Source organism: Rothia sp. HMSC073B08 (genome assembly GCF_001812975.1).
GTDB lineage: Bacteria > Actinomycetota > Actinomycetes > Actinomycetales > Micrococcaceae > Rothia > Rothia mucilaginosa.
Window position 1 is genome coordinate 11,356 of the sequence record NZ_KV811051.1, and the last position, 56,987, is coordinate 68,342.

Below are 56,987 nucleotides of genomic sequence, written 5' to 3' on the forward strand. Positions count from 1 at the left end.
CCCCCCCCCCGTAACTAAAGCTTGAATACAGAAAATGCCTCGGCGCAGTCCTTTGTGAGACTGTGCCGAGGCATTTCTATGAGCATTTTCGAGGCGAGCCGCATCAACGGGCTCGCGCTAATAATCCCTGCGGAAGTAGCTATTTCAGAGGCAGCCCGCCTAGAAACAGACCGTGGTCACCGGCAGCGAGGAGTCCGTCGTGAAGTCCACGCCCGAGGGCTCACGACCGGCGGCGACCAGGCGAGCACCCAGCGCCGCAACCATCGCGCCGTTATCGGTGCACAGGGTGAACTTCGGGATAATCAGGCGCACCCCCTCGGAGGCGCATCGGGCGGCAAGCAGCTCACGCAGGCGCGAGTTAGCCGCCACGCCACCGCCGAGCAGCAGGGTCTTCATGCCCTGCTCGCGGCAGGCAAGCATCGCCTTCTTGGTGATGACGTCCACGACCGCCTCCTGGAAGGACGCGGCGATATCGGCAACCGGGACCTCTTCACCGGCCGCTTCAAAGCTTTCAATCACGCGCGCCACGGCGGTCTTCAGACCGGAGAAGGAGAAATCGTAGCGGTGTGCGCCGGGCTCCTCGGCGGTGCCCATGAACTTGCGGTTCGACAGACCGCGCGGGAACACGAAGGCGTTGCGGTTACCCTCGGCGGCGGCGCGGTCAATCGCGGGGCCGCCCGGGTAGTCCAGGCCGAGCAGTCGGGCGACCTTGTCGTAGGCCTCGCCTGCGGCATCGTCGAGGGTCGCGCCGAGCAGGCGCACATCGGAGGTAATGTCTCGCACCTGCAGGATTTCGGTGTGACCGCCAGAGACCAGCAGCGCACCCAGACCACCGGAACCGGCATTCGCCAGCAGGTCGGAGCCGTCTTCGGTGCCGTTGTCCTCCAGCAGGCCAACGCCAACGTGGGCGACCAGGTGGTTAATGCCGTAGAGGGGCTTGCCGGTGACAATAGCGAGCGCCTTCGCCGCGGAGACACCCACCATGAGTGCGCCCGCCAGGCCGGGGCCAGCGGTGACGGCGATAGCGTCCACCTGATCGAGGGTGATGTCCGCTTCGGCAAGTGCCGCCTTGAGGGCGGGGATCATGGCGTCCAGGTGAGCTCGGGAGGCGATTTCGGGGATCACGCCGCCGAAGCGCACGTGCTCTTCCATGGAGGAGGAGATGGTGTTGCTGAGCAGCTGTGCACCGCGCACAATGCCGATACCGGTCTCATCGCAGGAGGATTCGATGCCCAGAACGAGGGGTTCGCGAGTGCTCATAGTCTATCTTTCTGTTGCGCTGTCTGCGCGTAGTGCTTCTAGTTGCAGTGATATAAGGATGCTGTGATGTAGGGATGCCGCGGCATAGAGGGCAGCGGATACTCGCCCCTATCGCATGGGTTGCCGTTTAGCCCAACGGAGCATTTAGAACGTACATTCCATAATGATGGCGTCGGTTCCGTCATCGTAGTAGCCGCGACGTACGTGAATCGCACGGTAGCCGTTGCGTTCGTAGAGGCGCTGGGCGCGCGGATTGTCGGCACGCACCTCCAGCAGGATGCGCTCGGCACCCTGCTCGCGGGCACGCTCGTGCATCTGCTCAAGCATGGCGCGGCCGAAGCCGTGGCCCTCGTACTCGGGGAGCACTCCGATGGTTTGAACGTCGGCAGTGTCGGCTACGACCATGGTTCCGCAGTAGCCGATGGCACGCCAGCCGCCCTCGTTATCTTCCGAACCTTCTGCAGGTAATTCGAGCATGTAGTAGGTGCGGGTCGGGTGGGTCAGCTCTTCGAGGAACATGTCGATGTGCCAGGCGTCGGCGGGAAACAGGGCGGTTTCCATGCGGTGCATGGCCTGCACGTCGGCAAGTTCGGCAACGCGCAGGCGGGCGCCCAGTGCCAGATTATTCAGCGCCAGGTTATTCAGTGCCAGGTCGTCTCGCACGATATTGTCGGTAGCGCTCATTTAGTTCTCCTTCTGCGCGGCATCCTGTGCAGCGGTCTGCTCGGCCTGCTTCTGCTGGCGGGCGAGCATTGCGGCGGGGACCTTTGCGTCCGAGTCGCGCAGGTACTGGGCGGAGGTGTCCTCGCTCAGGTTCTCTACGCCCAGGCGCGCCGCGGCGGCAACCAGGTACTCGGCGTGGGGGTGAACCCCGCGGGCAGATTCGACGATGGTCCAGCCGTGTTCTTCGAGGGCCTCGGAGTACAGGCCAGCACCGTAACCGTAGGCGTAGGAGGGAGCCCCACCGGGCAGAATTTTGGAGGCGGGGCATACGTTCGGGCCGTCCACCAGGCTGTAGCCTTCGCCGTTCACGCGGTAGCGGGCGGAGTAGACTTCGCGGCGGCGCGCGTCGGAGAGTACGAGCAGCTCAGTACCTTCTACAGGCTCAGCACCTTCAGCAGAGGCGAACGCTCGTTCTACGTTCTCTTCACCGGCAGCCGCGCCAGACACAGCACGCTCAGCCAGCGCGGTCAGGCTCATCATGCCGTACACCGGCACCGACCAGGCAAAACCCAGAGCGCGCGCAGTAACGATACCGGCGCGAAGACCCGTAAAAGGTCCCGGACCGGTACCGGTCAGAATCGCATCCAAATCTTCGCCGCGCACGCCAGCGTCCTGCAGGGCCGCCTGCGCGTAGGGGCCCATCACCTCGGCGTGGGAGCGGGTATCTTCACTCTCGTAGCGGGCGAGGATTTCGAAGGACGCACCGGCTTCGGAGCCGTGCACACGGGCGAGCGCCACAGATGCGGTGGCGGATGAATCAAGGGCAAGTACTAGCACCCTATCATTCTAACGCGCGGGCTCTAGGCGCTCTGCAGGGCCTCTTTCAGGGCGTCAAAAGCGTGCTCCCAGCGGGGGCCGAAGGCACGCACCCGCAGCAGGCGAGGTTCGGGGGTGTCCGCTTCCTCGTCGCTTTCGTCCTCGTCTTCGTCGTCCCAGCTGAACTCTTCGGCGCCCGAGTAGGCGAAGCGTGCATCCGCACCGGTCAGGCGGGTAAAGTCCAGCTCCAGGCGGGAATCGCTCAGGTGCTCAGCCTTATCGCGGCCCCACTCGATGACGGTCACAGAGCGCGGCAGGGAGAACTCCAGATCCAGGTCGTCGAGCTCTTCGGCACTGGAGAGGCGATAGGCGTCCACGTGCACCAGGTCGGGGCCGCCGGGTCGGGGTCCGTCCGGCAGGTTCGGGTGCACGCGCGAGAGCACGAAGGTCGGTGAGATAACGCCTTCGCGCACGCCCAGGCCTTCACCCAGGGAGCGGGTGAACGTGGTCTTGCCCGCACCGAGCTCGCCCGAAAGCAACAGTACGTCCCCTGCGTTCAGGTGCTGCGCCAGGGTGAGCGCCAGGCGGCGGGTATGGTCGGGGCCGGTCACATCCAGGTCGAGTGCGGCAGAAATATACTCAGCGCTCATTAGCCCTCCTGCTCCTGCCCGGTACCCCACAGCTCGTTCAGCTCAGCTTCAACCCAGGAGCCGCCAACGTAGAGGCGCTCCACGCGGGACGAAATGCGGGTCACGATTTCGTAGTTAATGGTCTGCGCGGCATCCGCCCACTCTTCCACGGGCGGGTTCTCACCGGCACCAAAAAGGATGGCGGGCGCACCCAGGTAGCCCAGGGCGGGGTCGCTCAGGCCGGGTTCGCCCAGGTCAACGACCATCTGGTCCATGGCGATGCGGCCGACCACGCGGTAGGTCTTACCTTCCGTATTGTTAGGCACGGAGCCGTTCTCCGCGTTCTGCGCGCCCGGGTAGATGCGCACCGGCGCGTTCTCCGCAATGCGCGGCACGCCGTCAGCGTAGCCGAGCGGCACCAGCGCCAGGGTGGTTGCCTTGGGAGTGTGGTAGCGCAGACCGTAGGAAACGCCCTGACCTGCAGGAACTTCCTTCACGGCGGCAATGTAGCTGCCCACCGTCATGACGGGCTTCAACCCCAGGTCCTCAGCGGTCACCTCCGGCAGCGGGGAAAGACCGTACAGCGCGAGGCCGCAACGCACGCCGTCACCGAGCAGACGCTCCTCCGTGTCCCAGCCCTCCAGCGAGGCGGTCAGGGTCGCCGGGGAGTTCGCCAAATGCACGATCTTCGGGGCCAGGCCAGCCTCACGAGCCTGAGTCACAAAAGTATCCAGAGTGTCGAGCTGCTGAGCAGTCTCGGCGCGGGTCGGCTCATCAGCAACCGCCAGGTGGCTAAAAATACCCTCAACAGTAATCAGCCCAGACTCTTCCAGGGAGGCGGCGCGAGCCACCAGCGCGGGCCAATCCGCCGCGGTAGCACCGTTACGACCCAGACCGGTATCAGCCTTAAGATGCACGATAGCGCGCTCGCCGGTGCGTTCAGCGGCGGCGGCTACCGCCTCCAGGTCCCAACCGGAAACGCCCAGGCGGACCTTCTCCTGCAGTGCCGCCTCAAAATCAGTGGAGGGGGTGTGCAGCCACGCCATGAGCGGCGCCTCAATACCGTCAGCACGCAGTTCCAGCGCCTCATTCACGTGCACCACACCCAGTAGGTCGGCACCGGCGGCAATAGCCGAACGTGCCACCGGGTACGCGCCGTGACCGTACGCGTCCGCCTTAATCACTGCAATGAGCGCACGGTCGCCAATAAGTTCCTTGAGGCGGCGCACATTATGTTCTAGCGCATCAAGGTCAATGGTGGCGCTTCGCTCTGCCTCTGCCGGGGTGCAGGGCGGGCAGTAGAGCGGTTCGGCAGGCTGCTGAGGGTGAGTCATGGTCCTTCACGGTCCTTCTGACGGGCGGGTACTACAGGCTGCGCTTGGGCAGCCTCTTTTCTACTAAATTCTAGACCTCCCGGTGTGCGAAAGTCCTGTCGCGCTACACTAGGTCAGGTACACCTTTGAGAGAGGAAAGCATCGATGAGCACTCTGCCGCCGGTTCGGACGGTTCACGTGTATTCCATGCACACCGACCCTTTTGCGCAACCCGGTAGCGGAGATGCAGGCGGCATGAACGTCTATATTGCCCGGTCGGTGCACGCCATGCTGGAGCTCGATCCGGAGCTGCGGGTTGAGGTTTTCACGCTGGACCGCGGTGAGGCGCTTCCGGCTGATTCGCCGTTCCGTCAGCCTCCTCAGCCCGGCGAGCGCATTGTGCGCCACAGCCTTGATATTCCGTCTGCTCGTGGTCTTTCGAAGAACGAGTTGGCTACGGTCACCGATGATTTTGCGCAGGCGTGTGTGGAGCAGGCACTGTACACCCCGGATATTATTCACGCCCACTATTGGCTGTCTGGTCAGGCTGCGGCTCGCGCATCCCAGCTGTGGTCGGCTCAGGGCACTGGCTTCCCGGTCCCCGTTCTTTTCACTCCGCATACGACGGCTGCCGCCAAGGATGCGCGCCGCGGCGAAGGTGAAGCACCCGAGCCTGAGGAACGATACCGCGCCGAGCGTCTGATGAGTAGCTCCGCGAGCCGGGTGATTGTGAATACTCCCCTGGAGGCGCAGCAGATGGGCGAGTACTACGGTACGGACGCGCAGAAGCTTGCCATTATCCCGCCGGGTGTTGACACCTCGATTTTCCATACGATTCCTGGCGTGCATCCGCTCAATGACACCTCGGAGACTCGTTGCCGCATTGTGTTTGCCGGTAGGCCTCAGCCGTTGAAGGGCCCGCATCTACTGGTGGAGGCGCTCGCGCTGCTCCCCTCCGATCTGCAGGTGAACGTGGATATTATTGGTCGCTCCGATTCGGATTATGAGCGCCGCCTGTTGCAGCGCGCAGCTGAGCTGGGTGTGGCAGATCGGGTGCATTTGAAGGACCCGGTTCCGGCGTCTGAGTTGGCGAATATTTTCCGTGCCGCCGACATTGTGGCGTCCCCGTCGTCGTCTGAGACGTTCGGGTTGGTGGCTCTGGAGGCGCAGGCATGCGGCGCGGCGGTGCTCGCTACGGATGCTGACGGTCTGCGTTATGCGGTGGAGAACCACCGTACGGGTCTGCTGGTGGCGCCTCGTACTCCGCAGCGTTGGGCTGCGGCTATTGAGCGTCTGGTGCGTGCCCCGTATCTGCGTCATTCGTTGGGTGCAAACGCCGCGGCGCGTGCCCGCACGATGGGTTGGGAGCAGACGGCGCGTAAGACCCTGGAAGCTTATGCCGAGGTACGTGAGGGTATCTCGCAGTAATGTATTTTTCACGTTGTGAGGAGTTTTAATGTCTTTCTCGATGAGCCGCGATGAGTTCGCCGCGTACCTGGATTCTGTGCGTATTACCGGCGAGGTGGCAACCGCCCGAGAGAATAACCTGGACCATATTCAGGGTTTCCTGGACGGTAATGAGCACCTTGAGTTTGGTGTGCAGTGGACCCGCGAATGGGATTACGATTCGGTGTTTGAGGTGATGGTCCGCCGCGCGGGTCTGAACCCGGATCGTTCGCATACTCACGGTCAGGACACTATTGGTGCCAAGCAGTGCATCAGCGCGCTGGAGGAGTACGCCCGCATCTTCGGTGAGGCGGTGCGTGCGGGTTCTCGTATTCTGTTTGCGACCGGTCACCCGGCGGGTCTGTTCCCCATCTATGCGGTGATGGCTGCGGCTGCGAAGGCTGCCGGCGCTGAGGTTCTTCAGATTGAGGAGGGCGAGCGCTTCCTGGACGGCGATGTCCGTCAGATTATGGATGTCGTGATGTTTGAGCAGTACGGTAATCTGCAGCATACGCATTTCCCCGGCCCGATGCGCATCGCGCTGGATCAGTTGAAGGCGCGCGGTGTGACTCCGGATCTGGTGGTTTCAGATCACGGTATGGCTGGTTATGCGTCCTCGACCTGTAAGCTGCTGACGATTGGTATTGCGGACTGTAATGACCCGGGTCTGTTTGTGGCGGCTGAGCAGGGGGACCTGCCGGTGTGCGTGCCGATGGACGATAACGTTCCGCCGCGTCGTTATGAGCCGATGATTGATTTTATTTTGGATCGTGCGGGGCTTGAGCGTCCTTAATGTCCCTTTTACACCGTGTGTGTAGGGTTTGTTGTTGAGCCTCCGGGGTTTGTCGTTTTATATGCCGGTTATTGTTTTTCTGCAGGCGTGTGAAATAGTCTGGTGTTTTTAGGAGTTTCTTAGCTTCACTAGGCATTCTTCTCGGGGGCTCTTATTCTCTTCTTTTTCTGTGATTGATTTCATCACGCGGGAGCGACTTTACGGCTTTATTCTTCGAGACGTAAGACCCCCGACCCCGTAGAATAGTTTACGGAACACGTTTATGCGCTCTGTGGGTTCATATAACGCTCCACTAGGCGTCTAACCAGCGCCTTTACCGTAATCTCTGCCATTATTCACTCAGCAAGATTAAGGGTTCACTCATTCATTCAGAACATAGACTAGGACACGTCTCCCTTACACCGATAATTAGGGGTAAATGTGCCTATTCGCCGCTCTCAGTCCACGACACAGGACAAATTTCCGGGGAAGATTACACCGTTGAAAGTACAAGATCGTCTTAAAAAAATGTGGGGTGCAGACTTCGTCGTCAAGCGAAGCTGGCATCCCAAGGTTCAGCGCGCCCTTTACTTTGGCGATTTTCTCGCCATTGTTATCGCGGTTGTCGCTGCGCATCTGATTCGTTTCGGGTGGGAGAATGCTGACCTGCCCTATGTGAACGTTTGGCCTATTAACGCCTTGGATGGCCGTATTCCCGCTATTGATTACATTTTCCTGGGCGTCGGTATGGTCATCGGCTGGTGGTTTATCCTCCAGGTGAACGGCTCCCGTAGCCTGCGCATCATGGGTTTCGGCAACGAGGAGTACCGTCTCATTACTCGCGGTAGCACCTATTTCTTCTGCCTGCTGATTATTGTGGCGTTCTTCCTCAAGGTTGACGTCACCCGCATGTACTTGTTGATTGCTTACCCGCTGGGTCTGTTCCTTCTGCTCGTTGAGCGTTGGCTGATTCGTCAGGGTCTGGTGCGTTCGCGTACCCGCGGTCGTGCGCTCACTCGCGTCATGATTATTTCTGATGTGACGACCGGTCAGCACCTGTATAAGAACCTGGAGGGCGTGGTTGCTTCCGGTCTGTCCCCCGCTGCGTTCTATCTGCCCGGTTTCACCCCGGGTACCACTGTTGCTGGCGCACCGATTCCGGTGCTTGGTTACAGCACTTCTCCGGCTGACATTATGGATGCTATCCGCGAGAACGATATTCATATGGTTGCTGTTACGAATGGTCACCACTTGAGCCCGGATCAGGTTCGCCTGCTGGGTTGGAAGCTGGCTGATGCACATATTTCGCTGATTATGGCTCCTGCGACGACCGATATTGCTGGTCCGCGTATGCACATGCAGCCGTTGAACGGTCTGCCGCTGGTGCACGTGTCGACTCCGCGTATTACCGGCCTGTCGGCGTTCTTCAAGCGCACCGTGGATGTTGTGTCTTCGGGTCTGGGTTTGATTCTGCTCTCTCCGCTATTCCTGGTGGTGGCACTGCTGGTGAAGCGTGATGGTGGCCCTGTCTTCTTCCTGCAGAGTCGTGTGGGTCTGAACGGTGAGCTTTTCAAGATGGTGAAGTTCCGTTCGATGCGTACTGACGCTGAAGAGGTCAAGAAGCGCCTCATGGAGCAGAACGAGGGTAACGGCGTGCTCTTCAAGATGAAGGACGACCCGCGTATTACTCCCATTGGTAAGTTCATCCGTAAGTACTCGATTGATGAGCTGCCTCAGCTGTGGAACGTGTTCATTGGCGATATGTCGCTGGTGGGTCCGCGTCCTCCGCTGGTTGAGGAAGTTGAGCAGTACGAGGACATTGCGTACCGCCGTCTGCTGGTGAAGCCGGGTATTACCGGTCTGTGGCAGGTTTCGGGTCGTAGTGATCTCTCCTGGGAAGAGTCGGTTCGTCTGGATCTCTACTATGTTGAGAACTGGTCGCTTACCGGTGACTTCATTATTCTTCTGCGTACTGTCCGTGCGGTTTTCGCTAAGGAAGGCGCGTACTAAGAAGGATGGTGGGAGTTTCTCCCGCTGGTTCGTATGCCGGTTTTTAGTGATGCTGTCCCGGCACAGGCAGCTCGGCATCGTGTATTGATATAAGCGCGTTGAAGGGGCGTGAATCCATTTCCGGTGGATTCACGCCCCTTCTGTGTGCCCAGGGTATCTGGTCAGCTCTTCGCTTCTAGACAAGCGTCAGAACATCAGGGCGCTAGTTCCGCTCCCCTATTCGGCGATGAGGCGTGCGATGACTTCGGGGAGCATCTGCGCAACGCGGGTTGCGGGTGCCGGGCCGGGCAGAGCGTCCTTGACGCTTCCGGTGGCGCTGGCGCGTGCTGCTTCACCATGCAGGTAGACTGCGAGCGCGCCGATGGAGGCGAAGGTGCAGCCTTCTAGGGCTTCTCCGCGGGCGTCGAAGGCGGCTACGGTTTGGGCGAGCAGGGCGCCGTAGATGCCGGTGAGGGTGTCACCGCTGCCTGCGGTGGCGAGCCAGGGGCTTCCTCCGGCAACGCTGTAGGTGGCGCCGTTGGGTGCCGCAATGAGCGTGTAGCCGCCCTTGAGCATGACGGTGGCGCCGGAAAGTTCGGAGGCGGCGCGTACCCAGCGGAAGGGTTCTGCGTCGATATCCTTGCGGCTGGGTACGATGGCGTCACCCAGGTGCTTCTTCCAGGTTTCGGGGGCGAGCTCGTGCACGATGCGCAGGAAGCGTTCGAGCTCTGCGGCGTGCGGGGTGAGGATCTTGTGGGAGCCGAGGTGCTTACCGGTTGCCAGGTATTCTGCCGCCAGGTCGCAGGCGCCCGCGTCGAGGATGGCGGGTTCGGGCGAGTGGAGCAGGTAGCGGTTCTTATCCAGCGAGTCGTGGCTAGAGCCAGATCCGCCGGCCCAGACGGTGACCCTCTGCAGGGCGGGGGCGCCGCTGAAGTAGACGGTTTCGGGGTTGTGAGCAATCATGAGCTGGCGTAGCTCGTGAGAGTTGGCGTTGAAGCGGACCATGCCCACGCCGGTGTTGAGGGCTGCGCGTACACTCATGAGGGCCGCGCCGGGGTATTCGAGGCTACCGGTGAGCATGCCCAGTACGCCGCGGGTGTACTTGTGGGAGTGCTCGTCGGGTACTTCGATGAGCTCGCGGTAGTCTTCGCGGTCGAGAACGCGCAGGGCGGGCTTGTGGGAGTTGAGGGCTTCGGGAACGCCCAGGTCGTAGAGTTTGATGTCTCCGGAGTGGACGCTGTGGCAGGTGCCTGCCGGTAGCTTGTGGCCGATGAAGGTGACGGTGCGGTCGGCGCGCAGGGAGGGTTCGTGCACGGTTCCGCGGTTGTTGTCGACTCCGGAGGGGGTGTCTACTGCGAGGACTGCGCCGAGCTTACCGTCGAGCTGCGCTGCACGGAGTACGCCCAGGTATTCGCCGGCGCTACCGCGTACGGCGCCGCTGGAGCCGGTACCGAGGATGCCGTCAATGGTCAGGTCGTAGCCGGTAAGGTGTTCGAGGGTGTGTTCGGGGTCGAGTACGCGGGTGCCTTCGCCACCTTCGCGGGCGATGAGTTCGAGGTTCTTTTCGCTGGGGTCGAAGATGACTGCGTCAACGCGGTGGCCCTTGGCGCTGAGGCGGGCGCCGGCGTAGATGGTGTCTGCGCCGTTGTTGCCCGGGCCGATGAGGAGCAGGATTTTGGCGTTTTCTGTGCCGTGGAGTAGCTCCTGCGCTTCGGCTGCGACGGCGTCTGCGGCACGTTGCATGAGGTAGCCGTCGTAGTCGACGGCTTCGATGTAGGGCTTTTCTGCTTCGCGTACCTGGGAAGCAGTGTAGATGAGCTTCATTGCTGTCTCCTTGGGTGGCACCGTGCGGGCCTTAGGGGTCACCTGGTTGTGGTGTTGGTGTGACTCTGCGTTAGTCGTCGGTGTCGTCACCGGCGATGACGCTGAGTCGGTAGCTTTCGGGGTTGAACTTTTGCAGGTGCGCCAGTTCTGCGTCGCTGAGGTATTCGGCGGTTGCGATGGCGATGGCCATGGGTTCGTCGTGGGTCAGCGAGAGGTGAATGCGGTTGATGCCGAGTTCTTTGGCTCGGCGGGCGATGGTGCCCTGAATGATGAGGTAGGGCTGGCCGCTTTCGGCGGTGGCGACTTCGCAGTCTTGCCAGTTGAGTCCGGCGGGTGCTCCGAGTACTTTTGCGACTGCTTCTTTAGCGGCAAATCGTACGGCTTGGGAGCGTACGTTCCGGGTGCGTTCGTTGGGGGTGAAGACGCGGCGGACGAAGGCTGGTGTTTCGGTCACGATTCGCTCGAATCGTTCAATGTTGACGGTATCTACGCCGATTCCCATAATCATGAGCTTCACCTTTTACGGTAGGGGTGGTAACCGCGTCCTGTTTGCGGTTTCTCTTGTTTTAAGTCTAGCGAGATTCGTTTCTTTTAGGTGGGATAGCGTCAAATATGACGCATGGTTGATGCCTGTTTCACAGCGTCATTTTTTGGTTACTCCACGAATAACCGCCTAAGTAAACGACAAGGGCGGTGGTTGAGTTCTTAGAGAACTCAACCACCGCCCTTTCGTTATCGCCGAGGCAATTTCCGAGGATTACTCCAGATGATTACTTCTGAGGATTACTCCACGGTCACGGACTTTGCGAGGTTACGCGGCTGATCAACGTCCAGGCCCTTAGCTTCTGCCAGTGCGCATGCGAAGATCTGCAGGGGCACGGTTGCCAGCAGGGGCTGTAGCAGCGAGGGGCATGCCGGGACGGTGATGAGGCGGTCTGCGTAGGGCTTGACGGCCTCGTCGCCTTCCTCGGCGATGACGATGGTGAAGGCGCCGCGTGCGCGCACTTCCTGGATGTTGGAGACGACCTTGCCGTGCAGGGAGTCGCGACCATTTGCGGAGGGAACCACCACGATAACCGGCTGGCCTTCATCGATCAGTGCGATGGGGCCGTGCTTGAGCTCGCCTGCTGCGAAGCCTTCAGCGTGGATGTAGGTGATTTCCTTGAGCTTGAGTGCGCCTTCCATTGCGACGGGGAAGCCCACATGGCGGCCGAGGAAGATCACGGAGAAGGCATCCTTCATTTCGACGCCCAGTTCCTTGACCTGGGTGTCGTTGTCGATGACCTTCTGAATCTTTGCGGGCATGTTCTGCAGCTCGGCGAGGATCGAAGCGATTTCGTCCTTGTACTTGTTGCCGCGCAGCTGTGCCAGGTACAGGCCGAGCAGGTATGCTGCGGTAATCTGTGCCAGGAATGCCTTGGTGGATGCCACTGCGATTTCGGGGCCTGCGTGGGTGTACAGCGCAGCGTCGGATTCGCGGGGCAGGGTCGAGCCGTGGGTGTTGCAGATGGAGATAACCTTTGCGCCCTGTTCACGTGCGTGGCGCACTGCCATCAGAGTGTCCATGGTTTCGCCGGACTGCGAGAGTGCCACGATGAGGGTCTTCTCGTTCACGATGGGGTCGCGGTAGCGGAACTCGTGTGCGAGCTCGACCTCGGTGGGGATGCGGCACCAGTGCTCGATGGCGTAGCGTGCCACCTGGCCTGCGTATGCTGCGGTACCACATGCAACAACGATGATCTTGTCAATCGAGCGCAGCACCGAGTCGTCGATGTTCAGCTCGTCGAGGGTGAGGTTGCCGTTCTCGTCGAGGCGGCCCATGAGGGTCTGTTCAACTGCGGTGGGCTGCTCGTGGATTTCCTTCTCCATGAAGGAGTTGAAGCCGCCCTTTTCGGCTGCTGCTGCGTCCCATTCGATGTGGAAGGGCTTGCCCTCTGCGGGGTTACCTTCGAAGTCGATGATGGAGTAGTCAGTGCCGGTGATGGTCACGATCTGGTCCTGACCCATTTCGACGGCTTCCTTGGTGTAGTCAATGAACGCGGAGACGTCAGAGCCGAGGAAGTTCTCGTTCTCGCCCAGGCCGATAACCAGCGGGGAGTTGCGGCGGGTTGCCACAACGCGGTCCGGGTGGTCGGCGTGGATAGCCAGGATGGTGAATGCACCTTCGAGGCGGTTGGATGCGACGCGTACTGCCTCGGTGAGGTCACCGGTACCGAGCTTGTTGTAGATGCTTGCGATGGTTGCTGCAGCTACCTCGGTGTCGGTCTGAGATGCGAACTCTACGCCTTCGGCGAGCAGTTCGGCACGCAGTTCTGCGAAGTTTTCGATAATACCGTTGTGTACGACGGCGAGGCGGCCGTTGTCGACAACGTGGGGGTGAGCGTTGTTGTCAGTGGGTCCACCGTGGGTTGCCCAACGGGTGTGACCGATACCAATCTGGGAGTCAGGCAGGGGGTGTTCCTTGACCTCGTTCTCAAGGTTCAGGAGCTTACCAGCCTTCTTACGGAATACGATGCCGTCGGGGCACACGAGTGCCACGCCAGCAGAGTCATAGCCGCGGTATTCCTGACGGCGCAGACCTTCGAGGACCACATCGTATGCGTTGTGGTCAAACTTGTTACCGTCCGGAGCAGTGTCCAGACCTACATATCCTACGATTCCACACATGCTATAAGTTTATCCCACAAGTATCCAGATATGCGCACGGTGAAATACCGTTATGCGTCACGTTTAATGTGGCTTTCCTAGCTTTTCAGGTTTTACCCTTTTCTTTCCATCAATTTATTTCTACAAACAAACCGTGAGGGTGGGTATTTTCCCCGCGGGCTGAAAGTTCGTACACTTAGATAAATGAGCACCGCACCGTATTTTTCTGGCGATGACCGCTTCATGCATCTTGACCGTTCCCGTTGGTCGCACCTAGCCAATGAGATTTCTGTCCCCCTCAGTGCTGAGGAAATTGAGTCTCTTCGTGGTCTGGGTGAAACTGTCGACCTTGAAGAGGTGCAGCGTATTTATCTGCCGGTTTCTCGCCTTCTTAATCTGTATGTAACTGCCGCATCCTCGCTGAACCATATGACGAATGATTTTCTGCATGTGTCTCAGCGTCGCGTCCCGTTCATTATTGGTGTGGCGGGTTCTGTTGCTGTGGGTAAGTCGACGACGGCTCGTATTTTGCAGGCTCTTTTGAGTCGCTGGCCTTCGACTCCGAAGGTTCAGTTGGTGACTACGGATGGTTTCTTGTACCCGAATGCGGAGCTTCAGCGTCGCGGCATTATGCACCGCAAGGGTTTCCCGGAGTCTTATGATCGCCGCGCCCTGTTGAATTTTGTGTCGCAGGTGAAGTCCGGTGCCGAGCGTGTGGTGGCGCCGAAGTATTCGCACCTGTATTACGACATCATGCCGGATGAGCATATTGAGGTCACGGCACCGGATGTTCTGATTCTTGAGGGTTTGAATGTTTTGGCGCCTTCTCAGGCTGAGGGTCCGGAGACTTCCGATCTGACGCTGAGCGATTTCTTTGATTTCTCTATTTATGTGGATGCCCGCACTGAGGATATTGAGCGCTGGTATGTGAATCGTTTCTTGACTCTGCGTTCTTCGGCTTTTGCGAATCCGGAGTCGTATTTCAAGCGTTATGCGGAGCTGAGCGATGAGCAGGCGGTTGAGGTAGCGACCGGCATTTGGAAGAGCGTGAATGAGCCTAATCTGGTGCAGAATGTTTTGCCGACTCGTGCTCGTGCGCATTTGATTCTGCAGAAGGGTGCCGAGCATACCGTGGAGCAGGTTCTTCTGCGTAAGAACTAGAGGTTCTTTAGGTTTTTAGTGTTCGTGTGCGGCTTTTAGCCGGTATTGTGGTGCATTCTAGTAGAAGGCGCCGGAGGCTCCACTCCCTCGCGGGGTGGGTTTAGGCTTCCGGCGCTTTTTGTTTGCATCTACGCCATGATGAGGAGTTATTGTGAAGTCTCTGCACCGTACGTCTACCGCTCAGGAGTCTCTTAATAGTTCTGCGCTGAACCGCCGCGCTCTCTTGGGTGCCGCTTTGGGGGTTGGCGGCACGGCGCTATTGGTGGCTTGTGGTTCGCAGGGTGGTTCACAGGGTCAGGGTGCCTCCTCTTCATCTTCTGCAGCGAGCGCTTCTGCTTCTGAGTCTGCGACGGCTTCAGTGGCTTCTTCTAGTGCCTCTTCCACTGCGGCGACCTCTTCTGCCGCGCCCTCCCCTGTTGCTTCTGCTACCGGTGCTTCTGCCAGCACTTCAGCTTCTGCGAGCACGTCTTCTTCCCCGTTGGCTCTTGCTCAGCCGAGTGTTGAGTCTCAGCCGGACTCGTTGCGTTGCCTCGTGAATAAGATGCGCCCTTTTGCGCAGCAGGACTGGGAGCCGAGTGACCTGGTGGAGTTCTACGGCCATCAATTGCGTGCTGAGGCGGCTAAGGCGGCGGACACGATGATTGATGCGGCGGCGACCGACGGCGTGACCCTGCTTGTTTCTAGCGCGTATCGTTCGTATGCGGTGCAGCAGCAGACCTATCAGTATTGGGTTTCGGTGAACGGCCAGCAGGTGGCAGACCAGTTGTCGGCTCGTCCCGGCTATTCGGAGCATCAGACGGGTTTGGCGATTGATTTTGCTTCTCCTGAGGGTTGCCGTCTGGAGGAGTGTTACCGCGATACGCTGGCTGGTCAGTGGTTGGCGAAGAATGCTCCGCGTTACGGATATATTTTGCGTTTCCCTGATGGTCGTCAGTCGGTGACCGGTTATCGTTTTGAGCCGTGGCATTACCGTTATGTGGGTGTGCAGATTGCTCAGGAGTATGTGTCTTCGGGTGCGAAGACTTTTGAGGAGTTCATCGGTACGGGTGCGGCACCCGATTATGCAAGTGCGAGCTAGGCTCTGGGCTAAGCTTTCAGCTTTGCCAGGTGCGCTAAGCGGTGATGTGTGTCGTATTTCTAGGTTTCGTACCGGGAATAAATAGGCACAGTAGATGCATATTTTTTCGCGTACACGCCGCGTAAATCCGCGATTTTTCGCAGGTTTCAGAGATTTTTACTCACCTTTATATGACCTAGACCTTAAGTATTGGGTACCACAGAACCACTGTGAAGAAAAACACATGCTTTACAGTGAAAATTTTCTCAGAATATGGCATTTTGAACACCTAAAAGGCGCTATTCTATATCTCATGCTTAAGGGTTTTAAAGATTTTCTGATCCGCGGTAACGTCATCGACCTCGCAGTTGGTCTGATTATGGGTACCGCCTTCACCGCTGTGGTGACCTCGCTTGTCCAGGCCGTCCTGATGCCCGCTATCTCGATGCTGGTTAAGTCCCCCAACTTCGATGAGTTCCTGGTCTTCGGCCAGATCAAGGTTGGCGTGTTCCTGACCGCTGTTGTCAACTTCATCCTGATTGCAGTTGCTGTGTACTTCGCAGTTGTTGTCCCCACTCAGAAGCTGACTGAAATCGCACTGGCTAAGAAGAAGGCTGAAGACGAGGCTGCTGAAGAAGAGGAAGAGACCGAGATTGCCCTCCTGAAGGAGATCCGCGACGCTCTGGCAAAGAAGTAATTTCTCTGCTCTCTAACACTAACTTTCGAACCCCCGTATCCCTGTGGATACGGGGGTTTTCCGTATCCACATCCCCTACGACCACCCAAGATAACGAAGAAGGGCTGGGAAGGTAACACCTTCCCAGCCCTTCTCTATCCTCCACTGCGGTCTTCACACCGGAAGAATACGTTTAGAGTGCCAATTCCTTAGCCACAACGTCAGCCAGCTGCTGAGCAACCTCATCAGCCTGCTCCTGGGTTGCAGCCTCAACCATCACGCGGACCAGAGGCTCAGTGCCGGATGCACGCAGCAACACACGGCCGCTCTCACCCAGTACTCCTTCAGCCTCGCTCACAGCGGTAGCGAGCGCCTCGTTGGTCTTGACCGCCGCACGGTCAACGCCCTTGACATTGATTAGGCGCTGCGGGGTGGGCTGCATGCGGGATGCCAGCTCCGAGAGGGTCTGACCGCTACGTGCCACCTCTGCAGCCAGCTGGATGCCGGTCAGAACGCCGTCACCGGTGGTTGCGTAGTCGCTCATGATAACGTGGCCGGACTGCTCGCCACCGAGGTTGTAGCCGTGCTCGCGCATAGACTCGAGGACGTAGCGGTCGCCCACAGCGGTGCGGCCGAGGGTAATGCCGTGCTCGCGCAGGTACAGCTCCAGGCCCAGGCTGCTCATTACGGTTGCGACGAGGGTGTCCTTTGCGAGCTTGCCTTCGCGCTTAGCGGCAACAGCCAGGATAGCCATAATCTGGTCACCGTCTACCAGATTGCCCTTTTCGTCAACTGCCTGGCAACGGTCCGAGTCGCCGTCGTGGGCGATGCCGAGGTCCGCGCCGTGCTCAACGACTGCTGCCTGCAGCTTCTCGGGGTGGGTGGACCCCACGCCGTCGTTGATGTTGGTGCCGTTGGGCTCTACAGCCAGTGCGACAACCTCTGCACCCAACGCTTCGAAAGCTGCGGGAGATGCTGCGTATGCCGCACCGTTTGCGCAGTCCAGAACAATCTTCTTGCCTGCGAGGGGCTTGCCTTCAGGCAGGGTGGAGACCAGGTGCTTCACGTAAGCCTCGGTACCGTTCTCCAGGGGCTTGACGGTACCCACAGCGCCACCGGTCGGGTAGCGGAAGGACTTCTCGCGGTAAACGCGTTCAATGGCGTCCTCAACGGAGTCTTCCAGCTTCTGGCCGCCTCGGGCCAGGAACTTAATGCCGTTGTCCGCTGCCGGGTTGTGCGATGCAGAAATCATCACGCCGAAGTCAGCGCCGGTGTATGCCACCAGGTAAGCTGCTGCGGGGGTGGGGACAATGCCGGCGTCCAGCACGTCAACACCTGCGCTAGCGAAGCCAGCCTTCATCGCAGAGACAATAAAGTCTGCAGAGGATCGGGAGTCATTTGCAATCACGGCACGGGGGCGTACACCCTCTTCTACCGTGTCAAAGCCCAGAACAATAGAAGCCGCCTGCGCGAGCTCCATAGCCAGGGCGGGAGTAATTACATCGTTTGCCAGACCGCGTACGCCGTCGGTTCCAAAAAGTCGTTCAGTCACCCTTTTATTTTACGATGCGCATAACTCTCCTCAGGCGTATACACCGTATTTTCTTCAGAATCAGAAAGTGATTTTCAGCGGCTACATATCTGCTTCATAGCTAATGTTTCTATAGACACGCAAAGGTGCCTGCTCTCAGTTCCCAGAGAGGGAAAAGAGAGGCAGGCACCTTCACAGTGCACGCTATATGGCGGTTTATTGCCCTAGAGCAGGCTGAGGCTCATGCCCTATTTGCGTCGCTTACTTGACGACGGGGAAGCCGTCGGGGGAGTCACCGGACTCGTCCTCGAAGACGTGTGATGCGGAGCGAACGATCAGCGAGTCGAGCTCGCCCACGACTGCCTCGTCCTTGGAGGGGTAGTCGAACTGGGAGAGCACGTAGCGCATTGCTTCCAGACGTGCGCGCTTCTTGTCGTTGGACTTGATAACGGTCCAGGGGGCGTCACCGGTGTGGGTGTAGAAGAACATTGCTTCCTTTGCCGCGGTGTAGTCGTCCCACTTGTCCAGGGATGCCAGGTCGGTGGGGGAAAGCTTCCACTGACGGACCGGGTCGGTACGGCGGGAGGGGAAGCGTGCGAGCTGCTCTTCGCGGGTGACGGAGAACCAGAACTTGATGATATGAATACCGGAGTTCACCAGCATGCGCTCCAGGTCCGGAACTTCGCGCATGAATTCGAAGTACTGTGCCTGGGTGCAGTAGCCCATAACGCGCTCAACACCGGCACGGTTGTACCAGGAGCGGTCCATCAGGACGATTTCGCCGCCGGAGGGCAGGTGCTTGATGTAGCGCTGGAAGTACCACTGGGTCTGCTCGATGTCGGTCGGCTTCTCCAGTGCCACAACGCGAGCGCCACGGGGGTTCAGGTGCTCGGTGAAACGCTTGATGGAGCCGCCCTTACCTGCTGCGTCGCGGCCTTCGAAGATAATCAGAATCTTCTGACCGGTGGACTTCGCCCAGAGCTGCAGCTTCAGTAGCTCAATCTGCAGGGCGCGCTTTTCCTTCTCGTATGCCTTACGGCTGAGCTTGGTGTCGTAGGGGTAACCCTTCTTCCATGCCTGCGAGGTTTCGTCGTCCTTCTTGTCCTTGCCGAGGGCGCGGGTAAGGGAAGCCATTTCGTCCAGCTCTGCCGAGTAGTCCTCGACAACGGAGGTGCGGCGTGCCTGGGGCTTCAGGGCTTCCTTGATGGCTTGTTTCTTCTCAGAACCGGTGTGTGCGTGTGCGCCTTCAGCGGCGTGGTGGTGGGATTCAGTCTGAGGAGCCTCCACTGCCTTCTCTTCGGGCTGGGTGGAGGGATTCTGCTCTGCCATGAGTACTCTTTTCTTCCTGTCTGCTTTGACTCTTTAACTCTACCGGTGTGCTCTTCGATGAACAAACGTAACAGTTATATGCACCCTATAACCTTGTAACGCTCAGGGTGAGTAGATACGCAAACGCCCCGCTCTCCTAGGGAGAGACGGGGCGTAACGCTTCGTGAAAACCAGCGATTAACGCTTGGAGAACTGCGAAGCCTTGCGTGCCTTCTTAAGACCAGCCTTCTTACGCTCGATGACGCGTGCGTCACGGGTCAGGTAGCCAGCCTTCTTCAGTGCGGGGCGGTTGTTTTCGCGGTCGATCTCGTTCAGTGCACGAGCGATACCCAGGCGCAGAGCACCTGCCTGACCGGAGGGGCCACCACCGTTGATGCGTGCGATGACGTCGTATGCGCCCTCAAGCTCCAGGAGCTTGAAAGGCTGGTTGACGTCCTGCTGGTGCAGCTTGTTGGGGAAGTAGTCTTCCAGGCTACGACCGTTGATGGTCCAGTTGCCGGAACCGGGCACAACGCGAACGCGTGCCACTGCTTCCTTGCGGCGACCAACTGCTGCGCCTGCAACAGTCAGGGCCGGGCGTGCTGCCTTAGCCGCTGCGGGAGCAGCGGACTCCGAGGTGTAGCTGGTCAGCTCTTCCTCGACTACGATCAGCTCTTCGTTCTGAGCCACGATTTCTCCTATTGTTTCTCGTAGGCCCGAATTACTGGGCGACCTGGTTGAATTCGTAGGTCTTGGGCTGCTGTGCCGCGTGCGGGTGCTCGGGGCCAGCGTAGACCTTCAGCTTCTTGAGCTGCTGTGCAGCAAGCTTGTTCTTGGGCAGCATGCCCTTGACAGCCTTCTCAACCGCGCGAACGGGGTTGGTCTCAAGCAGCTCTGCGTAGTTCACGGACTTCAGACCGCCGGGGTAACCCGAGTGGCGGTATGCACGCTTCTGCTCGAGCTTTGCACCGGTCAGGGCGACCTTCTCAGCGTTCACGATGATAACGAAGTCACCGGTGTCAACGTGGGGAGCAAAAGTCGGCTTGTGCTTACCGCGCAGCAGGATAGCGGTCTGGCTTGCGAGGCGGCCGAGAACAACGTCGGTGGCGTCAATGACGTGCCACTGGCGCTCGACTTCGCCGGGCTTGGGAGTATAAGTGCGCAAAATATTGGCCTTTGTCTCGAAATGTACATACGGCGCTTAGTTGGGTATCGCGCCTTTTACTTACGTGCATGACGAACACCCGGGTGAGGACCGAGCTGCCGCCCGTTCTGCCCGTACTCTAGACCGCCTTAACGTCCTGCAACTAGACAGCGATTTAGAGCGCGCTCGGGTAGAACACGCACAACATATCAAGACTATACAGGACGTCGAGTGCTTAATCCACCGCCAAAGCCTTAAAAATAGGGCTTTTTTGTCTTAAACACATTTTAAATTCCATCCGTGTAATTCACCCGGGGTAGTTGCGCTCCCCCGCGACGCTTCACGGCGCATGAGCAACGTGACGGGGCTCAATATATACAGGGCGTTAAGCGCTCTGCGCTTCGTGGTCCTCGCGCTTTGCTCGAGCACGTTCCGCCTGCTCTCCATACAACTCCGGGGCAGGGTAGTAAATCTCAGCTAGTGCCAGAGCATGCGGAGGCGCAAGAGTCAGCGAAGCTTCGCGTCCCGGGTTCTCGATCCGCTCACGCAACCAGGCCGCGTCACGTTTACCCGTGCCGTAGAGCACCAACGCACCCACAAGTGAACGCACCATGTGATGACAGAAGGCATCAGCCACCACACGCACCTCAATAAGGCCACTTTCAGCACGAGTGAAGCTAAGCTCTCGCAGCTCACGAATCGTGGTCGCGCCTTCACGCGGCTTGCAGAAGGAGAGAAAATCACGCAGGCCGAGTAGCTGCTGCGCCGACTGGTTAAGATCAGCACAATCCAGGTGCTCAGGTACCGCCCAGGTGTAGGTACGGTGCAGAGGATTAAGACCGTCCGCCGCGCCATCTGCAATGCGATATACGTAGCGGCGACCGGTAGCCGAGAAGCGCGCATCAAAATCGAAGGGAACCCCAGTGACGCGGTGAATCTGAATAGCGCCCTGCAGAATGCCGCGAACGTTCTTCGGCAAGTTCAACTGCTCTTCCGCATCGTAGAGGCAGCGCTGAAGAGCACCGGTGAGGCGGCGGCCCAGGGCAGCCGTCGGGTCGTCCTCCCCCGTTCGACCTTGCAGGCGAGTCCAGTCCTCATCGTTCAGATCGCAATGCAGGGTCTGGGCTTCCGCATGCACACCGGCATCAGTTCGACCCGCGACCACCACGCGGTGAGGCGCCCGCAAAATCAGTTCAAGGGCATTCTCAATGACCCCCTGCACGGTAACCAGGTTCGGTTGGGCAGCCCACCCGCTAAAAAGAGAACCGTCGTAGGCACAATCAATTCGCACGCGGTGCGTAGCAGTGAAGGGCTGTTCTTCACGGTTCTCTAAAGCAGTAGCGTTATGCATTGGTGTGCCTTTCAGCGGTAAAGGACGGTTGAAGAATACGGATCGGCTCTTGTATTAGCGAATACGCAAAGAACCGTCTCCTTGTTAAGTATGCAGATACACCAATCCGCCGCCCACAGCAGTGGACGGCGGATTGACATATTTTAGGCTTAGCCTAAATCAGCTGGGATCCGTATTACTCGGAAACCTTCTGTGCTGCTGCGCCACCTGCGGGGGCGTAACCTGCAGCCTCTGCCGACTCAGCGGAGTCGAACCAGATTTCAGCCTTGGTGCTGGAGTACCAGCGGGAACCGGGCACGTGGTACTTCATGGAATCGGCGTTACCCTTAACCTCGAAGCCCTCGGGAGCCTCGCCGGACTCCAGGGGTGCGTGGGAACCTGCCGGCAGGCCCTCAGCTGCTTCAGCCTTGGGAGCCTCAGCTGCCTTCTCAGCAACCTTGGTTGCCTCAGCAACTGCACCCTTGGTTGCAACGGGCTCCATGACGAGCTCGATGACTGCCATGGGAGCGTTGTCACCCTTACGGTTACCGATCTTGATGATGCGGGTGTAACCACCGGGGCGCTCTGCCATTGCCGGAGCAATAACGGTGAAGAGCTCGTGCACGACGGACTTGTCGGTGATGGAACGCAGCACGCGACGGCGAGCAGCCAGGTCGCCCTTCTTACCGAAGGTGATGAAGCGCTCTGCCACCGGACGCAGGCGCTTTGCCTTGGTCAGGGTGGTGGTGATGCGCTTGTGCTGGAACAGCTGCGCCGACAGGTTGTTGAGCATGTGGCGCTCGTGGGTCGGGGAACCGCCGAGGCGGGGACCCTTAGTGGGAGTAGGCATAGTTAAATCTCCATAGTTGCGTTCCCTAACGCCCCAGCAGCGGAGCCTCTTAGGGAATCAAGTTTGACTGATCCCGGTGGAACCGGGTGAACTATTCGGTCGAAATTATTCGCCGGAACCGTCTTCGTCATCAAGCGGGCGTGCAGCAGGCTCGAAACCGGGAGGGGAGTCCTTCAGAGCCAGGCCGAGCTCGATGAGCTTTGCCCTGACCTCGTCAATGGACTTAGCACCGAAGTTACGGATGTCCATCAGGTCAGCTTCACTGCGGGTCACGAGCTCACCCACGGTGTGGATGCCCTCGCGCTTGAGGCAGTTGTAAGAGCGGACGGACATGTTCAGGTCCTCGATCGGCAGTGCCAGATCAGCGGCCATGGACTCGTCGGCGGGCGACGGGCCAACTTCGATACCCTCAGCTGCAATGTTCAGCTCACGTGCCAGGCCGAAGAGCTCGACCAGGGTGCTGCCTGCAGAAGCAACGGCGTCACGCGGTGCGATGGCTTCCTTGGTTTCGACGTCCAGGGTCAGGCTGTCGAAGTCGGTGCGCTGCTCAACACGGGTCGCGTTCACGCTGAAGGTAACCTTCAGAACCGGGGAGTAGATGGAGTCAACCGGGATACGGCCAATCTCGCCATCGCCGACCTTGTTCTGAGCTGCAGTCACGTAGCCGCGACCGCGCTCGATAACCAGCTCAGCGTTGAAGTTTGCCGAGGCGTTCAGGGTTGCCAGGTGCAGTTCCGGGTTGTGGATCTCCACGCCAGCGGGAACCTCGATGTCGCCTGCGGTCAGTTCACCTTCGCCCTGCTTGCGCAGGTAGGCCACGACGGGCTCGTCGTTCTCAGAAGAGATGGAGAGCTTCTTGATGTTCAAGATGATCTCAGTGACGTCCTCGGTCACGCCGGGAACGGTGCTGAACTCGTGCAGTACACCATCAATGCGGACGCTGGTAACAGCGGCGCCGGGGATGGAGGACAGCAGAGTACGGCGGAGGGAGTTACCCATGGTGTAGCCGAAACCGGGCTCCAGAGGCTCGATGGTGAAGCGCGAGCGGTTGGGCGCTACGACCTCTTCAGTCAGAGTGGGGCGCTGTGCAATAAGCACTTTGTTTCCTTTCGGTGAGCTCCGCTATATGAGCCCACAGGTTGGGGAAAACATATCTTAGGAAGCAGACGGGTGTCTGTACTCTCCGGGCACAACTCCGTGGAGCGTACCCGTCGAGGGATTTAGGTCAGGAACCTAATTAGACGCGGCGGCGCTTCGGGGGACGGCAACCGTTGTGTGCAACGGGGGTAACGTCCTGGATCGAACCGACCTCGAGGCCTGCAGCCTGCAGGGAGCGGATTGCGGTTTCGCGACCGGAACCGGGGCCCTTGACGAACACGTCAACCTTGCGGACGCCGTGCTCCTTGGCGCGGTTTGCAGCAGCCTCAGCAGCCAGCTGTGCGGCGTAGGGGGTGGACTTACGGGAGCCCTTGAAGCCCATGTCGCCAGCGGAGGACCAGGAGATCACTGCACCGGTGGGATCGGTGATGGAGACGATGGTGTTGTTGAAGGTCGACTTGATGTGAGCCTGACCAGCAACGATGTTCTTGCTAACCTTGCGGCGGTTGGTCTTACGAGCTGCCGCAGCGCGAGTCTTGGGAGGCATTTTTGATTCTCCTACAAAGGTTTTCTAATACGTTGGTCGGATAGAGATATCCAACAGAGCAACGTTGCTTACTTCTTCTTACCTGCGACGGTACGCTTCGGGCCCTTGCGGGTACGTGCGTTAGTCTTGGTGCGCTGACCGTGAACCGGCAGGCCGCGGCGGTGGCGCAGGCCCTGGTAGGAACCGATTTCAACCTTACGGCGGATGTCAGCTGCAACCTCGCGGCGAAGATCACCTTCAACCTTGTAGTTGCCTTCGATGAAGTCACGAAGTGCCACGAGCTCCTGGTCGGTCAGGTCCTTGACGCGGGTGTCAGGGTTGACGCCGGTAGCAGCGAGGGTTTCGTGTGCACGGGTCTTGCCCACGCCGTAGATGTAAGTGAGAGCAACTTCCACGCGCTTTTCGCGGGGAATATCAACTCCAGCGAGACGTGCCATACTGGCTTCTCCTTGTTGTTTTCCAGAGGTCTATAGCATCACTGCCCGGGTTGTTCTGACCCGGTCCCCGGCCTCTGAGTCCGGAGGTATCCGAAGGCGCCTCGTTGGCGTTGCTTCGGAGCGGTGCCTATGACAATTCCGCCCTCTTACAGGGCGGCTATGAAGTCAGCTGCTAGGGATTAGCCCTGGCGCTGCTTGTGGCGCGGGTTTTCGCAGATCACCATGACCACACCGTGACGGCGGATCACCTTGCACTTATCGCAGATCGGCTTAACGCTCGGCTTGACCTTCATCGCATTCCTTTTGATTGCAACTTGATTACTGGCGAGATAAGAGGTTCCCTCACTTACGTTGGGGAACTGCGTTATCCCTTTGAACACGATTTAAACGCCGCCAGGGGCGACGTTTATCTCGGGTTTACTTGTAACGGTAGACGATACGACCTCGGGAAAGGTCGTAGGGGCTCAGTTCCACTACTACTCGGTCCTCAGGCAGGATGCGAATGTAGTGCTGACGCATCTTGCCCGAGATGTGTGCGAGAACCTTGTGGCCGTTATCCAGCTCAACACGGAACATCGCGTTGGGCAGAGCTTCAACCACAGAGCCTTCAATCTCGATGACGCCGTCTTTCTTAGCCATATCCTCCGCTAACGTCGGTGCCCGTCGCAGGTGCGGCGGGCAAATGTATCTTCTGTTTGTGAGCTCACCGTGGTGAGGTGCTAGGGCGTTTTAAGGCGCACTTAACACTGGCACAAACAACCAACTGTTAACTCTACGGCAAAGACCGTGGAAAAACAACCGTGATTTTTATGACATCAGGCACTTAAGGTTTAAAAGGAAGAAGCCCCTCCCCCACGCTCCAGGAAGTCTTAAGGACTTCCTTCCGCAGGAAAGGGGCACCGTTTATCGACCAAAGCTCAGCCGCTTAGTCTTCCTTAGCGGCAAGCTGACCGCATGCTCCATCAATATCGGAACCGCGAGTATCACGAATAGTCGTCGGAATACCGTGAGCACGCAGACGCTCCACAAAGTTCTGTTCAACGCCCTTACGGGATGCCGTCCACTTCGAACCCGGGGTCGGGTTCAGCGGAATCGGGTTCACGTGCACCCAACCACGGCCGCGCTGCGCCAGCTTCTTACCGAGCAGATCCGCACGCCAGCCCTGATCGTTAATATCGCGAATCAGCGCGTACTCAATGGAGACGCGGCGGCCGGTCGTACGGTAGTAGTCGTACGCAGCGTCCAGGGTCTCGTCAACCTTCCAACGCTGGTTAATCGGGATTAGCTCATCACGCAGCTCATCATCCGGAGCGTGTAGAGACAGCGCCAAAGTAATGGGCAGCTTCTCCAGCTCAAACTTACGAATGCCGGGCACCAGACCCACGGTCGACATGGTCAGACCACGAGCAGAAATACCGAGGCCCTCGGGCGAAGGGTCAATCAGACGGTGCACAGCACCCATGGTTGCCTTGTAGTTAGCGAGCGCCTCGCCCATACCCATGAAGACAATGTTGGAAACACGCAGCGGACGAGTATCCTCAGAGCCACCTTCTGCTTCTTCCAGGCCCTTCATCTGCTTCAGGTAGCGGGCACCAGCTACGACCTGCTCCACAATTTCTGCAGTAGAGAGATTACGGGTCAAACCCTGCTGACCGGTTGCACAGAAGGGGCAGTTCATACCGCAGCCAGCCTGCGAAGAAATGCACATGGTCACGCGGTTGTCATAGCGCATGATGACGGACTCAATGAGCGCACCGTCAAAGAGGCGGTGCACAACCTTCAGGGTATCACCACCGTCAGCTTCGAGGGTACGGACCGGGGTCAGCAGCTGAGGCATCGCCTGTGCAACCATCTGCTCGCGGTCCTTAGCCGGCAGGTCAGTCATCTCGGCGGGATCAGTGACCAGACGCTCAAAATAGTGCTTTGACAGCTGCGACGCACGGAACGACTGGTAGCCCAGTTCCTTCAGAAATTCGCGGCGACCAGCCAGGTCGAAGTCAGCGATGTGCTTGGGCGGCTTCGCGCGGCGCGGCGCTTTCAGGGCAATCTGGCCGGGTGCGGGGCGAACGTTCGAGATTTCAACCGGCACCTTGGTCGCAGCGGGCGCGGTTGCCTCGCCGCTATTGAGAGTTTCGCTCATGGAGCTTCTTCCTTGTGATGTGGATGCTTTCGGATGCGCTATCACGCACCGGACCGGATTCGCCGGTTTCTTCGAGTGGAGGTGGGGGCAGTTAAGGTGGGTTCCCCCTAGGGGTGGGCTTAGGCGGGAATCGGAACCGGGGTTACGCCAAAGCGAGCAAGTTCGCTGGCGCCGCCGTCTTCTGCGGTCAGAACCCAGATGCCGTCGCTGTGCACAGCAACGGAGTGCTCCCACTGGCATGCATCGGAGCCGTCAACGGTCACAACGGTCCAGTCATCAGAGAGCACCTTGGTCTCGATGGAACCGGTGACGAGCATCGGTTCGATAGCGAAAGCCATGCCGGGCTTGATCTTCGGGCCCATGTCACGTACTGCGTAATTCAGTACGTCCGGCGCCATGTGCATCTGAGAACCGATACCGTGGCCCACGTAGTCTTCAATGATGCCGTACTTGTCGCCGTATTCTTCGGTCACGTACGCTTCGATGGCAAGACCAATTTCGCCGACCTTCTTTGCGGTTGCCAGAGCGGCAATGCCGTGCCACATCGCTTCGCGGGTGACGGCGGAGAGCTCTGCGCGGGCTTCGCTTACGTTGTCACCAACCAGCACAGTACGTGCCGAGTCACCGTGCCACTGGCGGTTGGTAGCGGGGTCGATGACGTATGCGCCACCGTCGATGGAGAGAATATCGCCCTCCTTGAGCACGTAGTCGCCGGGGATGCCGTGAACAACCTCGTGGTTGACGGAGGTGCATACGGTCGCAGGGTAGTCGTAGTAGCCGTAGAAATTGGAGGTGCCACCCAACTCCAGCATGGTGCGTTCAAAGGCGGCGTTCACCTCTGCGGTGGTTACGCCGGGGCGCGCTGCCGCCACTGCAGCATCGAGTGCACGGCTGGTAATGACGCCTGCACGAGCCATCTGCTGAAGCTGTGCATTGGTTTTGATTTCGACTCGTGCCATTCTGACTCCTTAGGTATGTGGGGCGGTACGCCCAAGCTTAGAACTCTACAGACAGCACTGTACCCCCGCAAGTCTTTGTGATGCATCATGCACCTCAAATTGCGGGGGTACAGCAGAAGATTACTTCAGAGCGTCGAGGATGCGCTCGGTGACTTCAGCAATCTCGCCGAGGCCGTTAACTTCCTTGACGATGCCGCGTTCGCGGTAGATTGCGATCAGCGGTGCAGTCTCTTCCTCGTAGACCTTCAGGCGGTGACGGATGACCTCTTCGTTGTCATCGGTGCGACCCTGCTCTGCTGCGCGGTTGAGCAGACGCTCGACGAGTTCGTCGTTGTCTGCAACCAGCAGGAGAACGCGGTCAATCTTCTCGCCCTTGGCTTCGAGGATGGAATCCAGCTCGTGCACCTGGGAGGTGTTACGGGGGTAGCCGTCGAGCAGGAAGCCGTTGACGACGTCGCCCTCCTCCAGGCGTGCGCGCACCATGTTGTTGGTGACGGAGTCTGGAACCAGGTTGCCGGAGTCGATGTACGACTTCGCTTCCTTGCCCAGCTCGGTCTCTTCCTTGATGTTCTTACGGAAGATATCACCGGTGGAAATCGCGGGAATCTTCAGCGCTTCAGCGATCTTGACGGCCTGGGTGCCCTTACCTGCACCGGGAGGGCCGACGATGAGCAGACGGTTCATCGGAGCAGTCCTTCGTAGTTTCGTTGTTGGAGCTGAGCGTTGATCTGCTTGAGAGTATCAAGACCAACACCCACCACGATCAGCAGCGAGGCGCCACCGAACGGGAAATTCTGGTTTGCGTTGAATAGGATAAGCGCTACCAGGGGAATCATGGAAATTACACCCAGGTAAAGTGCGCCAGGCAACGTAATTCGGTTGAGTACGTAGCTGAGGTAACGCTCGGTGGGCTTACCGGCACGGATACCGGGGATGAAGCCACCGTACTTCTTCATATTGTCCGCTACTTCTACCGGGTCGAAGGTGACCGCCACGTAGAAATACGCGAAGCCAATAATCATAAAGAAGTAGAGAGCAATGTACAGCGGGTGATCGCCGCGCACCAGGTATGCGTTGATCCAGTTAACCCAGTCCGGCGGAGTGGAGCCGTCGGTGGGGGTGTTGAACTGGGCGATCAGACCGGGCAGGGTCAGCAGGGAGGAGGCGAAAATCAGGGGGATCACGCCTGCCATGTTGACCTTCAACGGAATGTAGGTACTGGTGCCACCAATGGTGCGTCGACCAATCATGCGCTTTGCGTACTGCACGGGGATACGGCGAACAGACTGCTCCACGTAGACCACAGCGAGCATGACCAGCAGGCCGATGCCGCAGACAGCTGCGAAGATACCCCAACCGTGGGTGCGCTGGATGGAGCCCAGAGCACTCGGGAAGGAGGAAGCAATGGAGGTGAAGATCAGCAGGGACATGCCGTTGCCGACGCCACGCTCGGTAATCTGCTCACCCATCCACATGATGACGGTAGTACCCGCACACAGGGTGACGATAATCAGCAGGATGTGCAGTACGTCGTCCTGGGGAATGATGCCAGGGCAGTTACCCAGCAGAACGCCGGAGCGCGCCATCGAGACGATGGTGGTTGCGTTCAGCAGAGCAAGAGCGATGGTCAGGTAGCGGGTGTACTGGGTGAGCTTTGCCTGACCCTGCGCGCCTTCATCGTGCAGCTCCTGGAATCGCGGGATGACCACGCGCAGCAGCTGGATGATAATGGACGCGGTAATGTACGGCATCACGCCGAGGGCAAAGATCGAAAGCTGCAGCAGTGCGCCACCACTGAAGAGGTTGACGATATCGTAGACGCCACCGCTCGTAACATTGGCGTTCAGACACTGCTGTACATTTCCGTAGGAAACGCCTGGCGCGGGGATGAAAGTGCCCACGCGGTACAGCACAATCATTGCCAGGGTAAACAGCAGCTTACGCCGCAAATCGGCGGTCTTAACGACTCGCCCGAATGCGCTCAGCACATGTCCTCCTGTAAGTCTATGGGGCGCCCATCCCTCTCAAGGAGTTTTAGGGCGCAGTAAACACATCTTCCAGTCTATCGTGTTTGGAGCGGGTAACGATAACTCCCTAGCAGATTATGTAGCTTTTATATTCTCTTAGCGTGATTTTTGAACACTAAATGTGGCGTGCACCAAGCGTTCAAATATACGAATACAGGAATATACCCCTGTTGTGAGTCTTTTCGAGCAGCAAAAAGCCCCCGCCGTACACCGTACGGACGGGGGCTTTCTCGTCTTGAAGACTACTTAACGGTTACAGAACCGCCAGCGGCCTCGATCTTCTCGATAGCGGAAGCCGATGCCTTGTCGACAACAACGTTCACCTTGACGGAGATTTCGCCGTTGCCCAGAACCTTCACGAGCTCGTTCTTGCGAACGGCACCCTTAGCAACCAGTGCCTCGACGGTGACGTCGCCACCGTTGGGGAACAGTTCCTGGATGCGGTCCAGGTTAACAACCTGGTACTCGGTGCGGAAGGGGTTCTTGAAGCCGCGCAGCTTCGGCAGGCGCATGTGCAGCGGCAGCTGGCCGCCTTCGAAGCCTGCACGAACCTGGTAACGTGCCTTGGTACCCTTGGTACCGCGACCTGCGGTCTTACCCTTGGAGCCTTCACCGCGGCCAACGCGGGTCTTTGCCTTGTGGGCACCCGGTGCCGGGCGCAGATCGTGAATCTTGATAGCTTCTGCCATCTTTACTTGACCTCCTCAACCTTCACCAGGTGAGCAACGGTGTTAACCATGCCAACGGTGACGGGGTCAGCAGTGCGGACTACCTTGTTGCCAGGGCGCTTGAGGCCCAGGGAACGCAGGGTGTCGCGCATGTTCTGCTTCTGACCAACATAGGACTTGACCTGGGTGATTTCCAGCTTTGCGTCGCTGGGCTGAATACGCTTGGCCATTACTACGCACCTGCCTTTTCAGACTTGGTGTTGCGCAGGTAGCTGGGGATAACCTCATCGGTGGGCAGGCCGCGGCGGGCTGCCACTGCCAGGGGCTCCTCAAGCTCCTTGAGTGCTGCAACAGTTGCGTGAACGATGTTGATCTGGTTCGAGGAACCGAGCGACTTGGACAGCACATCGTGAATGCCTGCGCACTCGAGTACTGCACGCACGGGGCCACCTGCGATAACACCGGTACCAGCGGTTGCCGGGCGGAGCATCACAACGCCTGCAGCTGCCTCACCCTGCACGCGGTGCGGGATGGTGCGGCCTTCGATGCGGGGAACGCGGAAGAAGTTCTTCTTTGCTTCCTCGACACCCTTGGAGATTGCTGCGGGAACTTCCTTAGCCTTACCGTAGCCAACGCCGACCAGGCCGTTACCGTCACCAACGACGACCAGTGCGGTGAAGCTGAAGCGACGACCACCCTTGACGACCTTGGAAACGCGGTTGATGGTCACAACGCGCTCGATGTACTTGTCCTTCTCCTCCTCGCGAGCGCGGTTGTTACGGCGCTCACCACGGCCACGACGCTCGCCGCGGTTGTTGCGGCGCTCCTCGCGCTGGTTGGAGGTCTCAGCGGTTTCAGCTACTACTGCTTCGCTCACCTGAGTTTCCTTTACGTTCTGCTCGCTCATTAGAGTGCAAGACCTCCCTCGCGTGCGCCGTCAGCAACGGCTGCAACACGGCCGTGGTACTTGTTACCACCGCGGTCGAACACGACTGCCTCAACACCAGCTGCCTTGGCGCGCTCTGCAACGAGCTCACCAACGCGCTTTGCCTTAGCGGTCTTGTCCAGGTCAGCTGCACGCAGCTCTGCTTCCATGGTGGAAGCGGATGCCAGGGTTACGCCCTTGACATCGTCGATAACCTGAACGAACATGTGACGGGTCGAACGGGTGACGCACAGGCGCGGACGCGCAGCGGTACCCGAAACGTACTTGCGGATGCGAGCGTGACGACGTGCACGCTGCGCTGCCTTCGACTTGATAGCCATGTTTACTTACCAGCCTTTCCGACCTTGCGGCGGATGTGCTCACCTGCGTAGCGAACACCCTTACCCTTGTAGGGATCGGGCTTACGCAGACCACGAATGTTTGCTGCAACCTGACCAACGAGCTGCTTGTCGATACCCGACACGGTCAGCTTGTTAGCACCCTCCACTGCGAAGGTAATACCCTCGGGAGCGGTGATGTTGATCGGGTGGGAGTAGCCCAGAGCGAACTCCAGGTCGTTACCCTTCGGGGTCACACGGTAACCGGTACCAACGATTTCCAGCTTCTTCTCGTAGCCGGAGGTAACGCCGATAATCAGGTTCTGAATCAGGGTACGAGTCAGACCGTGCAGCGAGCGAGACAGGCGCTCGTCGTTCGGACGAGATACAACGATCTCGTTTTCGTTCAGAGCCACGGTGATGGGGGAAGCTACCTTGTGGGAGAGCTCGCCCTTCGGGCCCTTAACGGTGACCAGGTTGCCATCGACCTTAACCTCAACGCCGGCGGGAACCGAGATGGGGAGACGTCCAATACGTGACATTATTCTCTTCCTTTCTCTTCTAACCGACTACCAGATGTAAGCGATGACTTCGCCGCCCACGCCCTTCTTCGCAGCCTGCTTGTCAGTGAGCAGACCCGAAGAGGTGGACAGGATTGCGATGCCGAGGCCACCCAGAACCTGGGGCAGGTTGGTGGACTTTGCGTAGGTACGCAGGCCCGGCTTGGAAATACGACGCACGCCAGCGATGGAACGCTCGCGGGACGGACCGTACTTGAGGACGAGGGTCAGGGTCTTGCCGACCTTTGCATCCTCAACCTTCACGTCGGCGATGTAGCCCTCAGCCTTCAGGATCTCAGCAATGCGAGACTTCAGCTTGGAGTAGGGCATGGATACGGTGTCGTGGTATGCGGAGTTTGCGTTACGCAAACGGGTCAGCATATCTGCGACCGGATCAGTCATAGTCATTGTGGGCTTTTGCCCTTCCTCGTTGTGGTTTCCCTACCCCGCGGTAACGGGGTCTGGACCTACAACGTAGTCGTTAGTTGGTCTTGAACGGGAAGCCCAGTGCCTTCAGGATTGCACGGCCTTCTTCGTCGGTCTTCGCGGAGGTCACCACGGTGATGTCCATACCACGCACGCGGTCGATCGAGTCCTGATCGATTTCGTGGAACATGGACTGCTCGGTCAGACCGAAGGTGTAGTTACCGTTACCGTCGAACTGGCGGTCCGAGAGGCCGCGGAAGTCGCGGATTCGGGGCAGTGCCAGGGTGACGAGGCGGTCCAGGAATTCCCACATGCGGTCGCCACGCAGGGTGACGTGTGCACCAATGGGCATACCTTCGCGCAACTTGAACTGTGCGATGGACTTCTTAGCGCGGGTAACAATCGGCTTCTGACCGGTGATTGCGGTGAGATCGCGGATTGCGCCGTCCATGAGCTTTGCGTCGCGAGCTGCCTCGCCAACACCCATGTTTACGACGACCTTAACGATCTTCGGGGTCTGCATGACGTTCTCGTACTTGAACTCTTCCTGCAGAGCGGGAACGACGACCTCAGCGTACTTGGTCTTGAAGCGGGGGGTGATCTTGGTTTCGGTCATTAGATGTCCTTACCCGAACGCTTAGCAACGCGCACGCGAACGGTGCGCTCCTTGCCGTCACGCTCTACAGTCTCGAGGCGGAAACCAACACGGGTCGGCTTCTTGGTCTCGGGGTCAACAATCGCAACGTTAGAAACGTGGATCGGTGCCTCAACCTTCTGAATGCCGCCTGCTGCGCCGGTCAGGGGGTTAGCCTTGGTGTGCTTGGTGACGACCTTGACGCCCTCAACAATCACGCGGTTTTCCTTGGGGAGAACCTTCAGAACCTTGCCCTGCTTGCCCTTATCTGCACCGGAAATAACCTGAACCAGGTCGCCGGACTTGATCTTAGCCATGAATTAGAGCACCTCCGGAGCCAGCGAAACGATCTTCATGAACTTCTTGTCGCGAAGCTCACGACCCACGGGGCCGAAGATACGGGTACCACGGGGATCACCATCAGTGTTCTTCAGGATCACTGCGGAGTTCTCGTCGAACTTGATGTAGGAGCCGTCGGGACGACGGGTTTCCTTCTTGGTGCGGACGACGACTGCCTTAACAACGTCACCCTTCTTTACGGTACCGCCGGGGATTGCATCCTTGACGGTTGCGACAATGATGTCGCCAATGCCTGCGTAGCGACGCGAGGAACCACCGAGAACACGGATGGTCAGGATTTCCTTCGCACCAGTGTTGTCGGCGACCTTCAGTCGCGACTCCTGCTGAATCATATTTCTCCTGTCGTCTCGCCGGTTCCGACTCGCTTTAGGCGCGAGCCAGCCTTGCGGAACATTTTTACGGGATTGGTTGACGCCCCGGGCCCCATCTCTATGGAAGGGGTTAGCGGAAACGCCTGGGGCAAACCCATGCCAGAAGCATTTGGACCCGCGTGAAGCGGGCGTATCCACCCGTAAGTAGCGGCATTATGCACTGGCACGAGAAGCCCGTGGTTGTGCAGCTATTTGGATACAGCCACACAGTCTTAACACTGTACAGGAAGCAGGTATCTAGCGCAAGGGCTTGTTAACTATGATTTCGGTCTCCCTCACCCTATCTCTGGGAGCAGCTGGGTTTAGGGAGCAAAAACCGCATACCGCACATCAACACCGAGTGAGAAGGTGGCTTATTTGACACTTAAAGCAGGAGGCCCCTTCGTGTAGTTCCTGACGCATAAGAAACTGAAGGGGCCTCGAGAAATCTACCAAACAATGTGTCAAACAAGGATGGTAGATATTTATATTTTACTACGCTTTAATAATCCTCCACGACAGACTTGCCGCGGCCTAGCGATAGGATCACCCCAGGCTTACTCCCCCACCCCGCTAGTGCGCGCACAGAGTTAGAGAGCGGCAGTGACTATTTTGGGTATGCCAACTGCTCTTCACTCTGTAGCTACGACATATATACTTTCGCGATACCGTCACGAACGATAGGACGAGGTGCTTCTCCCGGCCGGCTTTCTTCAGCAGCCTCACGGTATTCGCCAGAGCGTGCATCCAGCACGTAGGAAACCTCAACTGCGGGGTAGTCCCCCGCCTTGTCGATAGCTATGACGCTCCCGTCCTTCAGCAGGACCTGGTGATTAATACGGGTCGGGGCTACCTGCAAGGTCTCAATGATGGTTCGATTGAGCGGGTCAATGACGGTAATGGTTCCGCCACCGGCAACTGCCGACTCTCCCTTACCACCAAAATCAGCAACGTAGAGCAGCTGGCGTTCTGCATCGAGCAAGATATCGGTGGGCATTTTGCCGAATGGAAGATAAGCGAGGTGTTCACCCTCAAAACTCAGAACATATAGACCGCCGTTTTTGCCCTCGCGCCCCTGTGCAGAGACATACAGTTCGCCGCGCGTTGAATCAATCTCCACACCGTGAATACCGATTGGAGCATTGGCGTCTTCCCCGCCAGTTACGGGTAGCCTACGTACGAGCCTCCAGGTGTTCATGTCCACAACCCAGATTTCATCTCGCATAATATTCGGGATGTACAGGCGGCTACGAGCTTCATCAGCTACGGGTCCTAGTAGCATAGCGGGACCGTCCCCTTGAAGAGAGCTAACCGCGCGTTCTCCTTCTGCGTTAGGTGCAGAGATCACCTGGTAACCACCCATTCCGGTCACGAGTACAGCACCGCTGGGTGCAACGTATAGCTCACGCGGAATTAGCATCTCCACTCCTAGAGCGAGAGAATCCCATACGAGCGCTAGGTCTTTTTGGGAGTATGCGGATACCGAGTTTGTGCGGGTTCCTCCGGTCCAGAGAAGCTCCCGCTCGTTGTCTGCTGCTAAACCGTAGGCAGCCTGGATTTGGAAGAGGTTCTCTAACCCGGGGTTATTTTCCGGGATAGCAGGCAGAACAGCCGTCTTCTCAATCTGCAGGGTATCTGCGTTTATGCGTGCGATTGTTGCACAGAGAGTACCGTGGGTCTTCGTGTGATTAAAGCTTCCGCTTATAAAAAGAACGTTCTCTTCGGGGTTGTATGCCACTTGATACTGCCCAGCAAGCCCCGCAGAACGATCCACGGAAAAACGGTTGGCATCCAGGGTGCTCTTCTGTTCTTCTCCTGAGGCTGAGGGAACCATAAATATCTCCAGAGTTGTGTAGGTTGGAGGCTAGCTCACCTCATATTTTGCGGGCTTAGCATCCGGAGCTTTCCGTTATATATCTTACGCTTCACCCTCCACTTTGAGACTTTTCTGGTGTAGTCCATGCGCTGCGCCATTCGTAGTCAAGGCATCCTATATCAGCACTACGCAACGCTCTCCTCCAGACCTTGAGCGGGGTGGGTTTATTCATTAAAAGCTACGCAGTATACATATAATTAGCACAAAATACATCTATCTAGAGATAATGATAGATTATAGAATCTATAAGCTTATCCTTAGGCACCTAGAGCCATGGATTTCGTAATATTTCGTCACTTCTGAGCCCCTCAAAGCAGTGTCCTGAAAAAATCTGCTTAAAAATTTAGAAATTAAAGCTTGTTTTTTCAAAAATCAAGTTTTTTGGTAATAAACGCGCTTCAAGGTGCGAAAATCAGCGAGATGTACCATATTAGAAGAGACGCATGCGTCAAACAAGAGGTTCGGTCCTTATCGGACAGATTTCTTGGGTCCCTTTTTCCTCGCTAATCCGTTTGTCTAGGGACCGAACCTCGCTTTGACACTAAACCCGCACTTCGGTGCGGGTTTTCTTCGTATTTGAGGCGCTAGAACCCTACATTTCATTCTTTGGAGCTGTTAACTCGTCAAATAAGGGCGGGCGAGTATTGAGGGATACCTCGCCCTGCGCCGCTTCTCTCGTACCCTCCCCTATTGCTACTTCTACCCCACCAGGTCTAGGTCTTCCGACTAAATACGGGCATATGGGCGCATTGAAAGGGGCGGTACCCATCACTTCGATGGGTACCGCCCCTTTCAATGTGTATCGGCAGTTTCAGAGAGTCAATCGGGTTCTTGAATATCTAGTAGATCCCGCTCTGCCTCTTTAGCTACTACCGAGCGGTAGTATCGTGGGCTGCCGTGTGGTACGGACTATGCCTTGCGGCGACGTGCTACCAGCACAGTTGCACCGATAACCAGAGCAAGAACGCCGATTCCAGCTGCAACGACAACGCCCGAAGCACCGGTGTTAGCCAGCGAAGACTTCGAGGTGCTCGAGGCGGTGGAGCCGTTGTTGGAAGAGGTAACGTTCTGCGACGAAGATCCGGAGGTCTTCGGGGCGGTGCTGTCCTTCTTCTGGGTCTCGGAGTTCAAAGAATCCACGGGAGCCTTGGACTGGTCCTTAGCGTTTTCCTTTACCTGTTCCTTGGAATCTGCAGGTGCAGACGGAGCAGCAGAGGGGTTAGTTACAGGTGCGTTAGCCGACTCGGATGCCTTCGGCTCCGATACCTTAGGTGCAGGTGCCTGGTTTTCAACGCTGAAGGTGTACTCTACGGCGACGCCACCACGTGCGTTATCGTTCTCTGCCAGGGAACCGGAGAGCAGGTAGATAGCAACGCTATCGCCGGTCTTCAGTTCTTCAGTCAGGTTAGAGTTTGCCACGGTGGGGCGGTCGATGGTTGCGGTGAAGTTACCGTTTTCGTCCGCCTTGATGTATGCCCAGATGCCTGCGCTATTGCCTTCAACGCCTTCGAGCTTGGGCTCTTCCTTCGCGGAAATAGCGCCCTTGTTCAGCTTGACTGCGATAACGGAGCCCTTACCGTCCAGAGTCTTGAAGCCTTCACCGCGGAAGGTCAGCTTCTGGCCGTCCCAGGTCTTGGGGAAGTAGACCTTAGCGCCGTCCTTGTACTCGTGCACAACCTCATTGGAATTTGCGCTTTCGGAGGGTGCCGGGGTGCTCGGCTCGGGCTTAGCAGACTCGCTCGGAGCCGGAGTGGGCTCGTTGCCATCAGGCAGGCTCAGCTTAGTACCGGCGGGGTAAGTGGTAGTCACGCCAGAGGGAGCAGCAGCGACCTGGGTAGTTTCTGCCGGTGCGCAGGTCGCAGCGGTGTCTGCCTTCTTCTCTGCAACAGTTGCGGAGAGCGCTTCACCACCACGTGCGGTATCGCCTTCAACCATGGAGCCGGAGAGCAGGAAGACAGATACCTTATCGCCGCTCTTCAGGTTTTCCTTCAGGTTGGAGTTTTCAGTGGTCGGGTACGGCAGCTCAGCGGTGAAGTTACCATTCTCATCTGCTTGGATGTACGCCCAGACGCCGGCGCTGTTGCCCTCAGCACCGTTGAGCTTCGGCTCTTCCTTCGCGGAGATGCGGCCCTTGTTCAGCTTGACTGCGAGTACGGAGCCCTTTGAACCGTCCTGAGTCTTGAAACCTTCGCCACGCAGCTTCAGGGTTTCACCGGTGGTCCAGTCCTTCACGGCGTAGAGCTTAGCGCCGTCGGCGTAGGTCTTCACCAGTTCTTCAGAAGAAGTCTGTGCAGCAGGCTTCGCGCTGGTTTCAACAGTGGTGTTGATCTTCACCATGACACCGGGAGTGATCGGGGAATCCGCGTTGTCCTTACCCTTGGGCTCGGTGCTAGAGGTGCGGTATTCGCCGGTGGTCTTATCGATGGTGTAGTCGGTTTCGATAGCGGATGCGCCTTCAATGCTGCGTGCTACAGCGTATGCACTGCCGTCTGCGGTGACCAGAACATCATTTGCGCCGCTGGTCGCACCGGTAGACACCTGAGAAACAACGGTGCCGGTTCGTGCATCAACAACACCGACGTTGCCGGTACCGTAATCGGTCACGTACAGCAGGTCACGGGCTTCGTCGGAGGCGAGGGCGAGGGCCTGGTTGCCGAAAGGAATGGTCTTCTTGTAGGCACCAGTTTCCAGGTCGTAGACGGTGATACCGGAGTTAGTGCCCTTACGGTCACCCTGGGTGCTGACGTAGATTTCCTTCAGGGACTTGTCGATAGTGACGTCCGAGGGGTTCAGAGCAGCTTCAGCATTTTCCTTGTGCAGCTGAATGGTCTTCTCGACTTCGTAGCTCTTGGTGTCGATCACCTTCACGGTGCCGGCACTCAGGGAGGGTGCGTAGAGCTTGCCATCAGCGGAGTCTACGTGCATGTTCATTGCGATGTCAGATTCACCCTTGGCATCAGTGAATTCAATCTTCTTAACCAGGGCGTGCAGGGTGGTGTCGAAGACACTAATGCCGCCGGAGCCAGATACAAAGACCTTGCCGCTAGAGGGGTCGATGCGTACCTCGCGGGGGTGGTTGACGTCGCCTTCTGCACTACTCCAGATAATCTTGTTGGTCGCGGGATCGAAGACAGATACCTTGTTGACGCGGGTCTGGGTCACCCATACGTATCCGGTTGCTTCGTCGTAGGCGATACCGTAGGGAGATTCGATCTGCTTACCGGTCGGTGCGGTGGCGCCACGTGCGGTGAAGTCGGTGGTCGGGAATTGGTAGACAGTGGTGAGGTTCGGGTTGGATGCTACGTTCCAGGTGCCGACACCACCGGTCAGAATCGGCGGGCGTCCGGAAGAGAAGGAAGTGTAGAGGGAGGAGGTTGCTGCCGAGTATGCCAGCTGGTACTGGCCGGGCAGGCCCTGGTACTGGGTAGCGCTCACTGCGATGTGGCGGCATTCCTCAGCAGAGGTCTGGGAGTTTCCTCCGGGGACAGACGCGGAGACGTTTGCCGCAAAGGTAGCGGGAACCGCAGCGAAAGAACCTGCGACAACGGAAAGTGCGCCAGCAATGGCGAGCAGCTTACGTGAGGGCTTGGGTGAAGAAGTCATGATGATCCTCGATGATGTGTAGTGGTACTTCTCCAAAGGTCGTGCAACCTCCGGAAGATGCGAAGCCACCCTGCCAATTATTAGGCAAGGTTATACTAAGCAACTATAAAGTTGATGATAAGTGTCTTATCAGTTAGTTTTCAAGCAGCTTTTTTCGGCGTCCACGCTTCTCATAACTCTTTTAGCCGCTGTCGCTGTCCTCCAAAAGTCCCGAATACACGCTCTACTAGGGGATTTCCTCCTCCGTTTCAAGCTACGTGGGCCTCTGATACCGTTATGCGGGAAAAGTGACCACTTTTCTGTGTGACATCTTCAAAAGTTTTATGACAAATATTTATTCGGCCTTTTATGACCTCTATCGTTAATTCTGTAGCTCATGGAACTCCCCGCTGAGTTCTCCCGTATAGAGGTTAAACGCAAAGAACCCCTCTCCTACCGAAGTAGGAGAGAGGTTCTTTTACTGCTCTAGCAGAGAGTCATTAGAGGGCTTACTTAGCCTTCTCGATGATCTCCACGATACGCCAGCGCTTGGAAGCGGACAGCGGACGGGTCTCTGCAATCAGAACGAGGTCACCGATGCCAGCAGCGTTCTGCTCATCGTGTGCCTTGATCTTGGAGCTACGGCGAACGACCTTGCCGTACAGTGCGTGCTTCACGCGGTCCTCGACCTCGACGACAACGGTCTTGTCCATCTTGTCGGAGACAACGTAGCCGCGGCGGGTCTTGCGGTAGCCGCGCTCTTCGTTCTTTACTTCACTCACTTGGACTCACCTTCAGTTGCGGGACGAATACCGAGCTCGCGCTCACGCAGCACGGTGTAGATACGTGCGATGTCGCGCTTGATAGTGCGGCGACGACCTGCGTTAGCCTGACCGGTGACTTCCTGGAAGCGGATGTTGAAGAGTTCCTTCTTCGCTTCGCTCAGCTTTGCAGCCAGCTCTTCGTTGGAGAGCTCTGCGAGCTTATCGATGCTCAGGTCCTTGGATCCTACTGCCATCTCGCTTATTCACCACCTTCGCGGCGACGCACAACACGTGCCTTCATCGGGAGCTTGTGGATTGCCAGGCGCATTGCCTCGCGAGCCACTTCTTCGGACACACCGGAGAGTTCAAACATGACTCGACCCGGCTTGACATTTGCGACCCACCACTCGGGCGAACCCTTACCGGAACCCATACGGGTTTCAGCGGGCTTCTTGGTCAGCGGACGGTCGGGATAAATGTTGATCCAGACCTTACCGCCACGCTTGATGTGACGGGTCATTGCGATACGTGCAGCCTCAATCTGGCGGTTGGTCACGTATGCGGGCGACAGGGCCTGAATGCCCCACTCACCGAAGCTAACCTCGGTGCCGCCCTTTGCGAGACCACTACGCTTGGGGTGGTGCTGCTTGCGGTACTTTACTCGACGGGGAATAAGCATTTATGCCTCACCGTTCTCTGCAGTCTTGGCCTCGACCTTTGCCGAAGCGTTCTCGTTGCGGCGCTCGCGACGAGGACCACGGTTGCCCTGGCGGCGGCGGTCACCATCGCGGCGGTTGCCACGGCGGTTGTTTGCTGCCTGCTGAGCTGCCAGCTCCTTGTCGGTCAGGTCGCCCTTGTAGATCCAGACCTTCACGCCGATGCGACCGAAGGTGGTCTTAGCCTCGAAGAAGCCGTAGTCGATGTTCGCACGCAGGGTGTGCAGGGGCACACGGCCTTCGCGGTAGAACTCGGAACGGGACATTTCAGCGCCACCCAGACGGCCGGAGCACTGGATACGGATACCCTTTGCACCTGCACGCTGTGCGGACTGGATTGCCTTCTTCATTGCACGGCGGAATGCAACACGCGATGCGAGCTGCTCTGCGATGCTCTGTGCAACCAGCTGAGCGGAGAGGTCGGGGTTAGCAACCTCGAGGATGTTCAGCTGAATCTGCTTGTTGGTGAGCTTCTCGAGCTCGCCGCGGATGCGGTCTGCTTCTGCGCCACGGCGGCCAATCACGATACCGGGACGAGCGGTGTGAATGTCCACACGCACGCGGTCACGGGTACGCTCGATCTCGACCTTTGCAACGCCTGCGCGATCCAGGTTCTTAGCCAGCAGCTCGCGGATCTTTACGTCCTCGCGGACGAAGTCAGCGTAACGCTCGCCGGGCTTGTTGGAATCAGCGAACCACTTGGAGACGTGGTCAGTGGTGATGCCCAGTCGGAAACCGTTCGGGTGAATTTTCTGACCCATTTAGCGGTCCTCCTCCTTCTCCGGGGTAGCAACTACCACGGTGATGTGGCTGGTGCGCTTGTTGATTCGGTATGCGCGACCCTGAGCGCGGGGCTGAATGCGCTTCATGGTCGGGCCCTCGTTCACGAATGCTTCGCTGATGAACAGCTCTTCCTCGCGGAAGGGCAGACCCTGCTGGGTTGCCTTCTGACGAGCGTTAGCTACTGCCGAAGCAACGATCTTGTATACCGGCTCCGAAGCTGCCTGGGGGGCGAACTTCAGAATCGCCAGAGCCTCTTCCGCCTGCTTACCACGGATCAGGTTGACGACACGGCGGGCCTTCATAGGCGTAACGCGAACGAAACGCGCTGATGCCTTGGCTTCCATTGCCTATCTCTCTTTCGTCTATTGCCGAAAGGGAAACGTTAGCTTATCGGTGTGAACCGATTAGCGACGCTTGCCCTTACGGTCGTCCTTCACGTGGCTGCGGAAAGTGCGGGTCGGAGCAAACTCACCGAGCTTGTGACCAACCATCGACTCGGTGATGAACACCGGCACGTGCTTGCGACCGTCGTACACTGCGATGGTGTGACCGAGCATGTCGGGGATAATCATCGAGCGACGCGACCAAGTCTTGATTACGTTCTTGGTGCCCTTCTCGTTCTGAGCTGCAACCTTCAGGTAGAGGTGCTGATCAACGAAAGGGCCCTTCTTCAAACTACGAGGCATGTTTCAGGCTCCTTAGCGCTTCTTGCCAGTACGACGGCGACGAACGATGAGCTTGTCGCTTTCCTTGTTGGGACGGCGGGTACGACCCTCGGGCTTACCGTTGGGGTTAACCGGGTGACGACCACCGGAGGTCTTACCTTCACCACCACCGTGCGGGTGGTCAACCGGGTTCATGACCACACCACGGACGGTCGGGCGGATGCCCTTCCAGCGGTTACGGCCTGCCTTACCCCAGTTGATGTTGGACTGCTCAGCGTTGCCAACTTCACCAACGGTTGCGCGGCAGCGAACATCCACGTTGCGGATTTCTCCGGAGGGCAGACGGAGCTGACCGTACTTACCTTCCTTAGCAACCAGCTGTACAGAAGCACCTGCGGAACGAGCCAGCTTTGCGCCGCCACCGGGGCGGAGCTCGACACAGTGAATCACGGTACCAACGGGGATGTTGCGCAGGGGCAGGTTGTTACCGGGCTTGATGTCAGCTGCGGGGCCGGACTCGACGATGTCGCCCTGAGCGAGCTTGTTCGGAGCGATGATGTAGCGCTTGGAACCATCGAAGTAGTGCAGCAGCGCGATGCGAGCGGTACGGTTGGGATCGTACTCGATGTGTGCAACGCGTGCGTTAACGCCGTCCTTGTCGTGACGACGGAAGTCGATCAGACGGTACTGGCGCTTGTGGCCGCCACCCTTGTGACGGGTGGTGATGCGGCCGGTGTTGTTACGGCCGCCGGTCTTGTGAAGCGGACGAAGCAGGGACTTTTCCGGGGTGGAGCGGGTGATCTCGGAGAAATCAGCAACGCTCGAACCGCGGCGACCCGGGGTCGTCGGCTTGTACTTACGAATACCCATTTAGATATTTCTTCCTTCGTTAAAGTGGTCTCCGCGGGGCTTATGCCTGCGGACCGCCGAAGATGTCGATGGTGCCTTCCTTGAGGGTCACAATCGCACGCTTGGTGTTCTTGCGAGCGCCCCAACCGAAACGGGTGCGCTTGCGCTTGCCCTGACGGTTGATGGTGTTGACGGAAGCAACCTTGACGTCAAAGATCTTCTCGATGGCCTGCTTGATTTCCAGCTTGTTGGAATCGGTAGCAACCTCGAAGGTGTACTTACCTTCGTCGAGCTGACCGTAGCTCTTCTCGGAAACGACGGGAGCGATGATCACGTCGTATACAGACTTGGTGGAAACGCTCATTACTTAGCGCCCTCCTTCTTCTGAGCTGCAGCAACGAATGCGTCGAATGCTGCCTTGGTGAAGACCACGTCGTCAGAAACCAGCACATCGTAGGTGTTGAGCTGATCTGCGTACAGAACGTGGACGTTCTCCAGGTTACGTGCGGACAGAGCCACAACGTCCTCTGCACGAGCAATCACAAGAAGGATGTTCTTGCGCTCGGTGATAGCTGCGAATGCAGCCTTTGCAGCCTTGGTCGAGGGGGTTTCACCGGAGATGAAGTTCTCGACAACGTGGACGCGGTCGTGACGAGCGCGGTCGGAGAGAGCACCGCGCAGTGCAGCGGCGATCATCTTCTTGGGGGTGCGCTGTGCGTAGTTACGCGGGGTCGGACCGTGAACAACGCCACCGCCGGTCATGTGCGGTGCACGGATGGAGCCCTGACGTGCGTTACCGGTACCCTTCTGCTTGAAGGGCTTACGGCCTGCACCGGAAACCTCGCCGCGGTTCTTGGTCTTGTGGGTGCCCTGGCGTGCAGCAGCGAGCTGTGCAACGACAACCTGGTGCAGCAGGGGCACGGATGCCTGCGCGTCGAAAATCTCTGCGGGCAGGTCTACCTTAAGGGTCTTAACAGCCATGATGTATTAGGCTCCCTTCACAGCGGTACGAACCAGAACAACGCCGCCCTTGGGACCGGGGATTGCGCCCTTGATCAGCAGGACATTGTTCTCTGCGTCCACACCCTGGATAGTCAGGTTCAAGGTAGTGTGACGTGCTGCGCCCATACGGCCAGCCATGCGCATACCCTTGAACACGCGTGCGGGGTAGGATGCGCCACCGATGGAACCGGGCTTACGGTGGTTCTTGTGCTGACCGTGAGACGCGCCAACACCCTTGAAGCCGTGACGCTTCATAACACCTGCGAAGCCCTTACCCTTGGTCTTACCAACGACGTCGACCTTCTGGCCTGCTTCGAAGAGCTCAACGGTCAGTTCCTGACCGAGGGAATACTCAGAAGCATCTGCGGTACGCAGCTCGACGATGTGGCGACGGGGGGTAACACCGGCCTTCTCGAAGTGACCAGCCAGGGGCTTGGTAACCTTGCGAGAGTCGATTGCACCGAAACCGATCTGAACAGCTTCGTAGCCGTCAGTTTCCTGGTTACGGATCTGGGTAACAACGTTAGAATCAGCCTTGACGACGGTGACAGGCACGAACTTGCCGTCCTCGTCCCAGACCTGGGTCATGCCGAGCTTGGTGCCCAGCAGGCCCTTCACCTGGCGCTCGAATTTGTTAGTCATTAGATGCGATCCTCTACAGCTTGATCTCGATGTTTACGTCTGCCGGCAGGTCGAGACGCATGAGGGCATCAACAGCCTTGGGGGTCGGATCAACAACGTCGATCAGACGCTTGTGCGTACGCATCTCGAAGTGCTCGCGGCTGTCCTTGTACTTGTGGGGAGAACGGATAACACAGTAAACGTTCTTCTCGGTCGGCAGCGGCACGGGGCCAACTACAGTTGCGCCTGCGCCCTTTACCGTTTCGACGATTTTCCGTGCCGAAGAATCGATGACCTCGTGGTCATAGGACTTCAGACGGATGCGGATTTTCTGTCCCGCCATCTGTCGGACTCTCTTTCTTGATGTATTCCCTGTATCGGAGCTTTTGCCCCTTTGTTATAGCGCTTAAGGAACGCGATATATTCATCACGTGCGCCACTCAGAACGGACTGAATCCGGCTTTGCCGGGTTCCTCACCCCGCCTGAGTACCGACCCCCGAACTCGGGCGTGTCGCCTATTTTCTAGACATACTCGTCCCGTCATCCTTCGGACCGGGTCATACGTGGGCCTACCTTTAGTGCAGGTAGACGCTTTGACAACGTCGTCAATTCTCTCAGAGATAGAGCGCTTAAGCAATACAAACACGAGTTAAGTGCTTAAGAACACTTAACTGTCTTTGTCAATTTGAGGCACTTCCCTGAATGTAACTCTCAGGGAGCTTTCAATCTACTTTCAGTAAGTTCCATGCGCTTTATTGCTCTTAATAAAGCTTTTAGGTCTAAAGACTCTCGTATCGTAGAAGTATCACTACAGCCTAAGGAGAAACCATGTCTCAGCCGACACAACCTCATCAGGCATCCTCTAGCTCTCACTCTTCATCTCAGAGCCCTCAGCATGTCCAGCCGCAAGGTCTCGGTCTGTACGTTCCCCCATCCCTGTCGGGTCCGTATCCTCAGCCTCCTGCGCAGCGCCGCCGGGTCAATGAGGATATCTTCCTCAATATTGTTCTGTACATCGGTTCGCTCCTGCTCATCGGTGCTGCGGGTCTTTTTGTCACCTCGGTGACGTCTTCTCAGGATGAAACGGCTATCTTCCGTGTCCTTGCAATGGCGCTTGGAGCAGTCGTCTTCTACGGAGCCGGTCTGCTCACCTACCGCTTCGTGGAGCGCCTACGTATCGCTTCCTACTCTTTTGCAGCAACCGGTCTTGCGTTTATTCCTCTGACTGGCGTTGCTACCTATGTCCTCAAGATTTGGGTTGAAGGACGCTACGTCTGGCTTCTCACGTCTCTGGTTGGCACTGCAGCCATTGTTGGAGCCTGTGCCCTCATGCGTAACCGTGTGATGGCGTACCTGCTGATTTCGTTCATTGTTTCGGACTCGTTGGCGGCTACAAAGGTAGCGGCTCTGCCTTTCGTTTGGTATTTTGTTTCACTGACTGCAGTTGCCACCGTTCTGGGTTTGGTTCTGCATTTTGCCCCGAATGCTGCTCCGAAGGGCATCCGCGAAGGTCTTGTTGATTCTTCCCGCATTTTTGTTCCGGCTACTGCCATCGCTATTTTCTTCTTCACCAACGATTTGAGCTATACGGATGCGGGTATTGCGTTTGCAGTCATGTCTGTGCATGCCATTCTTTTCACGTGGCTGAACGGTACGGCAGATTACTATGCCCAGGCACGTATCTACCCGATTGCGTCTGTTCTCTCCTTCATCATGGACTCGGATCACGGCCCGTGGTTCCCCAGCATTTTCTTCGTCTCGGTCCTGGTTGTTAACCTGATTTCTGCTTACGTATTTATTCCTCGTCTGCAGAAGACTATTGCTGGTTCTGCTCCTGCTACTGATGAACAGCCCGAGCAGGTTCAAAGCACCCCGGCTATCCCCTGGGCGAAGGAAGCTCCTCACCATCCCGCTCACAAGATGGAGTGGTTGCCGGCAATTGACGCATGCGTCGGCGTATTCTTCTCCTTCTTTGCTCTCCTTGATGCCTTCTACACTGCTCACGTCGCTGATAGCGTTACCTACGCAACGCGCTGGAGCGCCTTCCTTCCCTACGCAGAAGGCAATCAAGGTATCTTCCCCGCCCCCTGGGTTATCGGTGTCCTCTGCATCGTGAGCTTCTTGCTGTACCGCAAGGCAATTCAGCCTCTGGTGCTCATGAGTTTTGTAGCGCTCATTCCTGTTATTGGCATGTACGCCTCCCCTGGCAACCAGGGAACGTTCTACCTCTTCTTTGCCGCGGCTGTAGTCATCTATCTGGTCAGTGCTAAGGCTCCCGAGGCACGTACCGCTGGAGCGGTACTGAGCAACATCGGTTATGCCATTGGTATGATTCAGCTCTTCCTCGCTCTCATTCCTGAGATGCAGACTTCTGAGTCGCTTTTGATGTTTGCGTTGGTCTGCGCCGCTATTGCGCTGCTGACTTTTGTCCTCTCTCAGGGCGTTGCAGTACAGAACGCAAGCTACCGTCTTGTAGAGATGTCGGTCTACCTCTTCTTGGGCGTTTTTGCTCTCTTCGTTGGGTACGTAGCTAACCATGCTGATGGCGGAGCACATGGCCGATTCTGGGTTGGTTTCCCGCTCTTCTCGGGTGCCGTCCTCTTCTTGAGCGTCCTGAGCGCTCTTATTCTGGCCCGCGCGCTACGACTTTCGGATGTTGGTTCCTTCCGCTCCACGCTTGTCATGTTTGTCCGTATCGCGTTCTACGCGACTCTGCTTATCGCGACGATTGGCTCGCGACACTACCTGCTGTACGACTTGCAGAAGGAGTACATTGCTGTAGCACTGCCGGCGCTCCTAACCGTCGTTTATGGTGCGCTTGGTTTCTTTATGCCGGTTGGCTCTTCGATTCGTTCGGAGCTACTCACCGTTGCGCGATTCCCCATCTGCTGGTCGGTCATTCTGCTCGCGATTACCGGCAATATGAAGGAATCGCTCGTAGACTTCCTCGTACTTGCACTGCTGGCGGTTCAGGCGCTGTGCAGCGTGCTACTCTATGCGTACTCCAAGCGAAACTACGAAGCATACGCGGCGGCGATTTTCTTCACCCTTGGTTCTGTCCTGAGCGCAGGCCGTTTCATTGGCGATTTTGATAATCTTCTGTTCGCGGTAGCAACTCCTGCTATCTTCATCGCTGTATGGGTGCTTGCCCTTATCTTCAGGGTCTCCCGCATGCAGATTGGTGCCTCCATCAGCATCACGACTTTCTGCATCGGTGCTCTGTGGAATCTCTTCAACACGAGGGAAAGCACAATGGAGATGACTCTTCTGGGCTACTACGCTCTGATTGCCGTCATCATCCTGTTCGTCCTGAAGGTCACGCTCCCGATTGAGGTCTTCGGTGTGAACGCTAATGTTCGTCCGCGCATCGCTGTCCCGGTTGGTAATACGATGGTTGATTTGCCGATGCACGGCCCGTTGGGTGCCCCTTACGCGCGTTTCCTGTCTCGTCGTCCCCTGAGCCAGGGTATCTATGCACCGGTCAATACGCTGCTGATGATTCCCGCTCTGGCGACGCTGGGATTCTACACTTTCGTTGGGCTGGTTTTTGAGCCCAGGCAGGTGGAGCTCAACGCACTTCTCTGGGGTCTAGGCGCTCTGTCCTTCGTGTCTGTCACCAAGGCGAAGAACCTGCCGATCGTCTGCACCACGGCGTTCAGCCTCTTCATTGCCCGTCTGGTCATTGATTACTCGAAGTCCAATCCTCTGAGCGTCATTCTTGAGGTTGCTCTCCTGATTATGCTGGCTGTTGTGGCCGCCAAGGTCCTCAAGAACTTCATCGCAAAGAGGCCTGTAGATACGCAGGTATCGGATTCTCCTCTGTACTGGGCTTTGGGCCTGCAGGTATTCCTCACCCTGGTAACGTGGGCAGTTCCCGCTGACGGTCCGGATATCGTGGTGCTGGTACTCGGCATTGCCCTGACTCTCCTGAGCGCTCTGCTGCTCGACCGAGTCTGGACCTATATCGCAACTGCGCTAGTCACCCTCGACCTGGCAATTTTGCTCAACGGTCTGAACCCGCTGACTCTGCTGATTATCTCTATTCTGCTCATTGCCGGCGTTATCTGGCGTCTGTTGGTTCGACAGAACAAGCAGGATGCAGCAGCTCCGCACCAGGGTTCTGAGCAGCTTGAGGACTTCCCGCCGCCTCAGAATCAGCAAGGCAGGTACACCCAGGGTAATGTCCAGATGCCGCTGCCTCCGGTTCCTCAGCAGGGATACCAGCCTCGTGACGGGGAGAATATCTAACCTGTTGCAGGTATAGGTTCTATTCCTGCGGCATTCTGTAGTAGGATTACCTATGTCCCTTACGAGGGGCAGTCATTCGAATCGCGGTTCCCAGCCTTCGGGCTGGGAACCGTTTTTCTTTGTCCGCAGATCTTATATTCCTATCTGCAGGGTCTTTAGACGCTCCCCCGCCGCAAGCCGGTCCACATGACCAGGTTCTTTCTGAGGTCTGCAAATCTCTAAACAGATCAGGCAGTCATTCACCTACCCGTGCTCTTTCCATATCCAGGAGTTCAGGATTTACAGCTAGAAGGTACGGACTTGCCATGCCGCCGCAGGGGGATTTCTATCGTTACGAATGCAACGTGAACTTCCGCTATTACTACGCAGTTTCCCCACTCAGAAGTCTTGAGCGACTGCTAAAGGGGACCGAGAACGCCCAGAGCTGTACTTTAGCAGCCCTGCTGATAATGCCGCTTTCTCTGCTTCGGCAGAGTCCTCAACAGGCCAAAATGGGCATAACAAAAGGACCCCCGCAGATGCGGGGGTCCTTGAGTATCGCTACCTGATGGAGAGTTTTCTCTCCGGCAAATCTTTAGCGAATTGTCGTAAATTTACGGCAATTACTTGATGATCTTGGTAACGCGACCCGAACCAACGGTGCGGCCACCCTCACGGATAGCGAAGCCGAGGCCCTCTTCCATTGCGATGGGCTGGATCAGGGTAACGGTCATCTCGGTGTTGTCACCGGGCATAACCATCTCGGTGCCCTCGGGGAGGGTGATAACGCCGGTCACGTCAGTGGTACGGAAGTAGAACTGAGGACGGTAGTTGGAGTAGAAGGGGTTGTGACGGCCACCCTCATCCTTGGAGAGGATGTAGACGTTTGCCTCGAACTCGGTGTGGGGGGTGATGGAGCCCGGCTCCACGACAACCTGACCACGCTCAACATCGTCACGCTTCAGACCACGCAACAGCAGACCACAGTTCTCGCCTGCCCATGCTTCGTCGAGCTGCTTGTGGAACATCTCGATACCGGTAACGGTGGTCTTCTGAATCGGGCGGATACCGACGATCTCGACCTCGGAGTTGATCTTCAGGGTACCGCGCTCTGCACGACCGGTAACAACGGTGCCACGACCGGTGATGGTGAAGACGTCCTCGATGGGCATGAGGAAGGGCTTGTCCTTCTCACGCACGGGGTCCGGAATGTAGGTGTCGACTGCGTCCATGAGCTCCTCGACCTTAGCAACCCACTCGGGGTCGCCTTCGAGAGCCTTCAGTGCGGAAACGCGAACAACGGGAGCGTTGTCGCCGTCGAACTCCTGCGAGGAGAGGAGGTCACGGACCTCCATCTCGACGAGGTCGAGGAGCTCTTCGTCGTCAACCATGTCTGCCTTGTTCAGTGCAACCAGCAGGGTGGGGACGCCAACCTGGCGAGCGAGCAGAACGTGCTCGCGGGTCTGTGCCATGGGGCCGTCGGTAGCTGCAACCACGAGGATTGCGCCGTCCATCTGAGCCGCACCGGTAATCATGTTCTTGACGTAGTCAGCGTGGCCGGGAGCGTCAACGTGTGCGTAGTGGCGCTTCTCGGTCTGGTACTCGATGTGAGCAATGTTAATGGTAATACCGCGCTGGCGCTCCTCGGGAGCGGAGTCGATCATACCGAAGTCGCGCTTCTCGTTCAGGTCCGGGTACTTGTCAGCCAGAACCTTGGAGATTGCTGCGGTCAGGGTGGTCTTACCGTGGTCAACGTGACCAATGGTACCGACGTTAACGTGAGGCTTGGAGCGCTCGAACTTAGCCTTAGCCAAGAGTGTTCCTCCTAGAACGATTGAAAACATGCACGCGGATCTTCGCTCCGGCGCATCCCGTTATAAAACGGTCTAGCGTCTACAATAGCGGATTACGCCGCAGAGATGAAACTGTTCATGCTCTCAATAATGGATTTAATTGAAAATTTTAGCGTGGGCCACAGGTTTTTAGCCCGTGGCCCACGGGTGAGACGCGAAAATTACTCGCCGCGGCTCTTCTGGATGATCTCGTCAGCGACGTTCTTGGGAACCTCGCCGTAGCTATCGAATGCCATCGAGAACACTGCACGACCCTGGGTCTTGCCACGCAGGTCGCCAATGTAACCGAACATTTCGGTCAGGGGCACGATAGCCTTGATGATCTTAACGCCGGATGCGTCCTCCATGGAACGAACCTGGCCACGGCGGGAGTTCAGGTCGCCGATAACGTCGCCCATGTACTCCTCGGGGGTACGAACCTCAACGTCCATCAGCGGCTCGAGTAGGACCGGGTTAGCGCGCTTAGCGCCTTCCTTGAAGACCATCGAACCAGCGATCTTGAACGCCATTTCGGAGGAGTCGACGTCGTGGTAAGCACCGTCAATCAGGGTTGCCTTCACGCCCACCATCGGGTAGCCAGCGAGGACACCGAACTTCATAGCGTCCTGGATACCAGCATCGACCGAGGGGATGTACTCGCGAGGAACGCGGCCACCGGTGACCTTGTCCTCGAACAGGTACAGCTCTTCGCCATCCAGGGGCAGGGGCTCGAAGGAGACCTGCACCTTTGCGAACTGACCGGAACCACCGGTCTGCTTCTTGTGGGTGTAGTCGACCTTCTCGACTGCCTTCTTGATGGTCTCGCGGTAAGCAACCTGAGGCTTACCAACGTTAGCCTCAACCTTGAACTCGCGCTTCATACGGTCAACGATGATGTCCAGGTGCAGCTCACCCATACCACCAATTTCGGTCTGACCGGTTTCTTCGTTCAGCGAAACGGTGAAGGTGGGGTCCTCAGCGGAAAGCTTCTGGATAGCGGTGGACATCTTCTCCTGGTCACCCTTGGTCTTGGGCTCGATAGCCACGAAAATCACGGGATCGGGGAAGGTCATCGACTCGAGAACGATCGGGTGTGCGGGGTCGCACAGGGTGTCACCGGTGGTGGTGTCCTTCAGACCAATCGCAGCGTAAATGTGACCTGCGGTAATCTCCTCAACCGGGTTCTCCTTGTTGGAGTGCATCTGGAAGAGCTTACCGATGCGCTCCTTCTTACCCTTGGTGGAGTTCAGAACCTGCTGGCCCTGAGCTGCAACACCGGAGTAAACACGGGTGTAGGTCAGCTGACCGTAGAACGGGTGAGCTGCAACCTTGAACGCCAGTGCTGCGAAGGGCTCGTCTGCGGATGCCTTACGGGTCAGCTTCTCTTCCTCGTTGGAGGGGTTGGAACCGACAACGTCCGGAACGTCCAGCGGGGAGGGCAGGTACTCAATCACAGCGTCCAGCATGGGCTGAACACCGCGGTTCTTGAATGCAGAACCGCAGAGAACGGGGAATGCCTCGCCGGAGATAACAAGCTGACGGATACCCGACTTAATCTCGGGGATAGTCAGTTCGCCCTCTTCGAGGTACTTCTCCATGAGCTCTTCGCTGGACTCAGCAACAGCCTCAACCAGCTCAGCGCGGTACTGCTCAGCCTTCTCAACCAGGTCAGCAGGAATGTCCTGAACCTCGTAAGAAGCACCCATGCTCACGTCACCCTTGGCGTCGCCGGGCCAGACGTATGCCTTCATTTCGAGCAGGTCAACAACACCGAGGAAGTCGCTCTCAGCGCCGATGGGGAGCTGAACAACCAGCGGACGTGCGCCCAGGCGGTCGATGATGGTCTGAACGGTGAAGTAGAAGTCAGCACCCATCTTGTCCATCTTGTTGACGAAGCAGATACGGGGGACATCGTACTTGTCAGCCTGGCGCCAAACGGTCTCAGACTGGGGCTCAACACCTTCCTTGCCGTCGAACACAGCAACTGCGCCGTCGAGGACGCGCAGGGAGCGCTCAACCTCAACGGTGAAGTCGACGTGACCGGGGGTGTCGATAATGTTGATCTGGTTGTCCTTCCAGAAGCAGGTGGTTGCTGCGGAGGTAATGGTAATACCTCGCTCCTGCTCCTGAGCCATCCAGTCCATGGTGGAAGCGCCGTCGTGAGTCTCACCAATCTTGTGGTTAATACCGGTGTAGAACAGAATGCGCTCAGTGGTGGTGGTCTTACCGGCGTCGATGTGCGCCATAATACCGATGTTGCGGACCTTGTTAAGGTCGGTGAACACGTCAAGTGCCACGTTATTCTCCCTAAATGAGATACTCCGAAAGCCTGCCGACTCGAATCGACTCGGCAGGCTCTAAACGGAGAATTACCAGCGGTAGTGTGCGAAGGCCTTGTTGGACTCGGCCATCTTGTGAGTGTCCTCGCGACGCTTCACAGCGGCACCGAGACCATTGGATGCATCCAGGATCTCGTTCATCAGACGCTCAGTCATGGTCTTCTCGCGGCGCTGCTTGGAGAAGCCAACGAGCCAGCGAAGAGCCAGAGCGGTGGAACGGCCGGGGCGAACCTCAACCGGAACCTGGTAGGTTGCACCGCCAACGCGGCGGGAGCGAACCTCGAGAGAAGGCTTAATGTTGTCCATAGCCTTCTTCAGGGTTGCGACCGGGTCAGAACCGGTCTTCTTCTCGACACCCTCCAGGGCACCGTAGACGATGCGCTCTGCGACGGACTTCTTGCCGTCCAGCAGAACCTTGTTGATCAGCTGGGTGACCAGAGCGGAACCGTAAACAGGATCGTTTACGAGGGGACGCTTGGGAGCGGGACCCTTACGAGGCATTACTTCTTCTCCTTCTTAGCGCCGTAGCGGGAGCGAGCCTGGCCGCGACCCTTAACACCCTGGGTATCCAGAGCGCCACGAACGATCTTGTAGCGAACACCGGGGAGGTCCTTCACACGACCACCGCGAACGAGCACAATCGAGTGCTCCTGCAGGTTGTGACCCTCACCGGGGATGTATGCGGTAACCTCGACGCCGCCGTTGAGCTTGACACGAGCGACCTTACGCAGTGCCGAGTTCGGCTTCTTCGGGGTGGTGGTGTACACACGGGTGCACACGCCACGCTTCATGGGGTTGCCCTTCAGTGCGGGCGCCTTGGTCTTAACGACCTTGGGAGTCCGGCCCTTGCGGACCAGCTGCTGAATAGTAGGCACGTTTTCTCCGTTGCTTGATCAGGTTTCTCGTTAGAGAAGCCCGTATAAACTTACTGGCCCCCATCACGTTGGATGGGTGCTCTCGGTTATCAGAAACGCTCGGATGCATATCCGGTTGGTTTCTATAGGTTCCTCGACATCTCGGCGAGTTCTCAGGGCTAAAATTCCCCACCATCAGAGGTGAAAAAGTTTTTGGGCACGCTTAAAAATGGCATTTAGGCGTCAGCAAAAAGCAACGCCAAAGGACGGTATCCATACTGCCATTGATTCATCATGCCCGTACCCTCGGGAAATATCCCGCGTAAACCCACCGGGGGTGGATCCTTGTGCACCGAGCTCAAGTACTTCGGATAAGACTATACAGGTTAAATCCCGCTTAATCTAGCGCCAGAACTGGGATTCTTTGCTTTTAAGCCCCCATCTAAGGGCAAAAGCTGATGATTTACCTCACTTAAATTACATTGTTGGGATTTACCGCTCCCCTGCACCCTCTCTGAGGCGATCCAAAGCAGAAAGCCGCCAAGAATCACACACACGATTCTTGACGGCTTCAATACTTGCGGGAGGCGAGCACAGAACCGCGTCCGCCTCCCGCAAGAAAGTATTCAGTTATAGGTCTGCCGCAGCGGCTACTGAGCTACACCACCTGGAAGACTCGAGTCTGACCCTCAAACGGGGTGATAGTCTTCGAATTCTTCTTAGCATTGCCGTAGTAGCGAATGCGGTACTGCCCCTTAGGAGTATTAGCCGGCACCTTCCAGCGAACCGTCACCTGAGACGCCGAAACACCAATGCGCTTCCATTCAAAGAAGGTATCCGGGTTGTTATCCCCGGTGTAGTACTTCCAGGTATTACCCACACGACGCTCAATTACAAAGTAGCTACCGTCGTGATGCATGTTGTTGTTCGGGTGCGCACCCACGAAACGAGCAGAGACTTCCTGGCGGCCAGCAATCGCATCCTGAGGCTGCTGGGTCACCTGACCGTAACGAGTGCCGAACATCGGGGTATCGTAGACGACCTTACCCTGCAGGCTGGCTACCGGGCGACGATCATTCGGACGGTCGCCAATACCCAGCGGCGTGCCGTTCTTCAGCGAAGTTCCAACAACATTAATGGTCTGACGGAACGCGCTGGAGGTGTAACGACCAAAGAGGGTCGCGCCGCCTTCATACTGCTGGGAGTCATACTCCTCAGGAGTCGTCACGTAGTGGTCGTAGGCGTTGGTGTAGCCCTGCAGAATAATGTGCGATTCGGGAACACCGAAGAGCTTGGCAGCATCCTGACGATACTGCACACCTACCGCACCGGTGAACTCACCGGGCATACCCAGCAGGTAGTAGTCACCGAAGCGCATAATCTGCACCGGATACTTTTCCTGAATGATCGTTCCATTTTTTGCAGAGAAGAGAATGCCCTTCGGCTGCTGGCAACGCGTCTGCGCAGCACTCGGAGTGAACACCAAAGTACCCAAAATAGAGGGGCGACCAGAGCCTTCCTTATAGACAGCCCAACCACCGCCGCCATCCTCAGTGGAGCCGGCACCAAACGGAGTACCCAGGAAGCCCTGGCAGGTACGCTCATTATGGCCACTACCGGTGTACTTGGCATCCACGTTCATACCCGAGAAATTGAAGTACGAAATACGCGAATCCAGACCCTTACCCACCGGAGTACCCGCGCTCTTGAGCTGAGAACGCACAGCATTAGCCTGCTTCTCACCCTGAATCTTCACATTCTTGAACTGGTCATTAGTGGGACCCTGACCAGGCTTCAACCAAGTATTCGGAGAAACATCACCAGCATTAGCATTTGCAAACGCTGCCACGAAACCATCACCGCTACCGGGAACATTGCGATCAACACCATGATCCTGAGTCTCCAGCAGATACTCCGCATAACCCTTGTTATCACTCGAAATCAGAGTATTCTTCGAGGTCAAAGACGTCGGATGAATCGCATACCAGTTCAACACCGCACGAGTCTTACCGTTACGCTCCAGACGCAGAGTCATATTGGTCGGATCGGTACCGCCGGGCAGCTTAGAGCGAATCTCAGGAGAGTCCAGGTTGAACGCCTCGCGAGAACGGTTAACACCGACACCAGTCAGCTTTGAAGAAGAAATCGTCAGGTTACCGGGTGAAAGGTCCTTCGTCGCCTGGCGAATCGCCTTCAGTGACCCATCTACCTGTGCATTAAACGTGTCCTGATGGAAGCCCAGAGTCGTAATGTTGTACAGGCTCTGGTGCGTAATACCACCGGGGGTCGCATGGGTGTGAGTCGCGGTAATCATAATGTTCGATTCATCGTACGCAGAACCAAACTCAGCGCGGATACGCTTCACCAGCTCATCACGCAAAGACTGCCAACTGGTCAACGTATCGAGTACAACAATGAGGTTGCGCTTACCCGAGGCTCGATCCACAGCAATGAAAGCGCGTGCGTACTGGCGAGTATGCACACCGCTACCCTTCTGAGAGGTCTCACCGTAACCCATGAAGCCGACCTCACCGGGCTCACCGGTAATATCCGCCGCACCTGCACCAACCAGGTAGGGGGTAGCACTGGAGCTCTGAGAGGCAGGAGCTGCCGTCGCAATCTGGCCAGCGGGAAGAATTGCGGATGCCGCAATAAGGCACGCTGCACCAATACGAGCAAGAGAATGCACGGGTGCTTTAAAGCGTGAAAAGACAGAGGAGCACTTTTGCCCACCTGCAGTCAGGGAGGAATTCTGTTCAGATTCGTGAGGCAGTGTCGATCCGGAAGACAATTGGGTGCTCTGATTCGTCACCCGTCCGGAAGAGAATGGAGTGATATGCATGCCTTCAAGAATAGAACCTAGTCAAAGGGCTTTCCAAGTTGAATTAGCATTGTTCAAATATGGAATATTCATTCTTTATATACCATAAAGAAAAACGAGTAAATGTTCTATTTATGGTGGTATTGGAGCGGATTATAAGGGGTCTCACAA

General features: G+C 57.5%; 57 protein-coding genes. 7 read left to right on the plus strand and 50 right to left on the minus strand.

Features of this window, described 5'->3' with window-relative positions:
• Positions 1-159: 159 nt before the first annotated feature.
• From tsaD to alr, 5 genes are all read right to left on the minus strand, one after another.
• Positions 160-1,260, minus strand: a complete 1,101-nt coding sequence (gene tsaD / locus HMPREF2884_RS01735; protein ID WP_070615077.1) for a tRNA (adenosine(37)-N6)-threonylcarbamoyltransferase complex transferase subunit TsaD — start codon at positions 1,258-1,260, stop codon at positions 160-162.
• Positions 1,261-1,404: 144 nt separating this feature from the next.
• Positions 1,405-1,944, minus strand: a complete 540-nt coding sequence (rimI, locus tag HMPREF2884_RS01740) for a ribosomal protein S18-alanine N-acetyltransferase (RefSeq protein ID WP_070615079.1) — start codon at positions 1,942-1,944, stop codon at positions 1,405-1,407.
• Positions 1,945-2,760 (minus strand): tRNA (adenosine(37)-N6)-threonylcarbamoyltransferase complex dimerization subunit type 1 TsaB, encoded by an 816-nt coding sequence (gene tsaB / locus HMPREF2884_RS01745; RefSeq protein ID WP_070615081.1) that lies wholly within the window; start codon positions 2,758-2,760, stop codon positions 1,945-1,947. It lies immediately after the preceding gene.
• A 23-nt stretch (positions 2,761-2,783) separates the two neighbouring features.
• Positions 2,784-3,389, minus strand: a complete 606-nt coding sequence (tsaE, locus tag HMPREF2884_RS01750; protein ID WP_070615083.1) for a tRNA (adenosine(37)-N6)-threonylcarbamoyltransferase complex ATPase subunit type 1 TsaE — start codon at positions 3,387-3,389, stop codon at positions 2,784-2,786.
• On the minus strand, positions 3,389-4,702 hold the full coding sequence (gene alr, locus HMPREF2884_RS01755; protein ID WP_070615087.1) for an alanine racemase: 1,314 nt from the start codon (positions 4,700-4,702) through the stop codon (positions 3,389-3,391). Before alr ends, tsaE begins: the two co-directional genes overlap by 1 nt.
• A gap of 144 nt (positions 4,703-4,846) precedes the next feature.
• On the opposite strand from alr, the gene HMPREF2884_RS01760 reads away from it, so the two are divergent.
• From HMPREF2884_RS01760 to HMPREF2884_RS01770, 3 genes are all read left to right on the plus strand, one after another.
• The gene (locus tag HMPREF2884_RS01760) at positions 4,847-6,109 is read left to right on the plus strand and encodes a glycosyltransferase (protein ID WP_070615088.1); all 1,263 of its coding nucleotides are present in this window, start codon (positions 4,847-4,849) and stop codon (positions 6,107-6,109) included.
• A 28-nt stretch (positions 6,110-6,137) separates the two neighbouring features.
• Positions 6,138-6,920 carry a phosphatase gene (locus tag HMPREF2884_RS01765; protein ID WP_070615091.1) on the plus strand — a complete coding sequence of 261 codons (783 nt, stop codon included), beginning with the start codon at positions 6,138-6,140 and terminating at the stop codon, positions 6,918-6,920.
• Positions 6,921-7,427: 507 nt separating this feature from the next.
• On the plus strand, positions 7,428-8,909 hold the full coding sequence (locus HMPREF2884_RS01770; protein WP_070615092.1) for a sugar transferase: 1,482 nt from the start codon (positions 7,428-7,430) through the stop codon (positions 8,907-8,909).
• Positions 8,910-9,125: 216 nt separating this feature from the next.
• On the opposite strand, the gene HMPREF2884_RS01775 is transcribed toward HMPREF2884_RS01770, so the two are convergent.
• From HMPREF2884_RS01775 to glmS, 3 genes are all read right to left on the minus strand, one after another.
• Entirely contained in the window at positions 9,126-10,712 is a 1,587-nt protein-coding gene (locus tag HMPREF2884_RS01775; protein WP_070615095.1) for a bifunctional ADP-dependent NAD(P)H-hydrate dehydratase/NAD(P)H-hydrate epimerase, read from the minus strand.
• 70 nt (positions 10,713-10,782) lie between these two features.
• Positions 10,783-11,220, minus strand: coding sequence for a holo-ACP synthase (locus HMPREF2884_RS01780; protein WP_005505045.1), 438 nt, complete (start codon positions 11,218-11,220; stop codon positions 10,783-10,785).
• Between the two features lie 275 nt (positions 11,221-11,495).
• A complete protein-coding gene (gene glmS, locus HMPREF2884_RS01785; protein WP_070615100.1) occupies positions 11,496-13,379 on the minus strand; it encodes a glutamine--fructose-6-phosphate transaminase (isomerizing) in 1,884 nt (627 codons plus the stop codon).
• Between the two features lie 183 nt (positions 13,380-13,562).
• On the opposite strand from glmS, the gene coaA reads away from it, so the two are divergent.
• The 3 genes from coaA (at position 13,563) to mscL (ending at position 16,273) form a co-directional block, all read left to right on the plus strand.
• Positions 13,563-14,519: a type I pantothenate kinase gene (gene coaA, locus HMPREF2884_RS01790; protein WP_070615103.1), complete on the plus strand. Its 957-nt coding sequence runs from the start codon at positions 13,563-13,565 to the stop codon at positions 14,517-14,519.
• 151 nt (positions 14,520-14,670) lie between these two features.
• Positions 14,671-15,597: a M15 family metallopeptidase gene (locus HMPREF2884_RS01795; RefSeq protein ID WP_070615106.1), complete on the plus strand. Its 927-nt coding sequence runs from the start codon at positions 14,671-14,673 to the stop codon at positions 15,595-15,597.
• A 292-nt stretch (positions 15,598-15,889) separates the two neighbouring features.
• Positions 15,890-16,273 carry a large conductance mechanosensitive channel protein MscL gene (gene mscL, locus HMPREF2884_RS01800; protein ID WP_049349266.1) on the plus strand — a complete coding sequence of 128 codons (384 nt, stop codon included), beginning with the start codon at positions 15,890-15,892 and terminating at the stop codon, positions 16,271-16,273.
• Between the two features lie 172 nt (positions 16,274-16,445).
• Here the strand turns inward: mscL and glmM are convergent, their stop codons facing one another.
• From glmM to rpsJ, 37 genes are all read right to left on the minus strand, one after another.
• Positions 16,446-17,804 carry a phosphoglucosamine mutase gene (gene glmM / locus HMPREF2884_RS01805; RefSeq protein WP_070615109.1) on the minus strand — a complete coding sequence of 453 codons (1,359 nt, stop codon included), beginning with the start codon at positions 17,802-17,804 and terminating at the stop codon, positions 16,446-16,448.
• 240 nt (positions 17,805-18,044) lie between these two features.
• Entirely contained in the window at positions 18,045-19,112 is a 1,068-nt protein-coding gene (ppk2, locus tag HMPREF2884_RS01810; RefSeq protein WP_070615112.1) for a polyphosphate kinase 2, read from the minus strand.
• Positions 19,113-19,289: 177 nt separating this feature from the next.
• Positions 19,290-19,781: a 30S ribosomal protein S9 gene (gene rpsI / locus HMPREF2884_RS01815; RefSeq protein WP_070541455.1), complete on the minus strand. Its 492-nt coding sequence runs from the start codon at positions 19,779-19,781 to the stop codon at positions 19,290-19,292.
• Positions 19,782-19,812: 31 nt separating this feature from the next.
• A complete protein-coding gene (gene rplM, locus HMPREF2884_RS01820) occupies positions 19,813-20,256 on the minus strand; it encodes a 50S ribosomal protein L13 (RefSeq protein WP_005505035.1) in 444 nt (147 codons plus the stop codon).
• A 364-nt stretch (positions 20,257-20,620) separates the two neighbouring features.
• Positions 20,621-21,586: a tRNA pseudouridine(38-40) synthase TruA gene (truA, locus tag HMPREF2884_RS01825; protein ID WP_070615115.1), complete on the minus strand. Its 966-nt coding sequence runs from the start codon at positions 21,584-21,586 to the stop codon at positions 20,621-20,623.
• A 175-nt stretch (positions 21,587-21,761) separates the two neighbouring features.
• Complete coding sequence (rplQ, locus tag HMPREF2884_RS01830; RefSeq protein ID WP_005505032.1) at positions 21,762-22,415, minus strand: 50S ribosomal protein L17; 654 nt, start codon at positions 22,413-22,415, stop codon at positions 21,762-21,764.
• A 105-nt stretch (positions 22,416-22,520) separates the two neighbouring features.
• Complete coding sequence (locus HMPREF2884_RS01835; RefSeq protein WP_070615118.1) at positions 22,521-23,513, minus strand: DNA-directed RNA polymerase subunit alpha; 993 nt, start codon at positions 23,511-23,513, stop codon at positions 22,521-22,523.
• Positions 23,514-23,652: 139 nt separating this feature from the next.
• Positions 23,653-24,060: a 30S ribosomal protein S11 gene (gene rpsK / locus HMPREF2884_RS01840; RefSeq protein ID WP_005505028.1), complete on the minus strand. Its 408-nt coding sequence runs from the start codon at positions 24,058-24,060 to the stop codon at positions 23,653-23,655.
• A 68-nt stretch (positions 24,061-24,128) separates the two neighbouring features.
• A complete protein-coding gene (rpsM, locus tag HMPREF2884_RS01845; RefSeq protein WP_005505026.1) occupies positions 24,129-24,497 on the minus strand; it encodes a 30S ribosomal protein S13 in 369 nt (122 codons plus the stop codon).
• 179 nt (positions 24,498-24,676) lie between these two features.
• Complete coding sequence (rpmJ, locus tag HMPREF2884_RS01850) at positions 24,677-24,790, minus strand: 50S ribosomal protein L36 (RefSeq protein ID WP_004005257.1); 114 nt, start codon at positions 24,788-24,790, stop codon at positions 24,677-24,679.
• Positions 24,791-24,914: 124 nt separating this feature from the next.
• Positions 24,915-25,136, minus strand: coding sequence for a translation initiation factor IF-1 (gene infA / locus HMPREF2884_RS01855; RefSeq protein ID WP_005505018.1), 222 nt, complete (start codon positions 25,134-25,136; stop codon positions 24,915-24,917).
• Between the two features lie 286 nt (positions 25,137-25,422).
• Complete coding sequence (rlmN, locus tag HMPREF2884_RS01860) at positions 25,423-26,637, minus strand: dual-specificity RNA methyltransferase RlmN (RefSeq protein ID WP_070615121.1); 1,215 nt, start codon at positions 26,635-26,637, stop codon at positions 25,423-25,425.
• A gap of 119 nt (positions 26,638-26,756) precedes the next feature.
• Positions 26,757-27,596, minus strand: coding sequence for a type I methionyl aminopeptidase (gene map, locus HMPREF2884_RS01865; protein WP_070615123.1), 840 nt, complete (start codon positions 27,594-27,596; stop codon positions 26,757-26,759).
• A gap of 120 nt (positions 27,597-27,716) precedes the next feature.
• Positions 27,717-28,280 carry an adenylate kinase gene (locus HMPREF2884_RS01870; protein ID WP_049327567.1) on the minus strand — a complete coding sequence of 188 codons (564 nt, stop codon included), beginning with the start codon at positions 28,278-28,280 and terminating at the stop codon, positions 27,717-27,719.
• Positions 28,277-29,584, minus strand: a complete 1,308-nt coding sequence (gene secY, locus HMPREF2884_RS01875; RefSeq protein WP_005505014.1) for a preprotein translocase subunit SecY — start codon at positions 29,582-29,584, stop codon at positions 28,277-28,279. The genes HMPREF2884_RS01870 and secY overlap by 4 nt, the downstream gene beginning before the upstream one ends.
• Positions 29,585-29,865: 281 nt before the next feature.
• Complete coding sequence (gene rplO / locus HMPREF2884_RS01880) at positions 29,866-30,312, minus strand: 50S ribosomal protein L15 (protein ID WP_005505008.1); 447 nt, start codon at positions 30,310-30,312, stop codon at positions 29,866-29,868.
• Positions 30,313-30,314: 2 nt separating this feature from the next.
• Positions 30,315-30,521 carry a 50S ribosomal protein L30 gene (rpmD, locus tag HMPREF2884_RS01885; RefSeq protein ID WP_004005265.1) on the minus strand — a complete coding sequence of 69 codons (207 nt, stop codon included), beginning with the start codon at positions 30,519-30,521 and terminating at the stop codon, positions 30,315-30,317.
• A gap of 2 nt (positions 30,522-30,523) precedes the next feature.
• Entirely contained in the window at positions 30,524-31,168 is a 645-nt protein-coding gene (gene rpsE / locus HMPREF2884_RS01890) for a 30S ribosomal protein S5 (protein ID WP_171840195.1), read from the minus strand.
• A 29-nt stretch (positions 31,169-31,197) separates the two neighbouring features.
• A complete protein-coding gene (gene rplR, locus HMPREF2884_RS01895; RefSeq protein ID WP_005505006.1) occupies positions 31,198-31,557 on the minus strand; it encodes a 50S ribosomal protein L18 in 360 nt (119 codons plus the stop codon).
• A 2-nt stretch (positions 31,558-31,559) separates the two neighbouring features.
• The gene (gene rplF, locus HMPREF2884_RS01900; RefSeq protein ID WP_005505004.1) at positions 31,560-32,096 is read right to left on the minus strand and encodes a 50S ribosomal protein L6; all 537 of its coding nucleotides are present in this window, start codon (positions 32,094-32,096) and stop codon (positions 31,560-31,562) included.
• A gap of 27 nt (positions 32,097-32,123) precedes the next feature.
• Positions 32,124-32,522, minus strand: coding sequence for a 30S ribosomal protein S8 (gene rpsH / locus HMPREF2884_RS01905; RefSeq protein WP_049331925.1), 399 nt, complete (start codon positions 32,520-32,522; stop codon positions 32,124-32,126).
• 73 nt (positions 32,523-32,595) lie between these two features.
• Positions 32,596-33,156, minus strand: a complete 561-nt coding sequence (rplE, locus tag HMPREF2884_RS01910; RefSeq protein WP_005505001.1) for a 50S ribosomal protein L5 — start codon at positions 33,154-33,156, stop codon at positions 32,596-32,598.
• Complete coding sequence (rplX, locus tag HMPREF2884_RS01915) at positions 33,156-33,491, minus strand: 50S ribosomal protein L24 (protein WP_005504988.1); 336 nt, start codon at positions 33,489-33,491, stop codon at positions 33,156-33,158. Before rplX ends, rplE begins: the two co-directional genes overlap by 1 nt.
• Positions 33,492-33,494: 3 nt before the next feature.
• Entirely contained in the window at positions 33,495-33,866 is a 372-nt protein-coding gene (rplN, locus tag HMPREF2884_RS01920; RefSeq protein ID WP_005504986.1) for a 50S ribosomal protein L14, read from the minus strand.
• Between the two features lie 661 nt (positions 33,867-34,527).
• Positions 34,528-35,718 (minus strand): YncE family protein, encoded by a 1,191-nt coding sequence (locus HMPREF2884_RS01925; protein ID WP_070615126.1) that lies wholly within the window; start codon positions 35,716-35,718, stop codon positions 34,528-34,530.
• Between the two features lie 951 nt (positions 35,719-36,669).
• Positions 36,670-39,363 carry an LPXTG cell wall anchor domain-containing protein gene (locus tag HMPREF2884_RS01930; protein WP_070615129.1) on the minus strand — a complete coding sequence of 898 codons (2,694 nt, stop codon included), beginning with the start codon at positions 39,361-39,363 and terminating at the stop codon, positions 36,670-36,672.
• 488 nt (positions 39,364-39,851) lie between these two features.
• Positions 39,852-40,124 (minus strand): 30S ribosomal protein S17, encoded by a 273-nt coding sequence (gene rpsQ / locus HMPREF2884_RS01935; RefSeq protein ID WP_005504980.1) that lies wholly within the window; start codon positions 40,122-40,124, stop codon positions 39,852-39,854.
• Positions 40,121-40,360 carry a 50S ribosomal protein L29 gene (rpmC, locus tag HMPREF2884_RS01940; RefSeq protein WP_005504969.1) on the minus strand — a complete coding sequence of 80 codons (240 nt, stop codon included), beginning with the start codon at positions 40,358-40,360 and terminating at the stop codon, positions 40,121-40,123. Before rpmC ends, rpsQ begins: the two co-directional genes overlap by 4 nt.
• A 5-nt stretch (positions 40,361-40,365) precedes the next feature.
• On the minus strand, positions 40,366-40,785 hold the full coding sequence (gene rplP, locus HMPREF2884_RS01945) for a 50S ribosomal protein L16 (RefSeq protein WP_005504968.1): 420 nt from the start codon (positions 40,783-40,785) through the stop codon (positions 40,366-40,368).
• Positions 40,786-41,583, minus strand: coding sequence for a 30S ribosomal protein S3 (gene rpsC / locus HMPREF2884_RS01950; protein WP_005504966.1), 798 nt, complete (start codon positions 41,581-41,583; stop codon positions 40,786-40,788).
• The gene (rplV, locus tag HMPREF2884_RS01955; protein ID WP_005504964.1) at positions 41,584-41,949 is read right to left on the minus strand and encodes a 50S ribosomal protein L22; all 366 of its coding nucleotides are present in this window, start codon (positions 41,947-41,949) and stop codon (positions 41,584-41,586) included.
• 60 nt (positions 41,950-42,009) lie between these two features.
• Positions 42,010-42,291, minus strand: a complete 282-nt coding sequence (rpsS, locus tag HMPREF2884_RS01960; protein ID WP_004005282.1) for a 30S ribosomal protein S19 — start codon at positions 42,289-42,291, stop codon at positions 42,010-42,012.
• Positions 42,292-42,303: 12 nt separating this feature from the next.
• On the minus strand, positions 42,304-43,140 hold the full coding sequence (gene rplB, locus HMPREF2884_RS01965; RefSeq protein ID WP_005504961.1) for a 50S ribosomal protein L2: 837 nt from the start codon (positions 43,138-43,140) through the stop codon (positions 42,304-42,306).
• 40 nt (positions 43,141-43,180) lie between these two features.
• Positions 43,181-43,483: a 50S ribosomal protein L23 gene (rplW, locus tag HMPREF2884_RS01970; RefSeq protein ID WP_005504959.1), complete on the minus strand. Its 303-nt coding sequence runs from the start codon at positions 43,481-43,483 to the stop codon at positions 43,181-43,183.
• Complete coding sequence (gene rplD, locus HMPREF2884_RS01975) at positions 43,483-44,100, minus strand: 50S ribosomal protein L4 (RefSeq protein WP_005504957.1); 618 nt, start codon at positions 44,098-44,100, stop codon at positions 43,483-43,485. Before rplD ends, rplW begins: the two co-directional genes overlap by 1 nt.
• Positions 44,101-44,106: 6 nt before the next feature.
• Entirely contained in the window at positions 44,107-44,763 is a 657-nt protein-coding gene (gene rplC, locus HMPREF2884_RS01980; RefSeq protein ID WP_005504955.1) for a 50S ribosomal protein L3, read from the minus strand.
• 13 nt (positions 44,764-44,776) lie between these two features.
• Complete coding sequence (gene rpsJ, locus HMPREF2884_RS01985; RefSeq protein ID WP_004005287.1) at positions 44,777-45,085, minus strand: 30S ribosomal protein S10; 309 nt, start codon at positions 45,083-45,085, stop codon at positions 44,777-44,779.
• Positions 45,086-45,571: 486 nt separating this feature from the next.
• Between rpsJ and HMPREF2884_RS01990 the strand changes: the two genes are divergently transcribed.
• Complete coding sequence (locus HMPREF2884_RS01990; protein ID WP_070615133.1) at positions 45,572-48,991, plus strand: Fe2+/Zn2+ uptake regulation protein; 3,420 nt, start codon at positions 45,572-45,574, stop codon at positions 48,989-48,991.
• Positions 48,992-49,593: 602 nt separating this feature from the next.
• On the opposite strand, the gene tuf is transcribed toward HMPREF2884_RS01990, so the two are convergent.
• From tuf to HMPREF2884_RS02020, 5 genes are all read right to left on the minus strand, one after another.
• The gene (tuf, locus tag HMPREF2884_RS02000) at positions 49,594-50,784 is read right to left on the minus strand and encodes an elongation factor Tu (RefSeq protein ID WP_005508397.1); all 1,191 of its coding nucleotides are present in this window, start codon (positions 50,782-50,784) and stop codon (positions 49,594-49,596) included.
• A 200-nt stretch (positions 50,785-50,984) separates the two neighbouring features.
• The gene (gene fusA / locus HMPREF2884_RS02005) at positions 50,985-53,099 is read right to left on the minus strand and encodes an elongation factor G (protein ID WP_005508395.1); all 2,115 of its coding nucleotides are present in this window, start codon (positions 53,097-53,099) and stop codon (positions 50,985-50,987) included.
• A gap of 72 nt (positions 53,100-53,171) precedes the next feature.
• Positions 53,172-53,642, minus strand: a complete 471-nt coding sequence (rpsG, locus tag HMPREF2884_RS02010) for a 30S ribosomal protein S7 (RefSeq protein WP_005504941.1) — start codon at positions 53,640-53,642, stop codon at positions 53,172-53,174.
• Positions 53,642-54,016, minus strand: a complete 375-nt coding sequence (rpsL, locus tag HMPREF2884_RS02015; protein ID WP_005504939.1) for a 30S ribosomal protein S12 — start codon at positions 54,014-54,016, stop codon at positions 53,642-53,644. Before rpsL ends, rpsG begins: the two co-directional genes overlap by 1 nt.
• Before the next feature lie 637 nt (positions 54,017-54,653).
• Positions 54,654-56,684: a neutral/alkaline non-lysosomal ceramidase N-terminal domain-containing protein gene (locus HMPREF2884_RS02020; RefSeq protein WP_070615139.1), complete on the minus strand. Its 2,031-nt coding sequence runs from the start codon at positions 56,682-56,684 to the stop codon at positions 54,654-54,656.
• Positions 56,685-56,987: the final 303 nt, after the last annotated feature.

Coding starts and splice junctions, on each gene's coding strand:
- rplW (WP_005504959.1), bottom strand. CDS start 43,483: ATGAGCGTTTCCACCAAGTCTGTATACGACGTGATCATCGCTCCCGTC.
- rpsK (WP_005505028.1), bottom strand. CDS start 24,060: ATGCCTCCCAAGACTCGCGCTGCGGCAGCTCGTAAGACCAACCGCCGC.
- rplC (WP_005504955.1), bottom strand. CDS start 44,763: ATGACTAACAAATTCGAGCGCCAGGTGAAGGGCCTGCTGGGCACCAAG.
- HMPREF2884_RS01780 (WP_005505045.1), bottom strand. CDS start 11,220: ATGATTATGGGAATCGGCGTAGATACCGTCAACATTGAACGATTCGAG.
- rplR (WP_005505006.1), bottom strand. CDS start 31,557: ATGGCTATCAAGTCGAAGGCAGCGCAGCGTGCACGTCGTCACGCTCGC.
- HMPREF2884_RS01765 (WP_070615091.1), top strand. CDS start 6,138: ATGTCTTTCTCGATGAGCCGCGATGAGTTCGCCGCGTACCTGGATTCT.
- HMPREF2884_RS01775 (WP_070615095.1), bottom strand. CDS start 10,712: ATGAAGCTCATCTACACTGCTTCCCAGGTACGCGAAGCAGAAAAGCCC.
- rplB (WP_005504961.1), bottom strand. CDS start 43,140: ATGGGTATTCGTAAGTACAAGCCGACGACCCCGGGTCGCCGCGGTTCG.
- rpsH (WP_049331925.1), bottom strand. CDS start 32,522: ATGACTATGACTGATCCGGTCGCAGATATGCTGACCCGTTTGCGTAAC.
- rplV (WP_005504964.1), bottom strand. CDS start 41,949: ATGGAAGCCAAGGCATCAGCGCGTTTCGTTCGCGTTACGCCTATGAAG.
- rpsS (WP_004005282.1), bottom strand. CDS start 42,291: ATGCCTCGTAGTTTGAAGAAGGGCCCTTTCGTTGATCAGCACCTCTAC.
- tsaD (WP_070615077.1), bottom strand. CDS start 1,260: ATGAGCACTCGCGAACCCCTCGTTCTGGGCATCGAATCCTCCTGCGAT.
- rplN (WP_005504986.1), bottom strand. CDS start 33,866: ATGATTCAGCAGGAGTCGCGACTGAAGGTCGCCGACAACACTGGTGCG.
- glmS (WP_070615100.1), bottom strand. CDS start 13,379: ATGTGTGGAATCGTAGGATATGTAGGTCTGGACACTGCTCCGGACGGT.
- HMPREF2884_RS01770 (WP_070615092.1), top strand. CDS start 7,428: ATGTGGGGTGCAGACTTCGTCGTCAAGCGAAGCTGGCATCCCAAGGTT.
- HMPREF2884_RS01925 (WP_070615126.1), bottom strand. CDS start 35,718: ATGGTTCCCTCAGCCTCAGGAGAAGAACAGAAGAGCACCCTGGATGCC.
- rpsG (WP_005504941.1), bottom strand. CDS start 53,642: ATGCCTCGTAAGGGTCCCGCTCCCAAGCGTCCCCTCGTAAACGATCCT.
- rpsC (WP_005504966.1), bottom strand. CDS start 41,583: ATGGGTCAGAAAATTCACCCGAACGGTTTCCGACTGGGCATCACCACT.
- HMPREF2884_RS01760 (WP_070615088.1), top strand. CDS start 4,847: ATGAGCACTCTGCCGCCGGTTCGGACGGTTCACGTGTATTCCATGCAC.
- rpmC (WP_005504969.1), bottom strand. CDS start 40,360: ATGGCAGTAGGATCCAAGGACCTGAGCATCGATAAGCTCGCAGAGCTC.
- mscL (WP_049349266.1), top strand. CDS start 15,890: ATGCTTAAGGGTTTTAAAGATTTTCTGATCCGCGGTAACGTCATCGAC.
- tsaE (WP_070615083.1), bottom strand. CDS start 3,389: ATGAGCGCTGAGTATATTTCTGCCGCACTCGACCTGGATGTGACCGGC.
- HMPREF2884_RS01870 (WP_049327567.1), bottom strand. CDS start 28,280: ATGAACCGTCTGCTCATCGTCGGCCCTCCCGGTGCAGGTAAGGGCACC.
- coaA (WP_070615103.1), top strand. CDS start 13,563: ATGAGCACCGCACCGTATTTTTCTGGCGATGACCGCTTCATGCATCTT.
- rpsM (WP_005505026.1), bottom strand. CDS start 24,497: ATGGCACGTCTCGCTGGAGTTGATATTCCCCGCGAAAAGCGCGTGGAA.
- truA (WP_070615115.1), bottom strand. CDS start 21,586: ATGCATAACGCTACTGCTTTAGAGAACCGTGAAGAACAGCCCTTCACT.
- rplP (WP_005504968.1), bottom strand. CDS start 40,785: ATGCTTATTCCCCGTCGAGTAAAGTACCGCAAGCAGCACCACCCCAAG.
- rpmJ (WP_004005257.1), bottom strand. CDS start 24,790: ATGAAGGTCAAGCCGAGCGTTAAGCCGATCTGCGATAAGTGCAAGGTG.
- map (WP_070615123.1), bottom strand. CDS start 27,596: ATGGCACGAGTCGAAATCAAAACCAATGCACAGCTTCAGCAGATGGCT.
- rplF (WP_005505004.1), bottom strand. CDS start 32,096: ATGTCACGTATTGGACGTCTCCCCATCTCGGTTCCCGCCGGCGTTGAG.
- infA (WP_005505018.1), bottom strand. CDS start 25,136: ATGGCTAAGAAAGACGGCGTCATCGAGATTGAAGGCTCTGTGGTTGAA.
- rplX (WP_005504988.1), bottom strand. CDS start 33,491: ATGGCTAAGATCAAGTCCGGCGACCTGGTTCAGGTTATTTCCGGTGCA.
- rpsJ (WP_004005287.1), bottom strand. CDS start 45,085: ATGGCGGGACAGAAAATCCGCATCCGTCTGAAGTCCTATGACCACGAG.
- rplD (WP_005504957.1), bottom strand. CDS start 44,100: ATGGCTGTTAAGACCCTTAAGGTAGACCTGCCCGCAGAGATTTTCGAC.
- HMPREF2884_RS01930 (WP_070615129.1), bottom strand. CDS start 39,363: ATGACTTCTTCACCCAAGCCCTCACGTAAGCTGCTCGCCATTGCTGGC.
- alr (WP_070615087.1), bottom strand. CDS start 4,702: ATGACTCACCCTCAGCAGCCTGCCGAACCGCTCTACTGCCCGCCCTGC.
- ppk2 (WP_070615112.1), bottom strand. CDS start 19,112: ATGGCAGAGCAGAATCCCTCCACCCAGCCCGAAGAGAAGGCAGTGGAG.
- rimI (WP_070615079.1), bottom strand. CDS start 1,944: ATGAGCGCTACCGACAATATCGTGCGAGACGACCTGGCACTGAATAAC.
- rplE (WP_005505001.1), bottom strand. CDS start 33,156: ATGACCGAAACCAAGATCACCCCCCGCTTCAAGACCAAGTACGCTGAG.
- rlmN (WP_070615121.1), bottom strand. CDS start 26,637: ATGAGCGAAACTCTCAATAGCGGCGAGGCAACCGCGCCCGCTGCGACC.
- rplQ (WP_005505032.1), bottom strand. CDS start 22,415: ATGCCTACTCCCACTAAGGGTCCCCGCCTCGGCGGTTCCCCGACCCAC.
- rplO (WP_005505008.1), bottom strand. CDS start 30,312: ATGGCAGAAGCTATCAAGATTCACGATCTGCGCCCGGCACCGGGTGCC.
- rpmD (WP_004005265.1), bottom strand. CDS start 30,521: ATGGCCAAGCGTATTCAGCCCAGCGACGCAAAGCTGGAAATCACCCAG.
- HMPREF2884_RS01990 (WP_070615133.1), top strand. CDS start 45,572: ATGTCTCAGCCGACACAACCTCATCAGGCATCCTCTAGCTCTCACTCT.